The organism is Plantactinospora sp. CA-294935, from assembly GCF_050936445.1.
In the GTDB taxonomy this organism is placed as follows: domain Bacteria; phylum Actinomycetota; class Actinomycetes; order Mycobacteriales; family Micromonosporaceae; genus Plantactinospora.
On the sequence record NZ_JBNJMU010000001.1, the window covers coordinates 8,552,304 to 8,609,974 of the forward strand.

The following is a 57,671-nucleotide window of genomic DNA, read 5'->3' on the forward strand; positions in this document are numbered from 1 at the left end:
GTCGGGCTGCCCGGAAGACCCCGATCGACGATCCGGCTCGGAGCGTCACCGGCGGCGGGTAGGCTGCCGGATCGTGGACGCAGACCGGGAGGCGATCGACACCCTCGTCCGGGCCCACCGGTCGGCCGCGTGACCCGGCCGGAGCGCACCGGTGCACCCGCGCTGCGGCGGCTGACCGGACCGGAGGCGCTCGCCCTGCACGACCGGCTGGTCGAGACGTACGCGGCGGTGTTCTGCGCGCCGCCGTGGAACGACTCCCCCGAGCGGGCCGCCCGGTTCGGTGAGCTGCTGACCGACTGGGCCGGGAAGCCGGGCTTCGCCGCCGTCCTGGCCGACGACGGCGGGACCGTCGGCACCGGTCGCCAGGACCGGGCCGTTCCCGGGTTCGCGGTCGGGCTGACCACCCCGACCCCGTTCCCCGCCGACCGTGCCTACGGGCAGGTACGCCGGCTGCTCGGACCGGCCGCCGAGACGCTCTCCGACTGGCTGGAGGTCGCCGAGCTGGCCGTCCATCCGGCGGCCCGGCGGGGCGGGCTCGGCCGGCGGCTGCTGGCCACACTGACCGCTGACCGGCCGGCGTGGCTGCTGACCGTCCCGCAGGTCGCCGGCACCACCGCCTTCTACGACGCGGTGGGCTGGGTCCGGCACGGCACCGGCTACGGCATCACCGTATACACCAACCGGCCACTACCCCGCTGAGGCGCTGCCGGGCAACGGTGCGGACGAGCCGGGCCGTTCGGCACGCAGCCGCCAGAACGCCCCGCCGAGCAGCGCGAGCGTGAGCAGACTGACCGTCAGGTCGGCGACCAGCGCCTGGGCCGGCGACGCGGCGGCGTAGCTCGGTGCCAGGTACGCCCCGGCCGCCGCCACCACCAGCCCGGCCCCCCAGGCGGCCAGGACATGCCGCTGCCCCCAGCCGGTACGCCGGGACCACCGCACGATCAGGACCGCGGCGACCGTACTGGCCGCCACTGCGATCGTGACGCCAATCCAGTTCGGCACCAGGTCGACGGCGAGCCGGGCACCGGAGACCACCACCCCGGCCCAGATCGGATGCGGCGCTCGGCCGGCCGCCGGCTCGTCGGGCTCGCCCGGTCGACGTCCGCGCCGCCACCGGGGCAGTAAGGCGGCGCCGGTCAGCACGAGCGCCGTCAATGCCGCGAACGACAACTGGAGCGGGCTGGCCAGGAAGCCCTTCCGGCCGCCGTCGTCGGAGAAGACCAGCAGGCTGCCGAGCAGGTAGAGGAGGCCGGCGACCGGCAGACCGAACCGACCGAGCCACGGCTCGGCGCGCCGGGACGGCCGGACGAACGACTCGACGATCACGATCGGAACGCAGATGCTCAGCACGACGTGCCCGCCGAGGTAACCGAGCGCGTTCTGGGCGCTGAATCCGAGCCCCGGTACCATCGTCGCCCGCGCGGCGGCGGCCGCGTCGGCGAACTCGGTGTCGTCCAGGAAGGCGTCGTTGAACAGCGACTGGTCGACCAGCCCGGCCTGGATCATGCCGAACGCCGCGCCGAGCAGCACGATCGCCGGCCAACCGCCCCCGGTCCGCCGTGCGGTCTCCCGGATGAGCAGCGCGGCCGAGCCGTAGAGCGGCCCCAGGAAGGCCACGACCAGCGGGTAGTCGTCGACGGTGAAGCCGCCCCACGCGCACTCCGCCGCCCACGGGGCGAGCAGCCAGAGCGCAACGACCGGGCCGATCCGGCGCCACCGGGACAGGGAGGTGCCCGCAACGCTCGTCTCCGGGCCGGCCGGTGTCGCCGGCACATCGGCCGGAACGGCTCGGGGGTCGGGCATCTGTGACTCCTCGCTGCTCGCCTTCGCGACTTCCACGCATCTCGGCACCGGGACCGCCGCCGCTTCGGGAGGACCCGGGCGCACGTCTCGGGCCGGGGCAGCGCGCTTGCCGTGCCACCACGGTCCCGGGTGGGTGCCGGTGACCGGAACGGCCCTTGGGCGAATTCACCTGAACCAAAGTCGATGGCTCGGGTCGACCGGTGCGGCCGGGAGGCGGTCGTGGTGCCGGCCCGAAATTCCGCTTGCCGGGCCCGGCCCGGGTCAGGAGGCTGGATCTGCGCAAGCTGGGCGAGTCGACCGGGGCGGGGTCGGGTGGCCGGGCGGAACGACCGGGACGGAGAGGCCGGATGGCAGGGTCAGACACGGCCGACCAACCCCTTGAGATCGCCTGCGACGAATCCGGCTCGGAGGGCGAACGGCTGGTCGGCGGGGTGACCGACGTCTTCGCGCACGCCGGCACGGAACTGGACACCGAGACGGCGACGGCCTGTGTCCTGGAGTTGCGGAACCGGATCCGGTCACCGGCCACCGAGTACAAGGCCGGTCACCTGCTGCGGGAGAAACACCGCCCGGTGCTCGTCTGGTTGCTCGGTGCCGAGGGGCCGCTGTCCGGGTACGCCCGGGTGCACCTGACCGAGAAGACGTTCTTCGTCGTCGGCAAGCTCGTCAACCTGCTGGTCGACGACCTCGGATACGAGGCGAGCCTCGGGCTGCACCAGGGCCACCGGGCGTCGGCCCTGGCGCGTGCCCTGCACCGGGAGGGTCCGGTCGCACTCGGGCCGCAGCGCTGGACCGCGCTGCTGGGCTCGTTCAACTATCTGCTGCGGCCCAGGAACCGGCGCGGCGTAAGGGTCTCGGTCGACTCGTTCTTCGAGCTGGTCGAGGTGGTCGGGGCACGTGGTCCGGCAGGTCCGGTCGGCGAGATCCTCGAGCCGCTCAGGGCGGCCCGGCCACGGTTGGAGTCTCTGGTGGCACGGTTGCACGCCGATCCGAGGGCGGTGCCGGCGCTGAACCCGATCCTGCCGGCACTCGTCCGGGCGGTCTCGTACTGGAGCCTGGCCGACCGTCCGGTGTCGATCATCCACGACATCCAGACCGCGCTGACCGCCGAGTCCGTGGCGCGGCTGCGGGAACTGTTCGGCAAGCCGGAACCGGCGTTGGTCCGGTACGCCCCGAGCGGTCGGTTGACCGGCCTGAGGTTCGCCGAGTCGCATCTCGATCCCCGGGTACAGGTCGCCGACTTTCTCGCCGGGACGGCTCGACGGATCGCCTCGGACGACCTCAACGGCCGAGGAGATCCGGAACTGACGGCGCTGCTGCGGCCGTACGTCGACGGGTACTCGATCTGGGGTGACGCCGCGAGCCGGCTGCGGTTGCTGCCCGAACGCTGACGCACCGCCGCGCGGGGGCTGTGCACCCGGTCCGGTCGTGTCTAGAAAACTTGACATGGTGTCTGCCGCTCTTTACTCTTCGACATGTCAAAGATTCTTTACCTCCCGAAGGTGGCGAGGATGTCGTACGAGGAGAAGGGCACCTGGGTCGCCCTGGTGGTCGGGGTGACCGTCTATCTCGGCTATCTCGCGGTGGTGCTGGGTCGGCTGGCCGGCACACCCGTGGCCGCGGTGACGTACGTGCCGGCGCTGCTGCTGGCCATCGGCGTCTCGATCGTGGCGTCGATCGTGGCCCGCATCGCGGTCGAGATCGCCCGCCCGAGCGAGAGCCACTCCGGCGACGTCCGGGACCGGGAGATCCACTGGCTCGGCGACCGCGTCGGGCAGCGGATGCTGATGGCCGCCGCGCTCGCCGCACTCGGCCTGGCGCTGTTCGAGGCCGAGCACTTCTGGATCGCGAACGTGCTCTACCTCGGCTTCGTCGCCTCCTCGGTGGTCGGGTCGGTGGTCAAACTCCGCACCTACCGCAGGGGCATGTAGCCGTGGTCAAGCCCACCCGGGTCACCAACTCGATCCGCGCCCTGCGCTTCGCCGCCGGTGAGATGACGCAGGCCCAGCTCGCCGAGCGGATCGGGGTGACCCGCCAGACGATCATCGCGATCGAGCAGGGCCGGTACTCGCCGTCGCTGGAGATGGCGTTCCAGATCGCCCACGTCTTCGCGGTGCCGCTCGAAGAGGTGTTCCAGTACCCCGACACAGGAAGTGAGCAGCCATGAGAGCAGCCGTTTACCGGACGTACGGTCCCCCCGACGTCATCCGGGTCGAGGAGGTCCCGACACCCGTTCCCGGCGAGGAGGACGTCCTCGTCCGGGTGTACGCCGCGACGGTCAGCGTGACCGACGGCACCGCCCGGCGCGGCTCGCCGCGTTTCTCCCGGCTCTTCTTCGGGCTCCGCCGGCCGAAGTGGACGGTGTTGGGCTCCGAGTTCGCCGGTGTGGTCGAGGCGGTCGGGCCGGGCGTGACCCGGCTGCGGGTCGGCGACGAGGTCGTCGGGATCACCGGGCCCGACTTCGGCGCGCACGCCGAGTACGTCCGCGTCCACCAGGACGGTGCCCTCGCGCCCAAGCCGGCCAATCTCGACTTCGCCGAGGCGGTCGCCCTGATCGACGGCACCGCGCTGGCGTTCCTACGCGACCGGGCCCGGTTGCGCCCCGGCCAGACGCTCCTGGTCAACGGCGCCTCCGGGAGTGTCGGCAGCGCGGCCGTGCAACTCGGCAGGCACTTCGGCGCCCGGGTCACCGGAGTGTGCAGCACACCCCACCTCGACCTGGTACGCGAACTCGGCGCCGACACGGTCCTGGACTACACCGGGGAGGACTTCACCCGCGCCGGCCAGACCTACGACGTCGTCTTCGACGTGGCCGGCACCAGTTCGTTCGGGCGCTGCCGCCGGGTGCTCAACCCCGCCGGACGCTATCTCAGCCCGGTGCCGTCGCCGGGCCTGCTGGTCCAGATGCCGTGGACCGCGGCGTTCGGCCGAAAGAAGGCGATCATCGCGTTCACCGGGCTGCGGAAGGCGGCGGACAAGACCCGCGACCTGCTGCTCGTGCGGGAGCTGGCGGAGGCCGGCACGCTCCGGCCGGTCATCGCGGACCGCTACCCGCTGGAGCGGATCACCGAGGCGCACCGCCACCTGGAGCGCGGCAAGTACGGCAACATCATCGTCACCATGACCGGAACCGGCTGAACCGGCCCGGCGACGCCGCGCCAGCACAGTGGACGGTGGGGCTCCGGAGGGCGGTACGCTCGGCTCCGGCGGGAGAAACCTCGTACGCTTGATCATCTCTGGTGATGGGAGAGGACACGATGACCGCTTCTCCGGTACTTCCCCTCAAGCGCACCTGCCCGCACGCGCCACCGGCCGAACACCTGCGGCTGCAACAGGAGGAACCGGTGGCCCGGGTGACCCTCCCGGACGGCTCCACGGCATGGGCGCTGAGCCGCCTCGAAGACATCCGCACCATGCTCACCGATCCACGGTTCAGCTCCGACCGGTATCGCGAGGGATATCCGTTGCAGCCCCCCGGTCAGCAGCGCCGTGCCGACGAGCGACCGCTGCTGATCGGGCTCGACCCGCCGGAGCACGGTGAGGCCCGCCGCGCCGTCGTCGGCGAGTTCACCATCAAGCGGATGAACGCGCTGCGCCCGCGCATCCAGCAGATCGTCGACGAGTGCCTCGACGCCCTGCTCGCCGGGCCACGTCCGGCCGACCTCGTTCCGGCGCTGGCCCTGCCGGTGCCATCCCTGGTCATCTGCGAACTGCTCGGCGTGCCGTACGCCGACCACGGCTTCTTCCAGGACCGCTCGGCCAACCTGCTGCTCCGGTCGACCCCGGCCCAGGAGCGCTTCGCCGCGGCCAACGAGATCCGCGACTACATGGCCACGCTGATCGCGGAGAAGGCGAAGACACCCGGCGACGACCTGCTGAGCCGGCAACTGGCCAAGGGGGCCGATCACGAGGATCTGGCCGGTCTGGGTTTCCTGCTGCTGCTCGCCGGGCACGAGACCACCGGAAACATGATCTCCCTCGGCACGATGACGCTGCTGGAGCGGCCGGAGGCGCTGGCCGCGCTGCAGCGAGACCCGGCCCGCACTCCGCAGATCGTCGAGGAACTGCTCCGGTACTTCACGATCGCCGAGTACGTCACCTCCCGGATCGCGGTGCAGGATGTCGAGATCGGCGGGGTGCTGATCCGCGCCGGCGAGGGCGTCGTCACGCTCGGCAACGCCGCCAACCGTGACCCGGCCGCGTTCACCGACGGCGACACCTTCGACATCGGCCGCGCCGCCCGCCACCACATCGCGTTCGGCTTCGGCGCCCACCAGTGCCTCGGACAGAATCTCGCCCGGGTCGAACTCCAGATCGTCTTCGACACCCTCTTCGCCCGCATTCCCGACCTCCGGCTGGCCGCGGCGATCGACGAGCTGTCGTTCAAGGACGACTCCACCGTCTACGGCCTGCACTCCCTCCCGGTCACCTGGTAGGAGACGCGATGCGGATAACGGCTGACCTGGACCGCTGCGTCGGTGCCGGCCAGTGCGTACTCACCGAGCCCACCGTGTTCGACCAGAGCGACGACGACGGCACCGTGATCGTCCTCCGGAGCGCTCCGGAGGACGCGGAGACGATCGGCCGGGTACGCGAGGCGATCCGCATCTGCCCCAGCCAGGCCCTGGCACTCGCCGAGCCCGCGGCCTAGTCCATCGGCGCCGTAGTCTTCGCTCGACGCCGCCCACACAGGTCCACCGAAAACCCGCGACTGAACCTTTTCAACTTCCTGCTCGCGGTCCGTCGTGCCGCAGATGGAGGTCGGGACGCCTGCGGCGCCTGGCGGGTCACGCCACGCCGTCGAAAGCGGCCAGCCGGGGCAGCAGCCGGACGACTGCGGGATCTCTCGGCGCCAGTAACGTCAGTGCGTCGCCGAGCGCCTGCCAGGTGCGCAGATGCCGGTAGCGCCAGAGGGTGGCGGTGACGCTCACCAGTTCCACCCGGGCGACACCCGGCCGCGGCAGTTGGGCCCGGACCGCTCCGGGCAGGAGGTCGTACATCTGCTGTCGGAAGACCGGATCATGCATCCCGGGTACCGCAAGCAGCAGGTCCACCAGCTCGCCGTACTCCCGCACCGAAGGCTCGTCCATCACTCCTCCAGAATGAACCTTTTCAACCTCCCCTTGCGGTCCATCGTGGCCACGGGTGGAGATCGCGGGCACAGAATCCCCGCCCCGGATGAACCAGCGATCATGGTGCCGTTCCAGGAACTCGAAGAAAGGTCAGTCAGGTGCGAGAGCCCTGGTCGGGCCGACAGCAGCCAAGCTTGTCACCGCGAAAAGGCTCTGGGGTCGGACGACTGACCACGCATCCGTGCACAGTACGCGATCGTCTTGTCGCCTATCCGACACCACTACACATCACCTGATCACGGCGCCGTCAAATGATCAACTTCTGCCGGTCGAGTGGGCGCGGCACCCAGAAGTGTTGGCCCAAAGCGCCCCGGCGTCGTCGTCAGCCTTCGCGCACAGCAGGCGCACCAGGGCGTGACCAGCCGATTCGTCGCGTTACCGGTCGACGAGTCGACACGGCGATCCGGTCCTCGACAAGAGGGACCGACCGGCCATAATAATCCCCCGTGAACCAACCATACGATGTTGACATTGACTCTGCGCTGGTAGACCTGACCGAGGTGTCCCTTGACGAGTTACCTCGTTATGACCAGCGGATTCTCGATCCGATCATACGACGACTCCTGCGTCGCGTCGACGATCCCGAAAGCATCACCAGTGGCTACAATCCCCAGCGGCTTGACTGATGGCCGCCGTTCATGGAGGACCGATGGTAGTTGGAGCGGCGGCAGAGCCGGTTAGCGGGCCCACCACACATCGCCTGGACAGCACGAGTTTCAGCGCCTTGGCCGTTGGTGGGGGCGACGAAGACACCGTGGCCGACCTGCTGGCCGCCGAGCGCAGTTGGCGCATGATCCAGATGCGGACTCTCCTCGATGCCGTCGACGCCGCGCCCGAGGCGGTCGGGCCACTACCCCCGGTCGCCGCAGCCTGGGAACTCCTGGTCGCGGCTCAACGCCAGGATCGGTCCGCGGTCGACGCCCTCATCCTCCATCCGCAGGTCGGAACGTGGGCGGGGTTCACCCTACGTCGGTTACGAGGATCGACTGCCGCTCGCGGTCCACTATGGATAGATGTCGGCTATCTGCACGCGCTCGCCGTCGTTGCCGCGCTGCGGACGGGGCTCGGTTTCACCATGCGAGTGCCCGTCCGCGGACAGTTCGTCGCCCTGCCCACGCTGGGCGGCGCACCCGTACCCGCGGCGGAAGAATGGGACCAGGCCGAGATCACCGGGTCGGATGGCGTCGCGACGTTGACCTCGGCCGGCACCACTATTCGGATCGAGGCTTCGGGCGTCGGTACCAGCGGCTGGATACCGCTGCCGACGGTACGCACGGACGCAGGCGGGCACATTCTCGCCGTCACCCTGGACTTCCTCGACCCGTACCGCAACCTGCGGACGCCGACACCGCCGCAGCTGATGACCGCCGAGCAACTCGCGCGCTGGCGCGAATTGCTGAGAGGCGCCTGGGACCTGCTGATGCGGGTCTGTCCCGAACTGGCCGTGCCGATGTCTCGCGGGCTGCTGTCGGTGGTCCCCCAGCCGGCGGCCGAGCGGTTCCGCACCATGAGCGCCTCCGCGGGCGACGCCTTCGGCAGCATGATCATCTCCGAACCCGAGGACGTTCCGGAGATGGCCGTTACACTCGTGCACGAGTTCCAGCACATCAAGCTGGGTGGCCTGCTGCATCTGGCGCAACTTCTGGACGCCGAGCCGGCCCAGCGCCTCTATGCGCCGTGGCGTGATGATCCACGACCGCTTGGTGGTCTCGCCCAGGGCGTCTACGCGTTTGTCGGCATCGTGCAGTTCTGGCGGGCATTTCGACGAGTAGCCCAGGGCTCCACCGCCCGGCTGGCCCATTTCGAGTTCGCCCGATGGCGCGAACAGGTGCGGACGACTCTGGACATGATGCGGACACTGCCCGAGCTGACCGAGGTGGGTCGCCACCTGGTGACCGGGCTGCAGGCCACCGCCGCCGGCTGGCAGGCCGAGGACGTGCCGGCGGACATCCTCGCCGCGGCCCGGGCAGCGGTGACGGACCACTGGATCCGCTGGCGAATCCATCACTGCCGGCCCGACCAGCAGGTGGTGGCCGAGCTGGCCGCAGCCTTCGTCACGGGCGCCGACCGGCCGGTCGTGACCCACTCCGAGCCGGTGGTGGCCACCGATCCGTCCGCTCGGCGCCTCGACACGCGGGCGGTCCTGCAACTGTGGCGGATGACCGATGCCGAGGGATTCGAGCAGCTCCGGCGGAGCCCGTCGGCGGTCGGTGCCCAGGTGTCAGGAGCAACCCCCGCCGACCTCGCCTACGTCGCGGGCGACGTGGCACAGGCACGCGAGCTGTACCTCTCGGAACTCTCGGCCGACCCGGGATCGCCCGGCGCGTGGGCCGGGTTGGCGCTGGCTATCGCCGCCGATCGGCCGCATCCTGCGGCTGACGCGATCCGGGAACGTCCGGAGCTGGTCCGCGCTGTCTACCAGGAGATCTGTCGCGCCGGGGTCCAAGAGGACCCGCTACGGGTGGCGAGCTGGATGGGACTACCCGGAGGTTTCCTCCGCCCCTAGTAGGGCAGCCGCCGTTCGGGATCATGGCTGAAGTTCGACGCCGAGCCGTCGTACGTCGGGGGCTCGGCGGGCTCGGGCTTGGTCTATTGACTCGTCACGTTGTTCACACGGTCAGTCGGATGATCGGTGGTCAGGCCTGATGGACTGGCAGGTGTCGTCGCGAGGTGGTGGAACAGGTCACGTGCCGCTCGGCCACTGTCTTTGATCAACCGCGGTAGGTACTCGGCAATCTCTTCGGGCCGCCGGCCTGCGATGTGTCGGTTCCAGCGGTTTATGAGCTGCTGTAGCTGTTCCGGGACTTCGCGGCCCTTGAGCAGGGTGACCCACAGGCGCGACATCTGGTCCGAGAGCTGGTCGAAGGTTGACCGCAACCAGCGGTTCGCGCTCGCGATGGCCAGGACCTGGAAGACACGCATCGACAGCTCAGAGAAGCGCAGGACCGCTTCCAACTGATACTCACCGTCGGTATCGGGCGGGGACCACTGCGTCAGCAGCCGGGCAAGCTCTTGCGCCTCGACGTCGGAAAGGCGTTCCAAGCCCAGACGGACAAGCTCGGGGCCGACGAGATCCCACGCCTCGACCAGCTCCGACACTTCCTGAGCGTCGAGGGGGCTCACGACGTAACCGGCCCGGGGCAGCGTGATGATCAACCCCTCGCGGTCCAGACGAGCGAGCGCCCGACGAATCGGAGTCAGCCCGTACGGAGTCGAGCGGGCCAGTCCCCGCTCCGTGAGCGACGACCCCGGCGGGAGTTCACAGGCCACGATGCGGGCACGCAGAGCCGCGTAGGCCTGCTGCGTCAGCGACGCCTCCCCCGTCGCACCCTGGTCGGTCATGACAGGAAACCCTAGCCCGCCCGCCACCCCGATCCCAGGCGACATCGCACACTCTCCGCAAACCGAACTTGACCACCCCGGCCACGACAGACATGCTCGGTACTGAAATTTCAGTCACGTCAGAAAGCGGACTGCCGGTCTCAGGGGTCCTCGGGCGCGGTCGAACAGAGGGGATCTCAGCAGGATGAAGGCATTCGTGCTCGCGTTCGGGACGCGTGGCGACGTACAGCCGTTCGTCGCCCTAGGACGCGCGCTGTCCGACGCCGGCCACGAGGTACTGGTGGCCGGGCCGGCGTGTTACGAGTCGCTCGCCGCTGCCGACGGCGTTCCGTTCGCGCCCATCGACGACCAGTGGAACCGGCTCACCGACGAGCCCCACATCCAAGAGGCACTCGCGACGAACTACCGCGGGCTGAAGGCGAAACGGACAGCCATCGAGGTGGTGCGCCGGACCCGGCAGAACATCGCCGCCGCGCTCGACGACATCACCGCAGCCGTTCCCGCCCAAACCGACGTCGTCGTGCACCACACTATGCTCCCCGGCCAGCACCTCGCCGAGGCCCTCGGCGTCCCCTCGGTCCCGGTGGCACTGCAGCCGAACTGGGTTCCGACCGGCGCCTTTCCGTGCCCGATGTGGGCGCCGCCGTGGCTGCCCAGACCCTTCAACCGGCTGAGCTACCGACCGGCCGCGCTCGCACCTCAGATGCTCCTCGGAGCGGTGGGGAAGCACTGGCGTGCACGACTCGGGCTGAGGTCTCGGCGTGGATCCGGTGACCCGTTCCGCCGCCCCGACGGAGGCCCCGCCTTCGTACTGCAGGCGTTCAGTCGCCACGTCCTGCCGCAGCCGGCCGACTGGCCCGGATACGCGCCCGTTACGGGATACTGGACCCTCGCCAGCGCGGACCAGGGCCCGTCGCCCGGCCTAGCCAGGTTCGTCGACAGCGGAGCACCGCCGATCTACGTCGGCTTCGGCAGCATGCGAGGCCAGAACCCCGAGGCGATCGGCGAGATGGTCCACCAGATAGTCCACGCAACCGGACTGCGAGCCGTTGTCGCAACCGGCGCCGGCGGGATCGCAATGGCAGGCTCGAACACCGACTCCGTGCACGTCGTCGACGAAGCTCCGCACGACTGGCTTTTCCCCCGCACCGCAGCGATCATCCACCACGGCGGAGCAGGAACGACGGCTGGCGCGCTGCTCGCCGGACGTCCACAGGTGATCTGCCCCTTCACCGGTGACCAGCCGTTCTGGTCCGAGCGAATGCGATCCATCGGCGTTGCCCCAGACCCCATCCCACAGCGGCAAATCACCGCCGAACGCCTCATCGGGGCAGTCGAAGCGACGAGATCCGACACCACGATGCCCCGTAGGGCCGCCGAAATCGGAGAGCTGGTGCGCTCCGAAGGCGGAACACATCGTGCCGTCGAACTTCTACTCGAGCTCACGGCCCACCAGGCCACACGCTCGGCCTGAGCGTTCAGGACGCTTCGTCCCGAACGACCTTGGGCGGTGTTCTGACCTTCGGTCGTGTCGGGCCTGACCTGCGCGATCCGTCCTCGTAGGTGCGTGGCTGTTCGCCGGTGTACGCCGCGACAGTCACTCAGTTTGTCACTCGGGCTGCCCGGCCGGATGCGATGCGGCGATCGTTCCTGGCCTATGCCTCCCGGCATGGGCACACCCTGGCCGACCCGGGGTCTACCTGCCCGCCTCGAACGGCGGCTGCCGCACCAGGGCGACCAGCTCCTCCGCCGGCACCAATCCGCGGTTACAGCGGCATCGGATCCAGATCGCAATCGCCGCGTACCTTCGGATCGGTGCCGGCGATTGTCGCCGGGTGGTTCTCGCCGAGCGCCCGCCAGAACTTCGGCGTCACGTCGGCGTGCAGTTCCTGGGCCTCGGCCACCCGCCCCAACGCCATGTGGTCCATGGACAGATTCCCCAGACAGATCAACGTGGTGGGGTGGCTGTCGCCGAACACTCGACGGGCCCGCTCGACGGTGTCCGAGTCCGCCGCGAAAGCGGTCTCGTACTCTCGCTGGACATAATGATCATTGCCCAGGTTGATCCAGCCGGCCAGCGTCAGTGGGTGGTCACGACTCAGTCGGCGGGTGAGAATTTCCACCCCTGCCTCGTTGATCTCACGGGCGAGTTGGACCTCCCCCCGGAGCCGGTGCACGATCGCCGTGTTCAGCCGCGCCGCCACCGTGTACGGGTGCTCCTCGTCGAAGAGCTGACGGTAGCGGTCGACGATTTCGTTGCTGAGCTGTGCGGCGCCTTCCAGATCACCTGTCGCACGAAGGTCCACCGCCAGCCCGAAGGCCGCGAGCAAGGTGTCGGGGTGTCGTTCGCCGTACCGGGCGGCGAAACCGTCATGCACCTCCCGGGAAACCGCCCTCGCGGCCTCGTGGTCGCCGGCTTTCCGCATCGCGGACGCCAACCGCCGCTTCGCCAGTAGGGTCTGGGTCTGCGCCGAGCCCCACACCATCGGCAGTCGGTTGACGACGTTCTGCATCTCGGCCCGGGCCGGCAGGTACTCGCCCAGTTCACGGCGGTCGATGATGAGGTTGAGATGCGATTCGAGCGTGTGCGCGTGGTCCTCGCCAAAGAGCAGCACCCGGCGGGAGTAGGTGTCCTTGTCGACCTCGAACGCGCGTCGGATGTCGCCGGTGAGCCGGAGACTCACCGCCAGGTTGTGCGCGGCGTTCAGGGTACTCGGATCCTCCTCGCCGAGCGCCTGCACGTGCCGACGATAGAGTTCCTCGTCCGTCTCCAACGCCTTGACGAAGTCACCGGCGATGCGGAGGTCGGCGGCCACCGCTCCGACGGCCCGCAGCAACTCCTCGGTGTCCTCCATCGTGGTGCGCTCGTACGACTCGAGGATGCGCGAGTTGAGTTCTGCCGCCTCTCGGTGCCGGCCCAGTTTGGACAACATGAAACCGAGCCAGTGCCCGATGGCGAGGGTCACCGAGGCATCTTCGCCGAGGGTGTTCCGCCATGAGTCGTACGCCTGCTGGGCTAGATCCAGGGAGGCCTCGAAGTCGCCCCACCAATAGAGGTACTTGGCCTCGTTCTGCACCAACTGGTGCACCCAGGGCTCCGCCGAGTGCATCGCCTGCGAAACGATGACGTGCGGATAGAGGTCGGCGTAGCTACGCCAGTTCGCCGGAGAGTCCGGGTCGTTGCGGTCACCGGACGCCAGCAGCAGGTGCGCGCTCTGCCGCATCGCGTCCCGCTCCGGCTCGGTCATGCGGTCGAGGAGTACCGCCTGGATCAGCCGGTGCATCTGGATCGAGTTGGTCCGGTGGTTGACACGGGCCAGCGCGTAGCGGTTGATATCGCGGATTGCCCTGTTGAGCCGCATCGGATCGCGGATCGCCGCGTTGAGCTCGGGGTGGATGTCGCTGTTCTGGACACTGTTGAACAAGGTCCGCGGGATCGGTTCGGGGGCAAGGAACGAGCAGAGCTGAAGCAGTCGAAATGCCGCCGGGTTCGACACCACCAGCCGATCGAGTGATACGTTCCAGGCCGCCGCGACGGGAAGTTGGTAGTCCATCGGGGGCGCCTGCTCGAGCAGTTCCACGCGCTTTTCGTCGAAGAGCCGGAGGTATTCCTCGGCCGGCATGCCCGTCTCGGCCCGCCAGGCCGCCGCCTGCTCCAGCGCCAGCGGCAGGTCGCCCAGTGCCTCGGCCAGCCGGTCGGCCTGGGTGGCATCCAGCTCGGGCCCACGGCGGCGAAGTAACTGGATGCTCTCTTCCCGGGTGAAGACGTCGACCTCGAGGGTGCGGGCCATGCTCGCCCACTGCGGATTGCGTGACGTAATCACGATGCTGCCGGAACCACCGGTCGGCAGGTACGGCCGCAGCGCCTCGGGGCTCTCCGCGTTGTCGAAAATCAGCAACCAGCGCGCGTACGGCCGGCCGAGGCGCAACGCCTCCTGGACGGCCGCCCTGGCGCTGGCGATGTCCGGGCCGGCCGGCAACTCCATCCGCTGCGCCAGTTCGACCAGCGAGGCACCGATCTGGGTCGCCCGCTCGGCGGGAATCCACCAGACCAGGTCGTACTCGCTCTGGTGCTGGTAGACGTACTCGACCGCCAGGTGTGACTTGCCAACGCCCCCCATCCCGTGCAGTGCGTGCGGCAGCACGGCGGTGGTGCCGCCCTGCACCTGCTCGTACAGCAGGGCGAGCAGCTTCTCCCGCCCCGTGAAGTTCGGGTTCCGCGGCGGGATGTTGCCCCAGACAGCAGGCGTCCGGGCCGAGGTAGCTTCTGCTGGTGTGCTCGGCGACACTCCGCCTCCTCCTGAATCCATCTCACGGTGAGTGTTGGCGTCTGTGCCTACTGCCATCATCGCATTCAGTTGACCGAATACGGGAGTGCCGCTTTTGCCACGTTCGGGCGACAGTGCGTCGGCCTCCGTCAGCGCATCGCCCAGCCGACGGGCCCGGGCCAGGTAACGACCGGACAAGGCCTGTAGGACGTACTGTTCGATCCAGAGCAGCGACATGGTGCTCGGGGTCACCGGACCGATCGGAGCCGCGTCGGGATCATCGAGCACCCGCGCGAGCCCGGCCAGCGCCGGTCGGGTGGCGCCCAGCCGGGACGCGAGGGCCCGCCAGACCCGTGCCGTCTCACTGCGGCGCCCGGTGGCCAACAGTTCCTGCCGCGCTCCGGGGACGAACTCGAACCCGGCGCGTCCGGTACCGTCCACATCCGCAGCCGGATTCACGAGGTCGCTGGTCAGCACCTCGGCCAGGTGCAGGGTGGTCGACTCCGGCAGGAGTTCCTCCCGGACCACCTCGATCGTCTGCCAGTCCAGCGGCGTCGCGGCCAGCAGGATGGCCAGGTGCAGGGCCGTCGGTGTTGCCCAGGAGATGAACCGGAGTACGCCCTGCCTGCCACTCGATGCCGGCTGCCGCCTGCCCGGTCGGTTCGCGGGCTGTCGGTCAGCGGCTCCACGGGGAGTCGCGAGCAGTACGGGCATACCGACCCAGCGCGGATGGTGGTACGCGACGAGCTGCACCCAGGCGGCGAGCCAACGCGGACGCAGTTCCAGCACCGGCACGGGCACGGCGGCGGCCCGTCGGAGGTCCTCGGCCGCCGGCAGCGCCTCTGCCAGGTCCGGTAGCCGCCAGTCGAGGCGCACGTTGGCGACCCCGGACGACGGCGCACGGAGGAACGCCCGGAACGGGTGCACGCCGGTGCGGTGCCACATCTGCTGCGGCAGGAGCTGGATGATCGCCACCGGCTGCCGGCAGGCCCAGGCATGCAGGTGCGGCAGGACAGCGTCGGCGTGCCAGGCCGGCGCGGCACCATCGGAGAGGACGAGTACGAAACGACGCCGGGCGACCGCCGGCAGGGTGATGGGCGCCGGAGCCAGCCCACGCCGATCCGGCCCCCGCAACGCGACCTGGTCCGGGCGGTCGCCCATGGTCTCCAGCGTGCACACGCGTACGTCGCGCACGGCGTCGTGCCGGCGCAGCAGTCCGACGAGGCCGGCGATCTGGTCCGCCCAGATCGTCATCGAGAAATGATTGTCCACCACCACCACGGCGTCCGAGCGCGGCTGCCGAACGGGCGTGAGGATCGGCCACCAGACGCCGCTGGAAGCCTGCTCGGCAGTGGCGTACTCGTCGAGTTCGTAGCGACGCCGGGATCGCACGAGTTGGCGCAACGGTCGCCACACCTCCGCGAGCAGCTCCTCCGTCTCCCGGCCGCCGGTGTCGTACGGCACGGGGTAACGCCGGCCGCCGCCGAGCCCGCCTCCACTGGCCAGCCGGGCCGAGAGCCAGAGCGCCTCGGCCAGTTCGTGTGGGCTCGGCCGCGTCGGTCCGGTGCTCATCCCGGCTCCGTTGCCGAAAGACGGTGCCAGAGCGCTTCGATCAGGCGGTCCCACTCGGCCCGGTCGGCCGGGGCAAATGCTCCCGAGGTCCTCAGGTGCACGGCGTCCAGCAGTTGGTCCATGGCGAGCGTGTCGGTGCCGGAGCGCCGACGCAGGTAGTCGCGAATTACCTCCCCCGCGCCGTCGAACCGGTCCGGGAAGTGCCCGGCGACCACATCGGCCAGCCTGTTCTCGTCTGCCTCCGCGAGCCGCAACCGCAGGCACTGCCGCAGGAACGCCTCCGGGAAGTCACGCTCGTCCGTGCAGGTCATCACCACGATCGGAAAGGCGTGGCAGCGGACCCGACCGGATCGGACGACCGCGGTGCGGCCGGGATCCGCGGTCCGTACCCGTACCTGCGGCGTACGGTCACCGACCCGGACCAGCTCCCGGATCTCGAATCCGCCGTCCTCGAAGACGCTTCGCAACTGCTGGGGCAGCTCGATGTCGCTCTGGTCGAGTTCGTCGATCAACAGCACCCGGGGCAGCCGGTACGGCAGCAGCGCCGTACCCAGCGGCCCCAGGTGCAGGTACTCGCCGAGCTGCGTGTCGTCGTGCTGCGCCGCCCGGTCGTCGCGGCCGGCCAGACCAGCCATCCGGCTGGCTGCCTGGACCCTTCCGATGGCGTCGTAGTCGTAAAGTCCGGACCTCAGGCTGGTGTTCGTGGTGACGGGCCAGCGCAGTACCCGTCCCAGCCGCAGCTCGTACGCTATTCGGTAGGCAAGGCTGGATCGTCCGGAGCCTGGCCTGCCGGTGACGAGCAGGGGTCTGCGCAGATATATCGCCGCGTTGACCATATCGGCCTCGTGGCCGTCCACGTGGTCGGAGACGACGACGCGACCCAACCGGCGATCGAGATCCACATCGTCCTGGGGCGGGTCCGGCTCGTCCGGGCCACCGGAGAAGGTCCGCCAGCGCGGTGGCGCGGGCCAGCGCCGGTCACGATCCTCGGCGTCCACCACCCGACCGGTACCGGTGTAGACCCACCAACCTGGCTGACCGGCCGTCGGGATCCCGGAAGCTTCGGTCATGAGTCCACGCCTGTCGTCTCATCGAGTTCCGGAGTACGGTCGGGATCGTCCCAGAGGACCATCAGATGGCGCCCCACGTGCTGGTCGCTCTCCGGCGGCTCCAGGCGCAACGCCGTCAGGCGCGATTTCCGTACGTGTGTCGGCAGTTCGACGACGCGTCCCTCGCCCGTCATCGTCCGGACCTCCTCCAGGAACGTGTCGTCCGGAGGTTCGGTGCGGTGCCAGACGATCGCCGGGAGGCCGGCCCGGAGCGCCGTCATGATCTCTTCCTTGGCGTTCGTGTCGGTCGCCGGCGCGCTGAGGAGCATCGTCGAGTAGCTCCAGTCCAGGTTGAGTTCGGCTTCGAGACGGGTGGGGTAGGCAGCTCCGCTGGGCTGGCTCCGGTACAACGTGCTGCGGGTCGGCTCCGCGTTGAGCAGCTTCCAGCGTTTGCGCCAGGCCCAGTGCCACTCCGGTCGTCGCAGCCGTTCCAGGCTCCGGACCACCACCGTGTGGTCCATGGCGAGCACCTTCTGCGGCAGGTAGGGGCTCGCGCGCTCCTTGCACCACCAGGCGACGTCCTCATTGAGCAGTGCGACCGGCAGCACCAATTCGATGGCGACCTCTTCCCGTCGGGCAGACCAGTCCACCTCCGTCTCGTGGATGATCCGCTCGACGGTTGGCTGGAGGGCCGGGTACGGAACCTCTCGTACCCGATCACGCATCTGCGAGTGCCAGGTCGTACCGCTGCGCCACTGCTTGTAGTGGGAGATCGTGTAGCGTCCGGCTTCCGCCTCGAGGTCTGGTTCCAGGCCGGGCTCGAAGTCCGGCTCGACCTGGATCACCAGGTAGACATACGGATCGGGCTGCTCGACACCGGACTTCACCGCCGCACGGCGCCGCTCCAGTTCGAAGGTCACCCCGATCTCGGTGCCCCGTCGTTGGTTCCGGCGTCGGATCAGCGCGCCGACCTCGGAGTCCACCTCTTCTTCGAGTAGGACGAGGAAGAGCATGTCGGGCGGTAGTCCGTCGGCCGGCGCATTCTGGCCGCCCAGATACACGAACAGATCCCAGACGTTCTCGCACCACTGCGGCGGGGCGAACAGCTTGTCCTGGATCGCACGCTGGTAGAGCCGAGTCACGGGCGACAGGGAGATATCAAGCATAACCGGACGCAACTCGGTCCAGTCCGACTCCGGTAACACATCGATGACGTCCAACTCGTAACGGAGCCTCTCCAGTTGCGGCAACTCGGCGGCGGCCGGGTCGAAGAGCGCCACCACCTCCAGGAGCGCGACCAGCTCATGTGGAACGTCAAGGCAGATTCTGGCGATCTCGAGGCTCTGCCGGCGGGGGTTGGGGATGTCTGCGATGTCGCCCCGCTGACGCAGTCGGGTCCGAAGCTTCTGCATCATCTGCTGCCGGCTGTCCGACGCTTGGAGAAGTGGCATCTCGGCGAGCATGTCGACCAGTTCCCTCTCGATGCGACGACGCTGATCTTCACTCCTTGAATGGTGAATCATGGACCATCCGGTCTGTCATGCTGCTCGGCCGAACACGTCCGGACCTCTCCGGCACGGCACAGGCTACCGGGCATCGCAGGCCAGGTGGATACCCCCGGGCGTCGAATCGCGCGATGATCGCACAGTAACGCGGCCACCAGTTCAGGGCCGGACGACCATCACCTGCGGATTGATCGGAACCGAATCGCGCAGATGTCGGTTGATCTGCACGATCTAATAGTTGATCTCGTCGCGATTGCGAGCCGGATCGAGTGCCGCGCAGCGACTGGAAGCAGGAATGACAACATCCCGACAGATCCGTGTTGGGGTGCGAAAACAGGGAATCGATCTCGACCGCTCAGCGGAGTACGATCCACATCGCCCGGTTGCCAGCAACGTCGGCAATCCCCCGGTTGCCGCGACCGTTCGAGGTCGCCCAGATCCCGACAACGCGCCCGGAACGGCGCCGTCTCGATTCGGCGATCAGTCGCTCCCGGTGTCACCCGGCCGCGCCGGCACCCGCATCGCCGAGGCCAGGTATGCGGCGGCCCGGCGCGCTACTCGTGCCGGCTGACACCCTCGGAGTGCATGCCGGTCTGCTCCTCCAGCGGGTTGTTGCGGAGGTCGTCGAGCGCGGTGTCGTCGGGAAACAGCCGGCGCCCCGGCCCCGGCTCGGACGGGGCACCGCCCGGTCCCGCTTCCGGGGTACGGGTCGGCTCGACCGGTCCGAACCCGTGTTTGCCCGCCCCCTGTGCCCACGGTTGGGGCGGCTGCGCGTCGGCCCGCCGCTCGCCCCGTCGCGCGGGTGGCAGGCCGGTCTCCTCGCTCCCCTCATCCAGCGGCGAGTCCTGGGATTCGCCCCACGGCGCGTCCCGGTCCTCGGTGCCGCCGGTGGTCCCCCACGGTCGCACCGACTGCGGGCCGCGCCCGGGCCCGTCCGGGGCGGCCGGAACGCCGTCCGCGTCGTCCGGCTGGATCTGCCCGCTCGGGTCCTGGTCCACCGGTCGCCTCTTCGCGCTCATCCCCACCACCCCCGCTGCCCAGTCGTCCCCGCCGGGCCGGCCCGGTCGACCCGGCACCGGCGGGTGTGCGGTTCCCGGCCCAGGGCAAGACATGCGGCCGGCCGGGAAGGTATCTCCGGTCGACCTGCCTCGGGCAGTGCCCGGGAGCCGCCGCCGACGGCGGACGACGACAAAACCGGGTTGGACGCGCCTGGAAGGGGTATAGCCGGCTACCCGGTGGTCCCGGTCCGGCCGCCCCCGGGTCAGGCCCGCATGACGGTCGCGATCGGGATGCGGGCGGCCCGGATGGCCGGGATGAGTCCGCCGAGCAGCCCGGCCACCAGGCCGGCGATGACGCCGGCGACTCCCGCGCGCCACGGGAACACCATGTCTTCGAGGAACGGCGCCTGGTCGGCGAAGAGGGTACCGGCCACGCTCAGGGCGAGCGCGGACGCCCCGATCGCGGCGGCCGCGGTGAGCAGGCCGGTGAGCAGGGTCTCGGCGAGGACGATGCCGGCCAGCAGCAGCCGCGAGGTGCCGAGCGCCCGGCGCAGCGCGAACTCCTCGACCCGTTCTCCCACGGTCGCCAGCCCGACGTTGAGGATGCCGGCGACCCCGATCAACAGCACCAGGCTCGCCATGCCGAGGAAGATCCACCGGATCAGCGCCAGGTCCCGGGCGATCTCCTTGCGGGCCTGGATCGTCTCGAAGTGGATCTGGTCCGCCGGTATCCCGGTCGCGGTGATCCGGAGCACCAGCAGCCGTTCCAGCTCGCCCGCCGTCGGAGCCATCATCACCTGGAGACCGGGACTGAATTCGCTGGGGCCGGTCGCCGGGGGCATCCAGTTCGCCAGTTCGTCGGCCCGGGAGTAGGCGACCGGTTGCGGGTTGCCGTCGTCGACCACGCCGATGATCCGGGGCGTCGGGTTGGCGGTCGCCCCGTCGATGCGCATCTCGGCCGGTACCTGGTGCCGGTTGAAGCCCTTCGCCGCCTCCAGGTTGAGTACCAGCCGGGGCGCCAGGGACGGCGCCGAGGTGAAGTCCAGCCACTGCCCGGAGACCCTCCGGAACGGCTTGAACTGGCGGATGTCGCCGGTCAGCGTGTTCAGGGTCAGCTCGATCGCCTGCCCCGGTACGGGTGTCCCCGCGTCGCCGCCGGGCGAGATCGACCGGCAGCCGTACTGGTCGCAGTACACCGGGCCGCCCGGGCCGCCGTAGCCGCCGGCCTGGTCGAACGGGGCTCCACCGGGGTTGATCGGGGCGACTCCCGGCTCGCCGATGATCGCCTGTCGGGTGGAGATCGCCACCGCGTCCGGCCGGTTCGCCAGGGTGTCATTGCTGACCCGGACGCTCTCCGGACTTGCCGGCAGGTACGCCTGGCGGGTGCCGTCCTTGCCCACCTGTACCGCGAGGTTGGCCAGTTGGGCCCGTTCGAGGGTCTCGGCCCCGGCCTGCACCACCACCACGGCCAGTACACCGAGGAAAAGGCTGACCATCGACAGGAAGGTACGCATCTTGCGGGCCCGGATGCCCTGGACGCCGATGATCAGCGCGGACCGGAACCGCCCGGAGAGCCGGATCACCGGGTCGCCCCGTCCGGCGCGGCGATCGGAGCGGTCCCGGACGGGGCGGCCTGGGTCGCGGCGGCCGGATCGGTCCAGGGCGTGCCGGACCCGCTCGCGGCGGACTCCGGTGTCCACGCCTCGTCCGGGGCGGTGGTCGCGGGGTTGAGCACCCCGTCGCTGAGCCGCAACACCCGGCGCATCTTGTCGGCATGGTCCCGGTCGTGGGTGACCAGGATCAGCCCGCAGCCCCGGTCGGTGGCCGAGCGCATCACCTCGATCACCAGGTTGCCGGTCTCGGTGTCCAGCGCGCCGGTCGGCTCGTCGGCCAGCAGCAGGCGTGGTTCCCGGACCAGGGCCCGGGCCACCGCCACCCGCTGCTGTTCGCCGCCGGAGAGCCGGGCCGGACGGTGCTTCGCGAGGTGGGCGATGCCGACCTGGTCGAGTGCGGCCATGGTGCGGGCCCGGCGCTTGCCGCGGGATAGCCAGCCCTGCCCGTTGACCAGGGCCATCGCCACGTTCTGCGCGGCGGTGAGGTGCCCCAGCAGGAAGAACCGCTGGAAGACGAAGCCGAATTCGGCGCTGCGCAGCGCCGCCGCCCGGCGTTCGGGCAGTCGGGTGATGTCCCGGCCGCCGAGCAGGTAGCGACCGCCGTCCGGACGGTCGAAGAGGCCGATCAGGCTGAGCAGGGTGCTCTTGCCGGAGCCGGACCGGCCGAGGATCGCCACGCTCTCTCCACTCTCGACGGTCAGGTCGACGCCGTCGAGGATGGTCCGTGGCTTCTGCTGTCCCTTCAGTGTCTTGGTGATGCCGTGCAGTTCCAGCAGCGCCGTCATTTCCCGCCCATCGGGTCGGCGGGGCCACCCGGCTGTGCCGGTTTGGCCGGCGGCAGGTCGGGGCCGGGTACGGCGACCGTCTCGTCACCGGTCAGCCCGGACGTGATCTGCACGACCTTGCCGTCGCTGAGCCCGAGCACCACGTCCCGGGACTCCCGGTTGCCGTCCGGGCCGACCACGTCCACCTTGCCGCGGCCCTGACCGCCGGCAACCGCCTCGACCGGGAGCACCAGCGCGTTCCTGGCCCGGGCGGTGACCACCTCGAGGGTGGCGGTGGCACCGTTGATCAGTTTGACGTTGGACGGTGCCGTGCAGACCACCCGCATGCCGGTCGGCTCGGACGGCTGGACCGGCTGCCGGGGGTCCGGTGGCGGGCCGACCGGCACGACCGGGGGCGCCCCGGGGCCGGTCGACGGGCCGGTCGACGGTTCCGGTGCCGGCGGGTCCGGGATCGTCCCGGCCGGCAGCGCGGCGATGGTGCCGAGGACTTTGCAGGCGAACGGGCCGGGGCCGTTCTTGATCTGGGCCTGCACGGTCGCCAGCGAGTCCGAGATCTGGTACGCCTGCGCGCCGTCGATCTCCGCGACCAGCCCGTACCCGATCCGCTTCGCCGACACCACCGGCATCCCGGCGGCGACGTTGGACCGGTCGTCCACCAGCCGGCCGGTGAAGACGGCACCGGCCGGTACGTCGACCCGGTGGCTTCGGCCCTTCGCCCAGATGCTGGCCACCCGCGTCGCCTTGGTCGGCGTGCTCTCCGGCGGCTCGACGTCGCGGTAGCGGATCTGACCGGTGACCGGGGCCACCACGCCGAATACCGGGTTCATGGTGACCTTGCCGGCCAGGCTGACCCGGTTGTCGAGATCCTGCCGGGCCGGCTTCGCCGTGGTCATGGCGGTGCCCCGGGCCGCCAGACCGGGGGTCCGGGCCTCCGGATCGGACTCGCTGCAAGCGGCACCCGCAGCGACGAGCAACACGAGCACGCACGAGCGCAGCAGCGAACCTTTCGGTAGTCGCCCTCGCACCGGCACCCCTCACTGACGTAGTCCCGGACCGACACCTGACAAGACGCAGCCCGCCGGTCATCGGTTGCCCTCGGGACGGGATGATTTCGCGACAAACGACCGGCAAGTGGCGGTGCGGTGCCATCCGCACCGCTACCGCCGTATCAAACCAGAACGGCCGCCGGGGCACTGCCCCGTGTCAGCCCCGGGCCGGCGCCGGCAGCAGCGGGCGGCCAGGTCAGCTCGACGGCACGAAGCGCCCCCACCACCCGCACAGTCAGTCGAAGTGCCGGATCCGGGGCCACAGCTCGGCCCAGGCCAGCCGGCGGTCCTGGCACACCACGATCGGCACGCCCTGCTCCTCGTTGTCGACCCCGACTCCGTTGTCGAGCCGTCCGGCGATCCGGCACTCGCCGAAGAATCGGCGGAGTTCGCCCACCTCACCCACCCCGACTCCCACCAGCACCGTCGCCGACTCCGGCGGCGGGCCGTAGTAGCCCAGCTCGTTGTGTCCACTGTAGATCGGGGGAAGCCGGTCGGCGCCGAGCCGGGTGAGCGCGCCGGCCTCGCCGTAGTTGGCGGTCAGCACGACCGCCGCGGCCCGGTCGGCGGGCGGGAGTTCGTCGTACGCCCGGACCACCTGGTCGACGTAGCGGGGCCAGCCGACCGAGTCGGCGGCGGTGACGTTGATCCCGGGCACCGGCGAGTCCCCGAGCACCTCGACCGGAAGCAGCGGCAGTGCCATTACCGCGCTCGCCAACGCGTTGACCAGGTACGCCGCGCCGACCACGGACGCGCGCAGCCGCCGTCGCCCCCGCCCCAGCCAGTCGGCCACCACCACACAGCCGGCGGCGAAGAGCGCGCCGAGCAGCCCGTACGAGTAGTAGTGCTGGCCGCCCGACACCAGTACCAGTACGCAGACCACCAGGTACGCCACGGCGAGTGCGCGTACCGGCCGCCACGGTCGGCGACGCAGCAGCCCGACCAGGCCGGCGAGCCAGACCGCTGCCAGCGGTGGTCCGATCAGCAGGAACTGGAAGGGCACGAACGTGCTCCGCGACTCGGCGCCCCTGTCGTCGGCGAGCGCCGTGGCCATGTCGGCCTGGGGCAGTTCGTGGGTGAGCTGGTAGACCAGGTTGGGCGCGCCGATCAGCAGGGCGAGGGCAACACCTGCCCAGAGCCAGCGACCGGCCAGGATCCGGCGCGGTCCCACCGCCAGCAGGCCGGCGCCGAGCCCGATCAGCAGCAGCACCACGAGCAGTTTGTTGTAGAGCCCGATCCCGAGTACGGCTCCGGCCGCCAGCCACCAGCGCGGCTGGTCGCGCAGCAGTGCCCGGGCGGCGCAGAGGACGATGCCGAGCCAGACCACCAGGTCGAAGCCGGCGGTCAGCAGCACGTGTCCGAAGATCAGCGTGGTCGCCCCGGTGCCCAGGCCGAACGCGGCCAGGGTCTGGGCGAGCGCGCCGCCGCCGAGTTCCCGGGCGAGCAGGGCGGCCAGTAGCAGCGCCGCCAGCACGAAGAGGGTGGCCGGCACCCGCAGGCCCCAGAGCGAGCCGCCGAAGAGCGCGTCGGCCAGCCGGGCGATCGCCGGGGTGAGCGGCGGCTGGTCCCGGTAGCCCCAGTCGGGGCGGAGCATCAGGAAGTAGAGCTCGTCGCGGTGGTAGCCGTAGCCGCCGTTGGTGGCCAGCAGCAACGCGGCGACCAGGCCGGCGACGGCGCCGAGCGGTCGCCAGGCGATCGGGGCCAGCGCGCGGCGCCCGCCGCCGTCGGCCGCGGTCCTTCCGGGTACGTCCGGCGGCGCGGCGGTCGCGGCGGGCCGGACGGCGTGCTCGGTCATGGGTCGCCCCTCCCCTGGCGGTGCCGGCGACCCGCGACGCGAGCCCGTGCCGGCCAATGCATAACGGTTAGAGTTTAACCGTTAGGTATCGGCTGTCAACGCGCTCCGACCAGGACGCCGGCCAGGACGCCGACCAGGACGCCGACCCGGACGCCGACCACGGCCCCGTCCACCGTGGCCGGGCCGCGTCCCGGCTACTGCGCCGGCCGGCCGCCGATCCCGGCGGCGCCCGGCCCCGACACCTGGTGGGCCGGGTTGCCCCGCCAGACGGTGCCGGCCGGCAGGCTGCTGCCCTTCATCACGAACGAGTCGGGAGCCACCACCACCCCGTCGGCCAGCTCGACGCCGTAGTGCACCAGCGCGCCGGTGCCGACCGAACAGCCGCGACCGAGCCGGATCCGGTCCGTCTTGAACGTGCCGTCCTCCAGCGAGTGGGAGTGCAGCGTCGACCCCTCGCTCAGCGTGCAGTGGTCGCCGATCCGCACCAGGGTCCGCTCCGGTATCCCGCAGCCGTCGTCGAAGACCCGCCGGCCGACCCGTACGCCGTGCAGGCGCAGCAGCAGCGGCTTGAGCGGGGTGCCGTTGAACAGGCCGAGGTGCCCGACCCCGGTGAGCTTCCAGTACCGCTCGTGCCGCCAGTACCGGGGATCGTAGATCGAACAGTGCAGCGGGCGCAGCCGGCGGAAACCGAGGCAGAGCCAGTCCAACAGGGCCGAGTAGCCGACGATCAGCAGCATGGCGAGCAGCAGCCCGGCGCTGAACGTGAACAGGTTCGGCCGGGCGCCGTCGTGGATGCCCTCGACCCGGACCACGACCTGGATCGAGAGGTAGAAGAGCAGCCAGCCGCTGAACAGATAACAGCCCATGGTGCGCAGGTTCGATCGGTTCTTCCGGGACAGCCGGCGACGGAACTCGTCCCCGGTCCTCAGCTCGTCGAAGCCGGCGTCCCGGCGTACCGACCGGGGAATCTCGAACGGCGGGGAGCCCAGCAGCCCGACGCCGGACCGGACCGGGCCGTCGACCGGCACCATCACCTTCGTCGCCAGCAGGCAGTTGTCGCCGACCCGCGCCCCGGCCGGAAAGACGACCCGGTTGCCGAGGAAGTTCTCCGCGCCGACGGTGACCCGGGACAGCGCGAACGAGGTGGGCGAGTACCGGGCGTTGCCCATCGACAGCCCGTCGGAGACCAGCACCCCGCCGCGCACCTCGCAGAGGAACGGCGTGTCGTGCCGCTGCCCGCAGCCGAAGTTCGAGCCGGTCTGCCGTACCTGCCGGAACCGCCAGCCGATCGCCCGGAGGTAGCCGGTCACGTACGAGCTGTCCCCGAAGAGGAGGTTGAAGTACGGGACGTTGCTGAACCGGGAAACGGTCTGGAAGCAGATCCACCGCCAGCCGTAGAGCGGATAGGCCCGGTCGGCGGCGAGGAAGAGGTTCGCCAGCCGGGGCACCGCGAGCACCAGCAGCGCGCCGAGCAGGATGCCGCCGACGAACATCAGCAGCGATCCGGAGACCGTACTGATGTCCAGCGTGAAGGCGAGCGCGGCGAGTACGACCAGCAACTGGGTGTCGACCACCACCCGGCCGACGAGCTGGCCGGCACCGTAGACGCCCCGGCGCACCGCCGCGCAGTGCCGGGGCTCCGCCACCGGGTTGCCGCTCCCGCCGGGCACCGCCGGTGACCCGTGGAACCGCGCTCCGGCCGGTACCACCTGCCCGGCACGCGGCGACGAGGCGTGCCCGAGGTGCGCGCCGTCGCCGAGTACGGTGTCGAGGTCGAGCACGCTGCCCTCGCCGACCTGCACGTTCCGGCCGAGCCGGACCGGGCCGGTGGTGATCCAGCCGGCCTCGGCCCGGTAGCCGAGGATGCTCACGCCCCGGCCGACGACCGATCCGGCGCCGATCTCGATCAGGTCGGTGCAGACCGGCACCGACCGGGACAGCACCAGGGCGCCCGGGCCGATCTTCGCGCCCAGCGCACGCAGGTAGAAGTTGTAGACCGGCGATCCGACGAAGAGGACCAGCGGGTTGGCCCGGATCATCCGCTTGACGACCCAGAAGCGGAGGTAGCGCAGCCCCCAGATCGGAAAGGTGCCGGCCCGCCACCGCCCGACCAGCAGCCACTTCAGCGCCACCGGCAGCACCGCCAGCACGCCGAACCAGGCCGCCCCGAAGCTCAGCGACCGCAGCGCGACGTCGCCCGCGCCGACGCCGTCGGTGATCCAGGTGTACCCGGCGAGCGCCACGGCGGCGAGCAGCACGAGGTAGCCCAGCCCGAAGAGGGTCTGCAACACCCCGCAGCCGTACCACTCCAGGTTGCTCGGCACCCGGTGCGCCGGGCGCGGCGGTTCGGGTGGCGCCGCCGGGGTGTCCGCCCCGACGACGGTGGCCAGGGCGCGCACGGTCGGGTGCAGGTACACGTCCTTGATCGAGACGTCGGCACGGAGCCGTTCCCGCAGCCGGGTGCAGTACCGGGACATCACCAGCGAGTCGGCGCCGAGGTCGGCGAAGAAGTCGTCCCGGACCGAGACCCGGTCCACCCGCAGCAGGTCGGCGAGGAGTTCCGCGAGTGCACCCTCGGTCGGCCCGACCGGGGCGACCACCGACGTCGTCGGCAGCGCACGCGGCCCGGACGGGGCTGGCAGGCGCTTGCGATCCACCTTGTCGCTGGGCAGCGTCGGCAGCTCCGGCAACTCCTCCAGATAGGCCGGGACCATGTAGCCCGGCAGCCGGGTCCGCAGCGCGGCCAACGCCGCCGCGCTGTCCAGCGCCGCCGCACCGGCCCGCCGGGTGTAGAAGGCGGCGAGTTCGACGACGCCGGGCTCCGGCTGGTACGTCGTCACCGCCGCCTGGGCCACCTCCGGCAGCCGCAGCAGCACCGACTCGATCTCGGTCAGCTCGATCCGGTACCCGCGCACCTTGACCTGGCTGTCGATCCGGCCCAGGTAGTCGAGCTGCCCGTCCGAGGTGATCCGGCCGAGGTCCCCGGTCCGGTAGATCCGTCCCGAGGGATTGTCCGGGATCCCGATCGGGTCCGGGATGAAGGCCCGGGCGGTCAGGTCGGGCCGGTTGACGTACCCCGGAGAGAGGCCGACCCCGGCGATGCCGATCTCGCCGGTCCGGCCGACGGGCAGGACCCGGTGGGCGGAATCCAGGATCACCACCGAGTACGTCGGCAGCGGCACCCCGATCGTCACCGGCCGGTCCGGCTCCAGCCGGGTCCAGGTGGCGGTGACCGACGTCTCGGTCGGGCCGTAGACGTTGAGCAGGGTGCGGCCCGGCCGGTGCCACCGCTCCACCAGGTGCGCCGGGCATGCCTCGCCGGAGACCAGCACGAACCGCAGCTCCGGCAACTCCTCTTCGATCGTGGCCAGCAGCGTCGGTACGCAGCAGAGCGCGGTGACCCGCTGCCGGGCGAGGAAGCCGGCCAGGTCGCTGCCGACCAGCGCCCCGGGCGCGGTACTCGGCACCAGCGTCGCGCCGGAGACCAGCGGCACCCAGATCTCCTCGACGGAGAAGTCGAAGGCGATCGTCATCCCCTGGTAGACGCGGTCGTCCGGGCGCAGCCCGTAGCACTCCACAGCCACCCGGACGAAGTTGCAGATGTTCGCCTGGTCGATGGCGACGCCCTTGGGCCGGCCGGTACTGCCGGAGGTGTAGATGAGATAGGCCAGTTCGCCCGAGGTCGGCCCGCGTTCGTCCGGCGCGATCCGGTGGTTGGGGTACCGGTCGAGATCCGGGTCGGTGTCGATCCGGATCACCGTGCCGGTGGCGCCGTCGACCCGGTCGGCCAGCGTCGAGAGCGTGACGATCGTCCCGACGCCCGCGTCGGCGACGACGAAGCCGATCCGGTCCGCCGGGAAGTTGGCGTCCACCGGGACGTACACCGCGTGGATTTTGGACACCGCGAGCATGGCCAGATAGGCGAAGGCCGACCGGTCGAGGAGCAGCCCGACCCGGTCGCCCGGTCGCACGCCCCGGGCCAGCAGCAGCCGGCCGAACTGATTGGCCCGGGCGTCGAGTTCGGCGAAGGTCAGCCGGCGCTCGCCGTCGTCCACGGCGAGGTGCCCGGGATCACCCTCGGCGGCGAAGCGGTCGCAGCGCTGCTCGAAGAGGTGGTGCAGGCGGTCACCGGGTCGCCAGCGCACCCGGTTGTCCGCGCCCGGCGCGGTCAGCACCAGCCCGGTGTCGGCGCCGTACGCCGGAACGTCGCCGGACTCGGGCCGGGCGGCCGGGACCGGGGTGCGGGGCGCGACGGTGGGAGCGGCACCCGGCGCCACCGGTGCCGGCCCGGTCACGCCGGCACCAGGCCGGAGGAGCCCCACACGTCCCGCTCCGACCCGGCGGTCGGCTCCGCCGGGTCGTCCTGGTCCGATCCGGCGACCTGTGTCGCCGCGGCGCGGGTCGCCGCCAGCAGGATGTCGAGGCCGTTGTCGAGCAGCTCGTCCGGGGTGGTGAGCGGCGCCAGCACCTTGACCACCTGGTCGTGCGGGCCGGCGGTCTCCAGCATCAGGCCGTCCGCGAAGCAGCGCCGGCTGATGGCCGAGGCCAGCTCCCCCGAGCCGACGTCGACGCCACACATCATCCCGCGCCCCTTCAGCACCGCGCCCGGCACGGCGTCGGCCACCTCGGCCAGCCGGCGCGCGAGCAGGTCGGCGCGGCGCGCCACGTCGGCGGTGAAGTCGTCACCGGACCAGAACTTCGTCAGCGCCACCTGCGCGGTGACGAAGGCGTGCGCGTTGCCCCGGAACGTGCCGTTGTGCTCGCCGGGCTGCCAGAGGTCGTACTCGGGACGGATCAGTACCAGCGCCATCGGCAGGCCGAACCCGGAAATCGACTTCGAGAGCACGACCAGGTCCGGGACGATCCCGTACGGCTCGAAGCTGAAGAACGTGCCGGTACGACCGCAGCCCGCCTGCACGTCGTCCACCACCAGCAGCGCACCGCTGCTGCGGGCCAGCTCGGCGATCCGGCGCAGCCAGCCGGCCGAGGCGACGTTCAGGCCGCCCTCGCCCTGCACGGTCTCCAGCAGGATCGCGGCGGGCGCGTCCAGCCCGCTGGACGGGTCCCGCAGCATCCGCGCCAGCAGGTCGGCGGTGTCGATCCCGGCGCCCTGGTATCCGTCGTACGGCATCCGGGTCACCCCGGGCAGCGGAAGCTGCGGGCCCACCCGGTGGTACCGGTTCCCGGTCGCCGCCAGCGCGCCCAGCGAGACGCCGTGGAAGCCGTTGGTGAAGGCGACCACGTTGGTCCGCCCGGTGACCTTGCGGGCCAGCTTGAGTGCCGCCTCGACGGCGTTCGCCCCGGTCGGGCCGGTGAACTGCACCCGGTGGTCCAGACCCCGGGGCAGCAGTACCAACGACTCGAACGCGGTGAGGAACGCGCCCTTGGTCGCGCTGGACAGGTCGAGGCAGTGCGACATCCCGCGCTGTTCCAGATGGGCGATCAGGGCGTCCCGCATGTCAGGGTCGTTGTGCCCGTAGTTCAGCGAACCGGCACCGGCGACGAAATCGAGGTACTCGCGGCCGGTGACGTCCCGGACCACGCTTCCCTCCGCCGTGTCGAATACGCAGTCGAATTGGCGGCAGTAGCTCCGCACCGCCGATTCTCGACGCTCGAATATCTGTTTCTCATCCGCGCCCGCCGCTCCGCGCACCGTCATCGCTCCTTCTGCGCCGCGCCCGATGGCCTGGTCGGCCGCAGCCGCCAACCAGGACCGGAACTGTCAGATGTCTGTACGTCCAACCGGAGAACGGCGTCCGGGACACGGCGGTGATTGGCGGCGATGTCAATTGGTTGGATTGCCGACTCAACGCTTGCAGTACGGACGGCTGGCCGCCCTGATACGTGATGGCGTTTCGGCGACGGCAGCAGCCACGAGCGATTTTCCGACGGCCGGGCAGGGCACGGCGCCGGGGGCGTCGCGGCGTGTCGGCCGGCAGGCGCGGAGCGTGGGGTCCCGGGTCAGCGGTAGTCGCAGACCCCGGTCGGGAAGATCTGTTCGAGGCGCCGCCGCTCGGCGTCGGTCGGGCGCCACGAGCCGTAGAGTCCCCGGGCGGTCGCCACCCGGACCGGCTGCCGGTCGCAGGCGTAGACGCCGCCCTCGATCGGACCACCGGCGACGGTGCGCGACGTGCCGTAGAGCGGGAACTGCCGGGTGCAGGGGCCGGCCGGCCGGTTGTCGAGGATGCCGTCCCAGACGTGGTCGCCCCGTGCGATCTCCGTACCGGTGGTGCTGAAGCAACGGTCGACGGCCAGCGCCGGCTTGTTGCCCTGCACGCCCCGCCACGGCCGGCTACGCAGGTTGGCCATCCAGTCGTCGATCACCGCAAGCGCCTCCGGAGTCTGGTCGAACGCCTCGGGCGGCCGGGCCTCGGTGAACCAGATGACCTGGTTACCGGCGTTCCGGTCGTGCTCGCGCATCCGCTGCCGCGACGCGAAGGACTGGTGCGAGTTGTGCATGTCCAGTTGCTCTTCGAGGTAGTGCCGCCAGTCGATGACCGGAATGTCGATGTCGCCGGTGAAGACGATCCCCGACCCGTACGCGGCCCGGATCGCCTGCCGGTCACCCGTGGTACGCGGTGCCGGTGTCCGGCCGCCGTCCGGCGACAGTCGCATGTTCCGGGACGACCACGGGTCGAACTGGGCCGGGTCGGCACAGGCCGTCGGGGTGAACGGGCAGCCCTCCTGCACCATCTCCGACTGGGGTTTCCAGGAGCCGACCCGAGCGTTCAGGTCGAGGAACTCGGCCGGGGTGATCCGGCCCGAGGTCAGCGCCGACAGGCCGTACTGGACGCCGACGTTGTCCCAGGTGGATCGGGCGTACCCGTCCGGGCCGGTGCCGTAGATGTTGACCAGGTCGCCCCAGTGCGACCACTGCACCGTCCCGGCCACACCGGGCGGGTCCATCTCGGCCCAGAGCGGGTCGCCGGGCGACCAGCGCGGGTTGAGTGCCAGCGGGGTCAGGCCACGCCAGCCCTCGACGCACTCGGTGGACCCGGGCGCACCGCCGAGGTACGGGTTCGGCACCGTCGCGCTGGCGTTCATGCCGATCAGCCAGGTCCGGTTCTCCCAGTCCCGCCACTTCGGGTTCGCGCTGTCGGTGACGTCCATGTAGTGCTCAAGCAGCTCGCAGTCGCCGACGTGGATGGTCTGGGTGGCCATGTCCGGGTACGAGTACTGCGGTATCGCCGCGTCGATCACCCGGTTGCCGTAGTTCTGGCCGTAGACGTACTGCTGGAGGCCGCCGCCGGAACCGCCGACCCCGACGGTGTAGAGCGGGACGCCGTACTCCTCGACGAAGTGTTCCTTCAGCATCAGCGCGGTCTCGCCACCGAGCACCAGGTTGTAGTGGGTGGCCGTGCGGGTGCCGGTGGAGTAGAGGACGGCGTAGCCGAGCGAGAGTCCCTCGTGGTAGAGATGCCCGCCGGGAAGCCGCCCCTGGTCGTGCCCGATCGCCACCCCGCCGTCGAAGCGGTAGATGACCCGCCGGTTCCAGTTCGCCTCCAGCACCGCGATCGAGTAGACGAACCGGTTGATGGTGCCGCGCTCCCGGCGTACGACGTAGTCGACGGTCCGGCCGTCCAGGGTGCGGGTGGTGGTCAGGTCGGCCGGCCGGGTCCCGTCCGGCGGCATCGGCTTGAACGTCCCGTCGGTGGCCCGGTAGAGCCGGTCGGTGACGGTCGGGGCGGCACAGTCCCGGCTCCAGCCGACGACCTCGCCGTCCGGGCCGCGTACCCGCATGCCCTGCCCGTCCTGGTTGTCGACCAGCGGTGCGCCGAGCCCGTTCTGCTCGGTCCGACAGAGGAACGGGTACTGCGGCGGCCCGGAGAAGATCGGACCGGAGACGGGATGGTTGCGGACGGCCAGCGTCGCGGTACGGGCCGACCGGGCGCTCGCCCGGAGCAGGTTGGCGCCGTCGCGGAGCCCGTCGACCACCCCGTGCAGCGACCGGCCGTCGACCCGGAACGCCCGGGTGACGTCGGTGCCGTTGCGGGTGACCCGGACCGTACGCGGGTCGATCCGCCCGTCGAAGGTGACCCGGACCAGCGCGTCGCCACCGCTGACCTGGTCGGGCCGGCTGGAGAGGATCTCGATGTCGAGCCGCTGCCCGGTGGCACCGGTCCAGCCGGCGGCCGGCGTCGCCGCGCCGACGGTCAGGACGACCGTCAGGGCCATCCCGAGCCCGCCGGTGACAGCCCGCCGGGTGCGGGGCCTGGCCGACACCCCGCCGGCCCCGATGCGCGGCGCGGACCGGCTCCATCGGCCGGGCCGACCGGTGTGGACGGTGCTGTCAGCGGCACGCCGACGGCGAGCGAGGAACCTGAACACAGACATCGGTCTCTCCGTTTCATCCCGGAGCCCCGGATGGTGGCGAGCATCGACGATGTCACGAGGATCGTTTGGTTGTCGAGATCGGAGTCCGGGCCGTGGCCGCCCGAGGTCGGACGTCGGCCGGCACGGCGAGCGGTGACGCAGGCCGGCACGGCGAGCGGTTCCGTTCGCCGTACTATCGCGGATCGACCTGGTCCCGCAGCTCGGTCGTCCGGAAGCCGGACGGACCGAAGCGGACGGTGACCCACCGCCCGGGATGGTCCGCGCCGAGCCGGCGGAGCATCGGCTCCGGGTCGGCGATCGGCTCCGACATTCCGGAGCACGGCGTCGGGATCGATCGGGTCGGTTCGTCCGGTACCGCCTCGGCGAGCACGCTCGCCAGGTAGTCGAGGGCGTAGGCGATCGCCCCGGCCAGGGTAGGCCGGCTCGGGAAGGCGACCTCCGCCGCTGCTACCCGCGCCGGGCCGGCAACGGTGATCTCGACGCGCCAGCAGAGGCCATGGGGCCGGAGCGGGTTGTCGGCGTGCGACCCGTCGTCGCGTACCGAGACCTCGACCGCCAGGCCGAGGGCGAGGGCGAGCCGGATCACCCGCGGCAGTGCCGGCACCTCGGGTGGCGCGGCCGACACGATCAGCCGACCGCCGGGTCTCCCCCGGCCGGCCTGGGCGAGATACCGGGTCAACGGCTCGACCCCGGTCACCTGACCGGAGACCAACCCATCGCGCAGCTCGCGATCGACCGGCCAGCCGCCGTCGACCTCGGTGAGGTCCTCCGGCCGTACGCCGAAAGTGGCGGCATGTCCGGCCAGCCGGAACCGGTCGGGTAGCTGGGCCACCGGAGTGCCCTCGGAGCTGAGTCCGACCGGCGACGCGGGCGCGGCGTCACCAGCCCGCCAGGTCAGGTGGGTGACCTGGCCGGCCAGATCGGTGAGGGTGACGACCAGTCCCTGGTAGATCCGGCGACTGCCCCGACAGGTGTGGCAGCTCGACACCCTGCTGCGCAGGCCGCTGCCGCCGCAGCCGGCACAGTCCGGATCGGCTGCGGAAGCGTCGACGGCGCACGGACAGGCCCACTGCCCATCGGCCGGTTCGCACTCCGGGCAGGGGGTGTGCGGGATCGTGTCACCCAGCCAGGCCGGGTCGGGCGGTTCCCAGCCCCGCCGCAGCAGCTCGGTACGCCGGTGTACGAGTTGCCCGGTCTCCCGCTCGACCAACCGATCGCGGTGACCGGCGACCCGCAGGCTGCTGTGCCACCAGTGCCCGTCCCGCCAGATCGCGCACGCGCCGGGCAGCGGCTCTCCGGTGCGCAGGTCGGTGCAGTCGGCGATGACCCGACGCTCGATCTGGGCCAGGTCTCGGGCCGGACCCGGCCCGGGGTCGGCGGTCGGGACGAGATAGCGGGCGGGCGCGGTTACTCCGCGCGCCGCGAGCCCGGAGATCGCGTACGCGGCGGTGACGGCGCCGAGCGCGTCGGCCAGACTTGCGGCGGTGCCCCGCAGGTTCGCCGGCACCGCCGCCCCGGGCAGGTCGAACCGGACGTCCCAGAGCAGGTCGTCGTGGCACAGCCGACGCGCCTCCAGCACCAGGTCGAGACAGAGCCGGTCGGCGAGGGCGCGGAGCTGGTCGAGTCTCCGCTGCGGGGCGACCGGCGGCGGGGCGACGCTGCGACCGAGGAACACCTGCCAGCTCTCGCCCGGATAGCCGGCGATGGACCGGCCCTCCAACGCCGACCGCTGGTCGTCGGGAAGTTCGGGGCTCCACTCGTCGGGCAACCGCACCGCGACGGCTCCGGCCGGCTGCCCGGAACCGCTTGCCCAGGTAACCACGCCGCCCGAACAGCTCACCCAGGTAGCCGCGCCGACGGCCTCGGCCAGCTCGCCGACCAGGGGCGACAGCGGCAGTTGCCAGCCACCCTCGGACGCCGGGCGGGGCGTGACCACGCCCGGGACGACGCTGGCCGAGGCGACCTCGCCGGTGTCCAGGTTGGCCACCGTCAGCACGAGCTGCGCCCGCCGCTCCCCGCGCTGCCCGCACCGCTGGCAGGGGCGGCCGACCCGGCCGAGGCCGCGACAGACCCGGCAATCCCGGTACGGCCCTCGGGGCGCCGGCTCGTCGGTGACCAGGAGCCGATCGCCGTACTCGACGCAGGCGCAGGCGGTGAGGATGAAGGTCAGCCCGTCGCAGCTCGGGCAGGTGGTGACGAGGGCCCGGTCGTCAGTGCTCGGCCGGGTCATCGTCGTACATCCCGAGCGGGCCGGTTTTCCGCCTGTCCATGTCGGTCACCGCGGTGGCGGCGGGCGGAGTGGATGTGACAGACAATTGCGCGCACGACAGCAGCATCCTTTCGCCGATGATTTGTCGGCCGGCACGACAGCCGATGCGAGAGACTGTTTGGACGGTCGTCTTTCGCACGCCATCTTGTAGCCTGTGCGGGGTGGCTGGCAACCAATTCTCACGAGAAACGGTCGGCAGCCATTGACTTATTTGTGGGGAACAGATAGACGTTTCACCGGAGGCGGCAGGATGTTGCAGAATCGACCGTGGGGAGTGATCACATGACCGAGGACATGGGCTCGACCGTGCCCCGCCGCCAACTCGGGCGCACCCTCAAGCAACTGCGTACCGAGGCCGGGGTGACCCTGGACGGGACGGCCGACGCCCTGGAGTGCAGCCGGCAGAAGATCTGGCGGATCGAAAGTGGACTCGGGGTGGTCCGCGGGCTCGACGTCAAGGCGATGTGCGCGCTCTACGACGTCCGGCCGGATCTGGTCACCGCGCTGGTCGGGCTGGCCAGCCAGACGAAGGCGAAGGGTTGGTGGCACGCGTACGGCGACGCCATCCCGGAGTGGTTCGAGTTGTACGTCGGCCTGGAATCCGCCGCCTCCCGCCTCCGCTTCTTCTACGACGCGATGGTGCCGGGCATGCTCCAGACGAGGGACTACGCACTGGCGGTCTATCAACACCGGCTGACGATGAGTGAAGAGGAGCGAGACCGGCTCGTTGATGTTCGACTGCAACGACAGTCTCTGCTAAACCGTCGCCTGCCATCCCCGCCCAAGGTGGAACTGATCATCCACGAGGCGGCCCTGCTCCGGATCGTCGGCAGCCGCGAGACGATGGCCGCCCAGCTCCGTCATCTCCTGAGGGTCGGTGCGCGACCCAACGTCTCTGTCCGAGTGCTGCCGCTGACCGTCGGGCTGCACTACGGCGCGGTCGCGGGCACCTTTGTAATGCTGAACTTCCCACTGGGTAATCGAAACACCTCGGAGCCACCCGTCATCTACTGCGAGTCACTGACCGGGGCTCTCTATCTTGACCGGCCAAGCGAGTTGGCCGCCTACGAGGCCGTCTGGAGCGGGCTGAACACCCTTGCCCTGGATGAGGGACAATCGATGCACATGATCGAAAAGATCGCCGCGGAGGTCCATCATGGCTAACCTGACAGGCGCCGAGTGGCGCAAGAGCACGCGCAGCGGGGACAACGGCGGCGAGTGTGTCGAGGTCGCCGACGACCTGCTCGGCGTCGTCGCCGTACGCGACAGCAAGGATCCGGGCGGACCGGTGCTGATCTTCCCGCCGTACGCCTGGTCCGGCTTCATCGCCGGAATCAGGACCTCGACCCGCATCCCCTGACCGCCCGGTCCGCCATGCCCCGGTCGTCACCCGGCGGCCGGGTCGGTGCCGGGCCGCTCCAGGGCGGCAGCCGGAGGTGACACGGCGTGAGCTGCCTTCGCCAAGACCGGGTCGAACAGCGACCGACCTGAGTGTCCGATCAGCGGACGAACGGGCGAAAATGCAGACCTGCGGCTCCATATCCCACGGAACTGCTCCACGGATTCGACATTGTCTCTAGTCAATGACGAAGATCGATGCTATGAATTGGTGAGTCGCTGCCGACCCCACCAGGGCAATGCCGCCTCCACCGTCCAGGCACCGACATCGTCAAGGGAGAGCAGTACGTGAACGCAAATCAGGATGGTTGGACACCGGCTCGATGGCGGCGTGCGACGAGAACCATCATCGCCAGGGCGGCGATATCCACCGGAATCGCCGCGCTCGCCATTGGAGTCACGGTAGGCGTGGCTGCCGCAGGGGTCCGTCCGGCCGAGCGTGGCCCACTGAACGCCGCGCTCGCCGCCCCGGCGGTCTCCAGCGTCGCCGCAGGTTACGCGCAGACCTGTGCGATCGGTACCGACGGAACGCTCTGGTGCTGGGGCGGCAACTACAGCGGCCAGCTCGGTGACGGCACCACCACGAGCCGGAACACCCCGGTACGCATCGGCACCGCCACCACCTGGTCCAGTATCGACGCCGGCCACAGCTACACCTGTGCGGTACAGACGGACGGGACGCTGTGGTGCTGGGGCCGCAACTCCGACGGCCAGCTCGGCGACGGCACCACCACGAACCGGAACACCCCGGTACGCGTCGGCACCGCCACCACCTGGGCCAGGGTCAGCGCCGGCACCAGTCACACCTGCGCCGTCCGGACCGACGGCACCCTGTGGTGCTGGGGCATCAACCGTAACGGGGAGCTGGGTGTCGGCTCGTCCGTCTCCAGCACGACCACCCCGATGCAGGTCGGCACGGCGACCAACTGGGCGAGTGTCACGACCGGCCGCGGGCATAGCTGCGCCGTCCGCACCGACGGCACCCTGTGGTGCTGGGGTGACAGTTCGAGTGGACAGCTCGGTCTCGGCACCCTGAGCTACCGGACGACTCCGACCCAGGTCGGCACCTCGACGTGGACCGGCGTGACAGCCGGGTACACCTTCACCTGCGCGGTCCGCGCCGATGGCACCCTCTGGTGCTGGGGTGAGAACGGGTACGGACAGCTCGGGGTCACCGGCCCCTACCGGACCAGCCCGATCCAGGTCGGCACCGCCACCACCTGGGCCCGGGTCAACACGAGCAACGACGCGCCGTGCGCGGTCCGCACCGACGGCGGCCTGTGGTGCTGGGGAAACAACACGGCCGGACAACTCGGCGACGGCACCACCACCCACCGGTTCGCCCCCACCCGGGTCGGCACCGCCACCACGTGGACCGGCGCCGTCGTCGGCAGCTATCACAGCTGCGGGGTCCGCACCGACGGCAGCCTGTGGTGCTGGGGGAACAACACGTCGGGACAGCTCGGCGACGGCACCACCACCCAGCGGTCGACCCCGGCGCAGCTAACCCTGCCGGGCTGACCGTAAACCACCGCACTTCGACGCCATGCCGTCGACCTGTACCGCTGATCCGCACGCGGCGAGCAGGTCGACGGCATGGCCGTGGACCGGTCGTCACGCTCCCGGCGGAGTGGCGGGCAGGAACAGTACGGCGATGTCGTCGAAGCGGACGACGACGAGCGCGCCCACCAGAGCCACGCGCCCACCAGAGCCAGCGGCACGGGCTCAGCCCTGGTACGGCGCGGCCACGCCCCAGCCCCAACGCGGTACCGGTGCCTCCCGGACCGGGTCCGAATCGGGTTGGGAGTTCTGTAGTGCCAGCCGGGTACCCCACTCCAGGTAGCTGGCGAAGGCCGCACGGAACTCCGGATCGTCCGGGAGGCCGACCTCGTCGGCGGCGTCCGTCATCAGGTTGACCCACCGTCGGCGTTGTGCCTCGCTGATCGCCCTCCCGAGGTGTTTGCCGAGCATGTGGTGGTAGCCGCCGCGTCCCTCGGTGTAGGCGGTCGGTCCCCCGAAGACCTCGGCAAGCCACAGCGCCACGTACCGGGGGTGCTCAGGGTCCATCCGCGCGAACATCGGCGCGAGCAGTTCGTCCGCGCGGACCAGCCGATAGAAGGCGTCGCACAGTTTCGCGAACGCGTCCGAGCCGCCGGCCCACTCGTACAGCGACGGCGGTACGGATGGGGCGGCGCCGCCGGAGCCGACGACCGGGGTGCCGCTGTAGTGCCGCATCTCCTCGATGTCCTCGACATACGGCCTGATCTCGGCGAGGAACTTCGGAAACAGCGGGCCGCCCCGGAACTCACGCAGGTGGTCGTCCGTCGACGTCCACCTGATCCGCAGCACATAGCAGGCGGGATCATCCAGACAGCGGCTCAGCTCGTAGTCCACGCACTGCGGCGCCGTACGCAAAAACTCGGCAGCCCGCTCGTACGCCGCCTCGAACCCGCCCACCCGCTCCGGCGGTACGCGGTACCTGATGTACTCGATCACCATGAACAGAGCCCAGCATCCGGACCAGGAAAGGACAAGTACGCACCATTCGGTGCGTGCTTCGACGGGCCCTTCGACGCGCAAGCAATACGGCTGCCCGGTGGAACTCGCCGTCGATGTCATCGGCGCCAAATGGCGACCGGTGATCCTGGCCCATCTCAAGGAGGGCGTACACCGGTACGGCGAGCTACGCCGCCGAATGCCCGGGGTGAGCGAGAAGATGCTGACCCAGCGGCTACGCGAGTTGGAGGCCGACGGACTCGTCGTCCGCGACGACCACGGCACGAACCCGCCGCACGTGGAGTACCGGCTGACCGAGGAGGGTCTCAGTCTGGCACCGGTGCTTCAGGCGCTCTACGACTGGGGGATCGCGCGGGCCACGCGTACGGGCGCGGTCGTCGGAGAACCAGCTCGGTAGAGGCCGCGCCCCTCGTCGCCCTGCCGGTGGCCGTGGTCAGAACGTCGAGGCGGTGGCCGCTGTTGGCACTGGGCCGTTTCGCGGCCGCTGCAGCCGCCAGGAGATCGAAGCGGCTATCGTCACTGCCGTTCGATCGGCTGGCAGCTACAGCGGCCGTATCGACCACCGCTATCACGTCCTCCGGCACCGGTTCACCGGGGGCCGGCCGTCCCGGCGAGCAGCTCGGCGACGGCGGACGCGGTCGCCGGATGCGCATCCAGCAGCAACGCCCCCTCGCTCGACCCTGCGCCGGCCGAAGGCGACCCCGCCGGCTGCCAGCCGGCATCGCAGCCGAGCAGCTCGGCAACGGCGTCGCAGGTGCCCGGGTGGTCACGGAGCAACCCGACCACGGGCCCGCAGGACGACGACACCGGGCTCCCACCCACCCCAGCGCCCGGCACCCCGGGGTCGGGCGTAGGCGCGTCGGCCGACCACGGCGGCACCCAGGCATCGAGCGCGGCGAGACCGGCCGGGAACGTCCGGCCCGCCTCCCGGACCAGCAGCGGAACGAGTTCCCGCCCCTGCTCCCGCAACGTCGTGATCAGCTTGGGCAGCCAGGGCAGCAGCACCGGATCGGGCAGGCGGGCGAATGCCTCGGAGATCACCTCCACGACGACCGGGGCCAGCGACGGCACCGGCTCCAGCGCCTGCACGAAGCCGCTCAGATAGTGCGGGAACGCCGGCACGACGAGCGGATTCGTCAACAGCTCGACGCAGCGCGACCGGAGCTGCGCCACGGTGAGCAGCCCCAGTTGGGACTGGGCCGCCCAGAGCAGCGCCACCTTCGCCGGAGCCTCCGGATGCGACTGCCGCACCGCCAGCTCCAGTTGGGCACGGTCGCAGCCGAGGGACAGCGCCAGGCTCTCCATGGAGAAGAGGAAGCCGAGCATCGCACCGACCTGGCGTACGCCGGTCTCGTCGTCCACGAACGCGGTCGGCAGCAGCGTGCAGTAGTGCGCGTACCCGGTGGTGACGAAGGACTCGCACCAGGCCGGCAGCTCCGGCTCGGTGCTCCGGTAGTGCGCCAGCAGCCGGCGGATCCGGCGCAGCACCTCGGGCGCGTCGTCCACGGTCCGCTCGGCGGAGAGCAGTTCGACTGCCCGCCCACCGAGTTCGTCGACGAACCGCCGGCTGGGCAGGAACAGGATCGCGTCCTCCACCGCCGCGAGCGCAGCCGCGGCGGTCGCGTCCGGCGCCCAGACCGAACGGCGCAGCCGCTTCTCCAGCACCTGCTCGACGGTGATGCCCTCGTAGCCCAGCTCGATCACCGCGCGCTGGTGCCGGCCCAGGCCCAGATCCCAACTCTCCTGGATGGAGCGCTCGCCGAGCCGCCGCTCCCCCATGATCGGGCGGACGACTCCGTCCGGGAGCAGCCGGTGCAGCACCCAGAGTAGGTCCGAGCAGGGCGCCAGCTCCGGGCGGGCGGTCAGGTCGAGCAGGGCCCGCTGGATGGTGCGGGTCTCCAGGGCGAGCCCCAGCGGCGCCAGCCGGTCGAAGACGTCCCGGGCCAGCGGCGGCAGGGCGTCGTATCCGACCTGGCCGATCCGGTCGCCGCCGAGCAGGATGTCGCAGAGCCGGCGTACGTCCCGCCGGCCGGGAACCACGTCCTTCTCGATGCAGGTGACCGCCGCGTCCGCGAAGTCGTATGGGGTGGGCCGGGCCCGGTTGCGGATTCCGGCCAGCAGGATCGAGGTCTCGAAGACCGCGATCGCGTCGGCGGTGCTGGCCAGGTAACCGTTGCGGCGGGCCAGCCGCACGATGTCGACGCACCAGCCGAGCAGCTCCGCCTCGTCGACCTCGTCCAGCACCGGTGGCCGGGACAGGAACCCGGAGAGCCGGTCGGTGACCGGCGCCGGTGCCGCCGGTGCCGGAAGCTGCTTCTTCGCCCTGCCCCGCTTGCGGCCCCCCGGCTGCCCGGCGAGCTGGTACGGCGTGACGCCGCCCCGGCCGACCGCCTTGGTCCAGCCGGCCTGGGCGATCGACACCGACCCGGGGGCGAGGTCGAACTGCCGCTCGATCGCCGAGTGGCTGGACGGGATGAGCCCGTACAGCCAGCGGGTGGCGGTGCGTGGGCTGATCTCCCAGTCGGGCGTGCCGGGTGCGGTGCCGAACTCCTCGACCGGGCTGGCCGCGTGGAAGGCGCCGCAGACGTACAGGCAGCGCGACCGGTCGACGCCGGTGGCCGCCATGTGCTGGCGCATCCGGGTCCACATGTAGCGCTCGCGGTCGGAGTCACGGTCGTCGTGACCGGGGCCGGCCGGCGGACGCAGTCGCCGGAACAGGCTGCCGATCAAGACCATCACCTGCCGGTACGTGTCGTAGTCGGCGTCGGCGAGGGGCTGCTCCACGTACTGGTCCCACCACTCGGACCAGTGCCGCACCTTGCCGTGGTGCAGCAGGTACGACCGGAGTTCGGCGAACCGGGGACGCAGGTCGCCGATGCCGATCCCGACCGCCTCGCCGTGCAGAGCCGCCTCCTCCGGCGGCTGCCCACCGGCGTCATCCGGGGCAGCGTCGGTGTCGGCCGACTCCGGGCCGGCATCGGGTGCCGGATCGGGCGACTCGGTGGGCGTCCACTGGAAGACGTGGTCCGCCGACCGGTCCACCAGGACCAGTTCGACGTCCGGGTTGTCCAGCGCGTACGCGATGGCCTGGTATTCCGCCGACGCCTCGCTGATCGGTGCGACGATGTTGAGCGGTGCCCAGGCCGACGGGAACCCGTCGAGCTCGGACGCGAACGCCTGCAACGCCACCGGCAGCCGGCAGTTGCGCAACTCCTCCAGCAGCGGTCGCAGGTCCTCACACAACTCCAGGTAGATCACCGCGGGCTGCTTCTCCCGCAGCCGTCGGGCCATCGCCAGTGCGGAGGCGGGTGAGTGGTGGCAGACCGGGAAGATCTCCAACTCCTCCCCCAGCGCCCGGTCGACGTCGTCGACGATGCCGGTGAGGATGTCGGCCACGGCGTCCGGACCACCGGCGAACGCGGTCGCCGCGCCCTGTAGCTGCGAGCGCAGCGGAGCGAACGTGCCCGCCGACCGGTCGGGCCGGTCCGGCGGGATCGGTCGGGCCGGGAACTCGGCGCCGGGAGCGCCGGCGACGGTGCTCGTGTCGGCGTGGCCACTCACGTCGGCATGGCCACTCACGTCGGCGTGGCCGCTCACGACAGCGTGGCGATCGCCTCACGACCGCCCTGGAGGAACTCCGGCCACGATCCGCCGTCGGCCTTGCTGCGCGGCTCGACCACACCGTGCCAGTACTTGTTCAGGATCGCCAGGTCCTCCGGGGTGCGCCGGGCCAGCGAGCCGACCAGCGAGCCGGCCAGCGTCGCGGCCCGGAGCGTACGGTCGCCGAAGAATTGACTGTGCAGGATCGCATCCTCCAGTACCCCGATCTGCTCGGCGGTGGAGAGCGCCGACTCCAGCTTCTCGTCGTCGCTGCCGGCCGCGGCCGCCGCCGCCCGCAGGTCCGCGAAGCTCTGCAACAGGATGTCCAGCAGCGTCGGCGGCACATCCAGCTCGATCCGGTGCCGGCGCAGCAGTTCGGTGGTACGGAACCGGACGATCTCCGCCTCGCTGCGCTTGTTCGTCACGACCGGGATGCGGACGAAGTTGAACCGGCGCTTGAGCGCCGAGGAAAGGTCGTTCACGCCCCGGTCCCGGCTGTTCGCGGTGGCGATGATCGAGAAGCCCGGCTGGGCGAAGACGATGTTGTCGTCGTCGAGTTCGGGAATGGAGACGTACTTCTCGGAGAGGATGGAGATCAGCGCGTCCTGCACGTCGCTGGTCGACCGGGTCAGCTCCTCGAACCGCCCGATCACCCCCTGCTCCATCGCCGTCATGATCGGCGACGGGATCATCGACTGCCGGGACTGGCCCCGGGCGATCACCATCGAGACGTTCCACGAGTATTTGATGTGGTCCTCGGTGGTGCCGGCGGTGCCCTGCACCACCAGGGTCGAGTTGCGACAGATGGCGGCGGCGAGCAGCTCGGCGAGCCAGCTCTTGCCGGTGCCCGGGTCGCCGATCAGCAGCAGGCCCCGGTCCGACGCGAGGGTCACGATGCTGCGCTCGACGAAACTCCGGTCGCCGAACCACTTCTGCGAGATCTCCCGGTCGAGGCCGTCGGCCCGCTCGGAGCCGAGCACGAAGAGCCGGACCATCCGCGGGCTGAGTCTCCAGGAGAACGGCTTCGGGCCGTCGTCGACCGACTCCAGCCAGTCGAGTTCCTCGGCGTACTTCACCTCGGCGGGGGCACGCAACATGTCGGTCATTCGGTGGGGTCTCCTAGCTGAGGAAGTTCTTCAGTTCGAACACGAGCTTGCGGATGTGGCCGGAGAGGACCGGCGCGCCGAGATCCTTGAAACGCTGCCGGAACCACGGGTTCACGCTCTGCTGGCCGCCGCTGCTGACCGAGCCGACCGGAATCACCCGGACGCCGCTGCGGTGCATCGCCGCCAGGCCGTCGAATACGCCCTGCGGATCCGACTCGTAGTAGTCGGAGATCCAGACGACCACGGTGTTGCGGGGCTCGGCGATCTTCGGCCGGACCAGGGTGAGAGCGGCGGTACCGTCCGTCCCGCCACCCAACTTGGTACGCAGCAGCACCTCGAACGGGTCGTGCACCCACGGCGTCAGGTCCAGCGCCCGGGTGTCGTACGCCACCAGGTGCACGTCGACCTTGGGCAGCCCGGCGAAGATCGAGGCCAGGATGGTGCAGTTCACCATCGCGTCCACCATCGACCCGGACTGGTCGACCACCACGATCAACCGTGCCGGGGTGGTCCGCCGGGCGGTCTGCCGGTAGTAGAGCCGGTCGACGTAGAGCCGCTGGTCCTCGGGGCTCCAGTTGGTGAGGTTCTTCCAGATGGTGCGTTCCAGGTCGAGGTTGCGGAACACCCGCTTCGGCGGCACCGAGCGGTCGATGGTGCCGACACTCGTCTGCTGCACCTGGGTACGCAGCACCTCGGCGACCTCGTCGACGAAGCGCCGGATCAGCGCCTTGGCGTTGGCCAGCGCCACGCCCGACAGGTTGTGCTTGTCGCGCAGCAGTTGTTCGATCAGCGACATGCTCGGGGTCAACTTGCTGGCCAGGGCGCTGTTGCCGAGCACCTCGCGCAACTGCATCCGGCGCACCAGGTCGCCCTCGATCCCGGTCAGTACCCCGGCCAGCTCACCGTTGCCGGGCTGGGTGCCCACGCCGGGCCCGCCTCCGGTGCCGGCCCGGCCGCTGCGCAGTTGCCCGGGCGCCAGCCCGAGTGCCTGCTCGAACCAGCCGGCGTCGGACTGCCAGCGGGCCAGCTCGGTGGCGGTGACGTTGCCCGAACCGGTCGCGAAGATGTTGAGCAGCAGCTTCGACACCAGGGCGGCCCGGCGTACCTCGGCGGTACCGACCCGCTCGACCGGGTCGGCCCCGCCGGGCGGCGTCCCGGCGTCACCGGCGGTCGGCTCGGTGCCCGGAGCAGGCGCGGCCCCATCGACGGGCGTCCCGGCGTCATCGGCCGCCGCGACGCCGGAAGCGGGGTCGTCGCCCGGCCTGTTCGGGCCGCCGTTCGGCGCGGGACCGCCGGTGGGCTCGGGGTCGGCGGACGGCGGTGCCATCAGGTCCCGGATGTCGGCGGCAAGCTCGGGAAAGCGCTGCACGACGGTGTCCACCGAGACCGCCGGATCCAGCAGTGCCGCCGGTAGGCCGAGGTCGTCGACGATCGCCACGCTGGCCGACTCCAGCGCAGGCTGCTCGTCCGCGTCGAACAGCCGGGCCAGTAGGCGCCAGTAGAGCACCTGTCGCCGGTTCTCGTGGGAACGGGTCGCGCCGCCCGGTTGTCCACTGTGCTCGTTCATCGGCGCAGCAACCGTCCTGCCCGCTCACGGAGTACGGCCACCGCGTCGCCGGACTTCGCCTCGGCCTTGACCACCTTGGGATCGGTGGGGCCGAGCGCCCAGTCTCCGGTGTGCGCCTCCGCCGTCGCGCGCTTCAGGGCGTATCGCACCGCGAGCGGTTGCAGCAGCCAGCGGCCGGCATCCCAGCGGAGCAGACCGAGGCAGGCCGACGACCTGGCCACCAGTTCCGGGGTGAGCGGCGCGCAGGCCGGCAGTCGGGAGACGTCGACCGGAAGGGACTTCCCGTCGAGTTCCAGGACGAGCCCGCCCCGATCGTCGACGGCGGCCGAGTAGTTCTCCAGCAGGACGGGTTCGGCGATGCGTACCGGATGGCGGTCCAACGGTGGGGCCGCCGATGCGATCGCCTCGGGCAGCCGCAGCCGGGCGGTGGCGAACGGGTCGGCCGGCTCGGCCGGCCGGGCCTGGTCGTCCCGCCAGAGCAGGTCACCACCGGGCAGCAGCGGCAGGTCGGTGATCTCCAAGGCGCGCCGCTGGGCGAGCGCACCGAGCAGCACCGGATGACCGGCGAGCAGTCGCCAGACCGCCGGGCCGACGATGGTCTCCACCTTCGCGGCCGAGACGCTGGCCCGGACCAGCCGGGGCGGCGCGCCACCGGCCGGTTCGAGCACGCCGTGCACCTGCACCTGGATCGCGGTGCCGTGCTCGTGCACGTCCGCGCCGAGCGGCAGCAGCCGGCCGGAGACCACGGTGGCGGCGGCCGGGGCGTCCGGCGAACCGCCGGGCTGGGCCAGCAGCAGGGCCCGGGCCCAGAGGTCGGCCCAGCGCCGGGCCGGAAGCCGGTCCATCGTCGCCACCGGACAGCACCCGCGCAGCTCGGCCGCCAGCCCGTCCAGCAGCACGGCCAGCCGGCGCAGCGACGGCACGGCCAGCGCCGCGTCGAGGGTCTGCGCCGAGGCAGCGACCAGGTCGTGGTCGACGCCGCGCCAGCCCGCGATGGCCAACTCGCGAAGCCACGACCGGCACCCGGCCAGCACGTTGTCCGGCGCCGACGGTGCGGGATCGGCCGGCGCGGCCGCCTCCCAGCCTGCCCGGGACCGGCCGAGTGCGGTGTCCAGCCGGGCGAGCAGCGCGTCGTGCACCGCGCCGAGCAGTGCCGTCCGCCCGCCGGCCAGCACGCTCAGGTGCTCGTCGGCGAGTGACCCCGCCACCACCTTCTCCACGGCCACCCGCACCCGATCACCGAGTGGGGTCACCGCGAGGGCGTCGGCGAGCGCGGCCAGCGCCGCCCTGGGCTGCTCACCCAGTCGGGCGAAGCCGTGGGTGAAGCCGTCGTCGAAGCCGCCGACGAGGTCGAGCGCCTCTTCGATCCCGGGCTCGACCTCGTCGAGCAGGGCCAGTTGGGTAGCCAGCATCAGTCGACCGTCCCCGTCGCCGGAAACCAGTGCAGTTCGGGAAGCGGCTCGGTGCTGCCCGGCACCTCGAGGTAGGCCAGGTGCCGCAGGAAGCGGCTGAAGACCACCGCCGCCGGTGTCGGCTCGTGACTGCCGTCCAGCCGGTCCGCCAGATCGGCACCGATGGAGTCCCCGTCGGCCAGGTCGATCCGCAGGTAGCGGGCGACCCGCTCGACGCCGTACTGCAGGGTGGCCTCGTCCAGCAGCGCGTCCAGGTGCTTGCAGGGCGCGCCGCGCAGCCCGCCGCACGGGCGGTTGTTGTTGGTGCTGCAGTTGAAGGCGTGACTGCCGGCGGCGATCGACGAGACGTAGACCCGTTCGATGTCCGAACCGCTCGACACGACGCCCTGCAACCGCCCGTCGGCCAGTTCGACGAAGGGCACCTTCGCCAGCTTTCGGGGCTGCACCGCCGGCAACACCCGGGCGGCGCTGCGCCGCTCCCACCCGACCTCGATCGTTCCCACGACCCCCGCCCTTCTCGTTCGATGCCCCGAGAAGATAGACGGTCGCGGCGACATTTTCCGCCGCGGGGATCGGGCGAGCGCGTATGCCCACCTCAGCGACGAGGTCCGTGCCGTGACCCGGGCCCCACCGGGCGAGCTGAGGTCGTCAGGTGCCCGAGGTTCGCCGGCAACTGACGCCGGACCGATGCCGGGGCGGGACGGACGCGTGTCGTCCCGCCCCGGCGGGCCACCGGATCAGACGGCGCTGCGGGCCATCGCCCGTACTCCGACGGTCAGGCCGACAGCGGCGGTGACCAGCGCCGCGACCCAGCCCCAGAGCACGGTCGTGGAGCCGATCTCACCGGCGAACAGCGCGCGTTCGGCGTCGACGAGATAGGCCAACGGGTTGAAGTGCGCCGCGACCCGCATCCACCCCGGACCGGTCTCCAACGGCAGCAGGATTCCGGAGAGCAGCATCAGCGGGAAGATCAGGGTCTGCTGCACGGCCCAGAACATCCAGTCCTGCTTGCGTACGGCGATCGCGAGCGAATAGCTCAGCGCGCCGAGCCCGACGCCGAAGAGCGCGAGCAGCGCCAACCCGACCAGCGCGCCGACCGGATAGAGCCGGAAGCCGAACGGGATCATCACCAGGACGATGATCACCGCCTGTCCGGCGAGCGGCACCATCTCCTTCAGCGCGCGGCCGACCAGCAGCGACGACCGGGACAACGGGGCGACCAGCATCCGCTCGTGTGCACCGGTCTGGAACTCGAACAGCAGGTTGGCCCCGGTGGCCGAGGTGCCGAACAGGGCGGTCATCACCAGGATGGCCGGTACGAACCACTGCCACACCCCACCCTCGCCGAGGGTCGCACCGGCCTGGCTGCCGAGCGAGCCGACCAGCAGCGGCCCGAACAGGCCGAGGAAGACCAGCGGCTGCACCATGCCGAAGATGATCGAGAACGGGTCGTACCGCAACGGGCGCAGTTCGCGGGTCAGCACGATGCCGATGTCGCGGAGCAGGCCGAGCGGACCGCTCCGGCCGCCCGCCGGAACCGGGGTCGGCGACGGGGCGGTGGCGCTGATGGTGGTCACGGTGCGTCCTTCCGGGTCTGCGGGTCCTGCGGGCTGCCCTGCGCGGTCGGGGTCTCCTGCTCGGCCTCGCGCAGGCTGCGGCCGGTGAGGGTGAGGAACACGTCGTCGAGGGTGGGTTGGTGCGCCTGGGCGGTGCCGACCCGTACGTCGGCGGAGACCGCGGCCCGGAGCAGTTCCGGCAGTGCCGCCGGCCCGTCGGCGACGTGCGCCTCGACCCGGGAACCGGCACAGACCACGTCCCGGGCGCCGGGCAGCCGGTCGACCAGCCGGGCCAGCGGCCGGGCGTCGTCCCCGGCGGCGGTGACCACGATCCGGTCCCCGGCGAGCTTCGCCTTCAGCGCCGCCGCCGAGTCGTCCGCGATGATCTCGCCGTGGTCGACGATGACGACCCGTTCGGCCATCGAGTCCGCCTCGTCCAGGTAGTGCGTGCTGAGCACCACCGTCATCGCGGCCTCGGCGCGCATCCGCAGGATGTGGTCCCACAGGTTCGCCCGGTTCTGCGGGTCCAGCCCGGTGGAGGGCTCGTCGAGGAAGAGCAGCGACGGCGCGTGGACCAGGCCCATCGCCACGTCGAGCCGGCGACGCTGTCCGCCGGAGAGGGCCGAGACCTTCCGGTTGGCGAGGTCGGTGAGGTCGAGGGCTTCCAGCAGGTCGTCGGCCCGCCGCCGGGCGGCACGCCGGTCCAGGCCGTAGATCGCGCCCTGGGTACGCAGTTCGTCGCCGACCCGCTGGGTGTGCCCGGCCCCGTTGCCCTGGCCGACGTACCCGATGTGCCGGCGGACCCGGCCGGGTTCGCGTACCACGTCGTGGCCGGCGACGGTCGCGGTGCCGGAGGTCGGCGCGATCAGCGTGGTGAGCATCCGCATCGTGGTCGTCTTGCCGGCGCCGTTCGGGCCGAGCAGCGCGACCAGTTCGCCGGGTTCGATCCGCAGGCTGATGCCCCGGACGGCGTGCACGGTCTGGGAGCGGCTCACCACGAAGTCCCGGGTGAGCGAGCGGGCGTCGATCATTCGTTGCTCCCCGGTCGGAGGGTCGGTCGTCTCATGTCCGGAACGCTAGGCGGCATAGCGGCCAGTTTCTGGCCTGAATGTCGGGCAGACTTGCCGGCATGGCGAACACCAGCTCCCGGACCCTCCGCCTGCTCTCCCTGTTGCAGACCCACCGCTACTGGCCCGGCACCGAACTCGCCGACCGGCTCGGCGTCTCGGTCCGCACCCTCCGCCGCGACGTCGACCGGCTGCGTGAACTGGGCTACCCGGTCGACGCGCACCGCGGCGTCGACGGCGGCTACCAGCTCGCCCCGGGCGCCGCCTTACCCCCGCTGGTGGTCGACGACGAGGAGGCGGTCGCGCTCGCGGTCGGGTTGCAGGCGGCCGCGCACGGTGCGGTCGCCGGCATCCAGGAGTCGTCGATCCGGGCCTTCACCAAGGTCGTACAGGTGATGCCGGCCCGGCTGCGGCGTCGGGTCGACGCGCTGCGCGCGATGACCGTACCGGCGTTCTGGGGCGACGGCGGCGGACCGACCGTCGAGGCGGCGGTCCTCACCACCGTCGCCCAGGCCTGCCGGGATGCCGAACGCCTGCGCTTCGACTACACCGCCCGGGGCGGGCAGCGGACCGAGCGGCACGTCGAGCCGTACCGGCTGGTCTCGCTCGGCCGGCGGTGGTATCTGGTCGGCTACGACCTGATCCGGCACGACTGGCGCAGCTTCCGGCTCGACCGGCTGAACGATCCACGCGGCACCGGGGCCCGGTTCCACCCCCGGCAACTACCCGCCGAGGACGCCGCCACGTTCGTCCGGGCCGGGATCGAGAACCTGCCCGCGCCGTACCGGGTGGAGGTGCTGGTGCGGGCGCCGCTGGCCACCGTCGAGGAGCGCCTGTCCCGCTGGGCCACCATCGAGTACGTCGACGAGCGGCACTGCCGGATGGTGATGACCACCGACACGCTGGACTGGCCGGTCATGGCGCTCGGCTCGCTCGGCGCGGAGTTCGAGGTGCTCTCCCCGCCCGAGCTGACCGACCAGCTCCGGGAGTGGAGCGAGCGGTTCCGGCGCGCCACCGCGACCGCCCCGGCGGCCGGGGCCGGCGACTGACCCGGCTCACCCGTCGGCGTCGCCGATCCACCACCGGATCCCGCACGGGGCGAGGGAGTCGAGGAAGTCGCGAGGGTCGTACGCCTGCGCCGGGGCGAGTACCCCGGGCCGGGCGCCGTCCGCGACGAGTCGGCGGGCGGCCTCGACGGCGATGACCGCCGTACTGCCGTAGGTGTCGCTCCCCCGCACGACGCCCCGGACCCGGCGCCCCTCCACACCGACGGCGTCGACCAGGTAGCTGAACCGCTGGCCACGGCGCCCCTCCTCGTCCGGCCCCTCGGGCAGGGCATCGATGACCTCCGGCGGAAGCGGCACGCTCAACGCCGCGCCCAGCCCGGCCTCGGCGAAACTCTCCACCCGCCCGACCGGCACGTGCCGTGGAATGGTCACCACCTCCGCCAGGGGAAACCGTGCCACCTCGGTCGGTTCCGACGCGCCCGGCAGGGTCACCGAGGTACGCCCGGGCGGCACCCCGGTACGCCAGGCACCGCTCTGGTAGGTGAGCCCGCCTCCCCTGATCACGTCGACCGTCGCGCCGAGCGACCGCAGCGAGCCACGGGACGGTCCACCGCCACCGGTGATGAAGTGGCTCACCACGATCTCCTCGACCGGTCCGAGGGTGTCGGCGAGCAGCCGGGCGAGCAGATCCGCCGGCAGGCAGGCGTCGTTCGCGGCGGGCACGACGGTGACTCCGGCGCGCTCGGCCGGCCCGGCGAAGGTGTCGAAGACCGTGCTGAGATAGACCTGTTCGCCGGCGGTGTCGACGTACTGGCAGCCGGCGGCGACGGCGGCTCGGACCACGGCGTGCCCGGAGTCGGTGAACGGTCCCGCACAGTTGACGACCGCGTCGCAGTCCCGCAGCGCCGCCACCAGCGTCCGGTGGTCGTCGGTGCCGGCCACCCGCCGCTCGGCGCCGGTGATCCCGATCCGGGTGGCGGCCCGGTGCAACCGGGCGGCGTCCCGGCCGACGAGGACCGGCTCGACGCCCCGCCGGGTCAGCTCGGCGAGCACGAGACCCGCCTGGTAGCCACTCGCACCGTAGACGGCGATCCTCATCCGGTCTCTCCTCAGGTCGGGGCCCGCCGGGCCGGGGCCGGCCGGGCGGACCGCCGGGACAAGGTCGGGTAGGTGATCCCACCCGACCGGCCCGGGTCCACATCACGCTATGGCGGTGTGTGAAGACGACAAATGCGTAAGACTCTTCCGGGCATGCGTGACCGTCTCAGCGGATTCATCCGGGGATACGCTGACGCGATGGACGTGCTCTCCGACGCGGTCACCGCCGTGCGGACCGGTCGCCCGCACTCCGCGCGGGTACGCCGGCCGGCTCCGTTCGGACAGCGGTTCCCGGCGGTCGACGGGGCCGGCTTCCACGTCGTCGTACAGGGCTCGTGCTGGCTCTATCCGCCGGACGGCGCACCGCTGCGCCTCGGCGTCGGCGACGTGGCGTTCCTGCCGCGCGGCGCCGCCCACGCCCTGGCGGACAGCCCGTCGACCCCGCTGGTGGAGACCACCGCCGCCCGGTCGACAGCGACGTCGACGGAGCCGGGCGGGGGCGCCCGGGAGCGACCGGGCGGTCAGGGCGTGAACCGGCCCGGTCGGCAGGCGACCGACGGCACCGGGGCCGAGACGGTGATGCTCTGTGGCGCGTACCTGCTGGATGGTTCCCGGAGCCACCCGCTGCTGCACGACCTGCCGGAGGTCATCCACCTGCCGGCACGGATCGCACGGCACCCCGGACTGCACGCCACGGTGGAACTGCTCGGTGCCGAACTGCTCCAGCCCCGCCCGGGCGGCGACGCCATGCTGCCCGCCCTGTTGGACGTGCTGCTGTTGCAGATCCTGCGTGCCTGGTTCGACGAGCGGGCCGCCGACGGCGCCGCCACCGGCTGGGCGGCGGCGCTGCGCGACCCCGGGGTGGCGGCGGCGCTGCGGGCGATCCACGGCGATCCCGGTCGACAGTGGACGGTCGGGGAACTGGCCGGCCGGGCGGCGCTGTCCCGGGCCGCGTTCGCCCGGCGGTTCAGCGCGCTGGTCGGCCAGCCACCGCTGGCGTACCTGACCTGGTGGCGGATGACACTCGCCGCCCGGCTGCTCCGGGACGGCGACGCACCGCTGGCCACGGTCGCCCGGCAGGTGGGCTACACCTCGGAGTTCGCCTTCGCGCACGCGTTCAAGCGGGAGTACGGCTCGGCTCCCGGCGGGTTCCGCCGAACCGCGCGGTCGGGCGGCGCCGGCACGGTGCAACCCGCCACCCGGATCCACGCCGAACTCGCCGGGTTGACGCCGGAGCCGACGTAGGCGAGGCTGCTCCAGCCGATTGTGGATCATCGTCGCGAAAGCGTGGCCGGGGACGCCTGGGACATGGAACAGACATTCGAGTTGACCGTCAACGGCGAGCGGCGGCAGGTCGACGCCGACGCCGACAGCACCCTGCTGCACGTGCTGCGGGAGGTGCTCGGTCTCAAAGGCTCGCGGTTCGGCTGCGGCCTCGGCCTCTGCGGCGCCTGCTTCGTCCTGCTGGACGGCCGGCCCGCACCCTCCTGCGACATCCCGCTCTGGGCGGCAACCGGCCGGACGGTCACCACGGTCGAGGGGCTCGCCGACGGCGACGTACCGCATCCGGTCCAGCGGGCGTTCCTCGACGAGCAGGCCGCCCAGTGCGGCTACTGCGTCTCGGGGATCCTGGTCAGCGCGGCGGCGCTACTCGCCGAGCACCCGCAGCCGGACGAGTCGACGGTGGCCGCCGCGCTCGACCGGCACCTGTGCCGGTGCGGCGCACAGCGGCGGATGGTCCGGGCCGTGGTCCGGGCCGGGCGGTACCGGGCCGGCAGCACCGGCGAGGGCGGCACCGGCGCAGGCGACACCGACCCGAGCACCAGCGATCCGAGCACCAGCGACACCAGCGCCAGCGACACCAGCACGACCGGTGCCGGCACGACCGATGCCAGCACGAGCGGCGCCAGGAGCGGGGCGAGCGGCAGCGGGGCCAACGCCGGTGCGTCAGGTACGAGGGTCGACCGGTGAGCGTCGACCGCCGGGACTCCGCACCGGCCGCGCCGCCGCTGCCCCGGGGCGTGGTCGGCAACCCCCGGCTCGCCCGCTGGATAACGGTACGCCGGGACGGCACCGTCACGGTCCGGGTCGGCAAGGTGGAACTCGGGCAGGGCATCCTCACCGCGCTCGCCCAGCTCGCCGCCGACGAACTCGACGTCGACCTCGGCGCCGTCGCGATGGCGGCGGCCAGCACCGCCGAGGGCCCGGACGAGGGGCTGACCGCCGGCAGCCTCTCGGTCGCCGACTCCGGCGCCGCGGTCCGCCAGGTGTGTGCCGAGGTACGGGCGCTCTTCGTCGCCGAGGCGGTGGCGACCCTGGCCCTCGACCCGGACACCGTCACCGTGCAGAACGGAGTCATCACCGACGCGGACGGCTCGCGGCACACGTCGTACGGGGAACTGGCCGAGCGGGTCGACCTCGACCGCGAGGCGACCGGGGCGGTCCGGCCGAAGCCGAGACACCAGGCGCGCTGGGTGGGCACCAGCGTGCCCCGGCTGGACCTGCCCGACAAGGTCTCCGGCCGGCCCCGCTTCATCCAGGACCTCGCACTGCCCGGGCAGCTCTCCGGCCGGGTGGTCCGGCCACCGTCACCGGCGGCCACCCTGGTCGAGGTCGACACCGCCGCCGCGCGGGTCCTGCCCGGAGTGCAGGCAGTGGTCCGGGACGGCGACTTCCTCGGCGTGGTCGCCGAGGGCGAGGAGAACGCCGAGCGGGCCGCCTCGGCACTGGCCGCCGCGGCCCGCTGGCACGAGGAGCCGACCCTGCCGGACGAGGAGGAGATCTCCCGCTTCCTCCGGGACGGACCGGCCGAGTCGATCCCGGTCCCCGAGCCGGGCCGTTCCGGGCCGGCGGGCCGGCCCGCCGGCGGTCAACCTGGCGGTGCGGCTCGACCCGGCGGCACGGGTCGGTCCGGCCTGACCGAAGGTTCTGGCCCGGTCGAGCTGCCGGAGCCGACCCGTGCCGCCGGGCGGGTGGACGGTGCCGGCGAGGCAGCACCGGACGCCGTGCGGGGCGCCGGCACCGGGCAGGTGGTCCGGCGGTTGCGGGCGACCTACAGCCGGCCGTTCCTGGCCCACGCGTCGATGGCGCCGAGCTGCGGTGCCGCCCGCTGGGCCGAGGACGGTTCCGCGGTCAGCGTCTGGAGCCACAGCCAGGGCATCCACGCGCTGGGACGGGCGATCGGCACCGCGCTGGGACTCGACGCCGGCCGGGTCGACGTGCGGCACGTCGAGAGCGCCGGCAGCTACGGCCACAACGGCGCGGACGACGCCGCCTTCGACGCCGTACTGCTCGCCCGGGCCGTCCCCGGCCGACCGGTGCACGTACGGTGGAGCCGCCGCGACGAGCTGACCTGGGCGCCCTTCGGCTCGGCCATGGTGGCCGAGGTGGAGGCCGGCGTCGCCGCCGACGGTACGGTGCTGACCTGGTCCTACGACGTGTGGAGCCAGGGGCACACCGCCCGGCCCGGTTACGCCGGCAGCCCGGGACTGCTCGCCGCCACGCACCGGGACCGGTCCCGTCCGACGCCACCGGCGGCCGATCCACCGGCCTGGGGCGGTGGCGGGACGACCCGCAACGCCTGGCCGATCTACACCTTCCCGGAACGCCGGATCCACGGCCATCGGGCGCTGCGGACCGCGCTGCGCTCCTCGTCGCTACGGTCGCTCGGCGCGTTCACCAACGTCTTCGCCATCGAGTCCTTCATGGACGAACTGGCCCTGGCGGCCGGGGCGGACCCGGTGGCGTACCGGCTGGCCCAGCTCGCCGACCCCCGGGCCCGGGAGGTGCTCTCCACCGCCGCCGAACTCGGCGGCTGGCGGCGGCGCGGCACCGAGGAGCACGTCGGACACGGCATCGGCTTCGCCCGCTACAAGGACCGGGGTGCGTACTGTGCGGTGCTGGCCGAGGTGCAGGCCGAGCACGAGGTACGGGTGCGCCGGCTGACCCTGGTCGTCGACGTGGGGCGGGTGGTCAACCCCGACGGGGTACGCAACCAGATCGAGGGCGGCGCGGTCCAGGCGACCAGTTGGACGCTGAAGGAACGGGTCCGGTTCGACCGCTGGCGGGTCACCAGCGCGGACTGGGAGAGCTATCCGATCCTGCGGTTCAGCGAGGTGCCGCAGGTCGACGTACACCTGTTGGATCGCCCGGCGGAGCCGTCGGTCGGCGCCGGCGAGGCGGCCCAGGGTCCGACGGCGGCCGCCGTCGCCAACGCCGTCGCCGACGCGATCTCGGTCCGGGTACGCGACCTGCCGATCACCACCGACCGCATCGTGGCGGCGCTCTGACCGGCGACCACGCTCCGCCATGGGCGGCGACCGCACGGGGGAGAGACACCTTCGCACCTCGTGTGCGACAGCCGCACCAGGCGGATCGATAACCTTCGGTGATGCGAGGCTCGCGGGAAGACGACGGTTCGGCCGAACTCGACGACGTGGAGCGCCGGCTACGGGCTATCCGGGACGATCCGGAGAAGTCGACGACACTCCGGGAACTGGCGCAGTACCAGCTCGAACGCATCACCGCGCTGCGGGCGGCACGTACCGGCGGCGGCACCAGTACGCCCGCGGTGACGGTGGACCGGCTCGGCCCGTTCCGGTTCTCGGCGATGCCCGCGACCGGCATCGTCAGCATCGAGATCGACCGTGGCGACGGCCTCCTCCCACTGGCGGCCATCGTCTCCGCCGAGGAACTCCGCCAGCTCATGCCGCTGTTCCAGCACGTCCGCAACCACGCCGCGCGCGGCGAGTCGATCCGGATCGACGTCCGGGAGGCGTTCCGCCAACTGCTCGGCCACGACCCGTTCGACGACCAGCTCGACGACCGATGACGGCCGACTGCCGATGGCCCCGGCAGCACGCTCCAGGTGCGGCGGGCCCGCAATGGTCGGGGTGACGCGCCGCCCGGGCCGGCGCAGGGCGGGGTGGGACGGTCCGGGCGGGTGCGGCGGTGCTCCGCCGTCCACGCCGACCGGGCGGGCGGCACCGCGCCTGCCCGGGCGAACCGCCGCCGAGGCTGGCCCGGTGACGGCGCGACTCAGGCGCGGGCGACCGGTTCCACGGCGACGGGTCCGACCGGCTCCTCCGGGCGCTGCGCCGAGCCGGTCGGCTCCGCCGGCACGTCGAGCGGATGCGCCAGTTCGTCCTGCGGCATCCGGGCCAGCACGATCGCCAGTAGGGCGAGCACGGCCGGCAGCAGGCCGGCGAGCACGAACGTCGTGCCGAGGCCGATGCCGGTGCTGACCGGGCCGGCGATGGCCATCGACAGCGGCATGAAGACCAGCGAGACGAAGAAGTCGAGGCTGGAGACCCGACCCAGCATGTGCGGTGGGACGCGCCGCTGGAGCAGGGTGCCCCAGATGACCATCGGGGCCGAGAAGCAGATCCCGACGGCGAAGACCGCCACGGCGATCAGCCAGACCTGGCCGGCGACGCCGACCACGGCCAGCGGCAGGCAGCCCAGGCCCCAGAAGAGGTTCATGATGGTCAGGTAACGCCGTGGCATCCGGAACGCGGCCATGCCCAGCGAGCCGATCGCGCCACCGATGCCGAACGCCGCCATCACCAGCGCGTGGTCCCCGGGGCCGCCGCCGGCCTGATCCTTGATCACGAACGGGACCAGCACCTCGATCGGCCCCATGATCAGCAGGATGAGCAGGGACGCGTAGAGGAGCGTGGCGAGCAGCCACGGCGTACGGCCCATGTAGGCGAAGCCGGCGCGCAGGTCGATCAGGGCCGAACGGATCGGATGGGCCGTCGGTGCCGCCTGGTCGTGCCGCAGCGGCACCGGGCGCAGGGCCTGTAGGAACGCCACACCGGCGACCTCCAGCAC

Annotated in this window: 45 protein-coding genes (1 of these 45 only partly in view); 19 read left to right on the forward strand and 26 right to left on the reverse strand. The window is 71.4% G+C overall.

Features of this window, described 5'->3' with window-relative positions; translation table 11 throughout:
- Positions 1 to 129 precede the first annotated feature (129 nt).
- A complete protein-coding gene (locus ACQEVC_RS37530; RefSeq protein WP_432887843.1) occupies positions 130 to 699 on the forward strand; it encodes a GNAT family N-acetyltransferase in 570 nt (189 codons plus the stop codon).
- Here ACQEVC_RS37530 and ACQEVC_RS37535 read toward each other — a convergent pair.
- Positions 688 to 1,803, reverse strand: coding sequence for a hypothetical protein (locus ACQEVC_RS37535; RefSeq protein WP_432887846.1), 1,116 nt, complete (start codon positions 1,801 to 1,803; stop codon positions 688 to 690). The two genes, ACQEVC_RS37530 and ACQEVC_RS37535, sit on opposite strands and share 12 nt — an antisense overlap.
- Before the next feature lie 347 nt (positions 1,804 to 2,150).
- Here ACQEVC_RS37535 and ACQEVC_RS37540 point away from each other — a divergent pair, with 347 nt between their 5' ends.
- The 6 genes from ACQEVC_RS37540 (at position 2,151) to ACQEVC_RS37565 (ending at position 6,454) form a co-directional block, all read left to right on the forward strand.
- On the forward strand, positions 2,151 to 3,194 hold the full coding sequence (locus tag ACQEVC_RS37540; protein ID WP_432887849.1) for a hypothetical protein: 1,044 nt from the start codon (positions 2,151 to 2,153) through the stop codon (positions 3,192 to 3,194).
- Positions 3,195 to 3,278: 84 nt separating this feature from the next.
- Positions 3,279 to 3,734, forward strand: a complete 456-nt coding sequence (locus tag ACQEVC_RS37545) for a hypothetical protein (RefSeq protein ID WP_432887852.1) — start codon at positions 3,279 to 3,281, stop codon at positions 3,732 to 3,734.
- Between the two features lie 2 nt (positions 3,735 to 3,736).
- Complete coding sequence (locus ACQEVC_RS37550; RefSeq protein WP_318396245.1) at positions 3,737 to 3,970, forward strand: helix-turn-helix transcriptional regulator; 234 nt, start codon at positions 3,737 to 3,739, stop codon at positions 3,968 to 3,970.
- A complete protein-coding gene (locus ACQEVC_RS37555) occupies positions 3,967 to 4,941 on the forward strand; it encodes an NAD(P)-dependent alcohol dehydrogenase (protein WP_432887855.1) in 975 nt (324 codons plus the stop codon). The genes ACQEVC_RS37550 and ACQEVC_RS37555 overlap by 4 nt, the downstream gene beginning before the upstream one ends.
- A 119-nt stretch (positions 4,942 to 5,060) precedes the next feature.
- Positions 5,061 to 6,239, forward strand: a complete 1,179-nt coding sequence (locus ACQEVC_RS37560; protein ID WP_432887858.1) for a cytochrome P450 — start codon at positions 5,061 to 5,063, stop codon at positions 6,237 to 6,239.
- 8 nt (positions 6,240 to 6,247) lie between these two features.
- A complete protein-coding gene (locus ACQEVC_RS37565; protein WP_432887861.1) occupies positions 6,248 to 6,454 on the forward strand; it encodes a ferredoxin in 207 nt (68 codons plus the stop codon).
- A 136-nt stretch (positions 6,455 to 6,590) separates the two neighbouring features.
- Here ACQEVC_RS37565 and ACQEVC_RS37570 read toward each other — a convergent pair whose 3' ends face one another.
- The gene (locus tag ACQEVC_RS37570) at positions 6,591 to 6,893 is read right to left on the reverse strand and encodes an effector-associated domain 2-containing protein (RefSeq protein ID WP_432887864.1); all 303 of its coding nucleotides are present in this window, start codon (positions 6,891 to 6,893) and stop codon (positions 6,591 to 6,593) included.
- A 488-nt stretch (positions 6,894 to 7,381) separates the two neighbouring features.
- On the opposite strand from ACQEVC_RS37570, the gene ACQEVC_RS37575 reads away from it, so the two are divergent.
- Complete coding sequence (locus ACQEVC_RS37575) at positions 7,382 to 7,561, forward strand: hypothetical protein (RefSeq protein ID WP_432887867.1); 180 nt, start codon at positions 7,382 to 7,384, stop codon at positions 7,559 to 7,561.
- A 98-nt stretch (positions 7,562 to 7,659) separates the two neighbouring features.
- The gene (locus ACQEVC_RS37580) at positions 7,660 to 9,441 is read left to right on the forward strand and encodes an HEXXH motif domain-containing protein (RefSeq protein WP_432887870.1); all 1,782 of its coding nucleotides are present in this window, start codon (positions 7,660 to 7,662) and stop codon (positions 9,439 to 9,441) included.
- An 83-nt stretch (positions 9,442 to 9,524) separates the two neighbouring features.
- Here the strand turns inward: ACQEVC_RS37580 and ACQEVC_RS37585 are convergent, their stop codons facing one another.
- Entirely contained in the window at positions 9,525 to 10,277 is a 753-nt protein-coding gene (locus ACQEVC_RS37585) for a GntR family transcriptional regulator (RefSeq protein ID WP_432887873.1), read from the reverse strand.
- A gap of 184 nt (positions 10,278 to 10,461) precedes the next feature.
- Here ACQEVC_RS37585 and ACQEVC_RS37590 point away from each other — a divergent pair, with 184 nt between their 5' ends.
- Positions 10,462 to 11,751, forward strand: coding sequence for a glycosyltransferase (locus ACQEVC_RS37590; protein WP_432887876.1), 1,290 nt, complete (start codon positions 10,462 to 10,464; stop codon positions 11,749 to 11,751).
- Between the two features lie 292 nt (positions 11,752 to 12,043).
- Here the strand turns inward: ACQEVC_RS37590 and fxsT are convergent, their stop codons facing one another.
- The 13 genes from fxsT to ACQEVC_RS37655 all read right to left on the reverse strand — a co-directional run bounded on the left by fxsT (position 12,044) and on the right by ACQEVC_RS37655 (position 35,650).
- On the reverse strand, positions 12,044 to 16,117 hold the full coding sequence (gene fxsT / locus ACQEVC_RS37595; protein ID WP_432887879.1) for an FxSxx-COOH system tetratricopeptide repeat protein: 4,074 nt from the start codon (positions 16,115 to 16,117) through the stop codon (positions 12,044 to 12,046).
- On the reverse strand, positions 16,114 to 17,187 hold the full coding sequence (locus ACQEVC_RS37600) for an AAA family ATPase (protein ID WP_432887882.1): 1,074 nt from the start codon (positions 17,185 to 17,187) through the stop codon (positions 16,114 to 16,116). Before ACQEVC_RS37600 ends, fxsT begins: the two co-directional genes overlap by 4 nt.
- Positions 17,184 to 18,689: an effector-associated domain 2-containing protein gene (locus ACQEVC_RS37605; protein ID WP_432887885.1), complete on the reverse strand. Its 1,506-nt coding sequence runs from the start codon at positions 18,687 to 18,689 to the stop codon at positions 17,184 to 17,186. The genes ACQEVC_RS37600 and ACQEVC_RS37605 overlap by 4 nt, the downstream gene beginning before the upstream one ends.
- Before the next feature lie 536 nt (positions 18,690 to 19,225).
- The gene (locus tag ACQEVC_RS37610; protein WP_432887888.1) at positions 19,226 to 19,690 is read right to left on the reverse strand and encodes a hypothetical protein; all 465 of its coding nucleotides are present in this window, start codon (positions 19,688 to 19,690) and stop codon (positions 19,226 to 19,228) included.
- A gap of 242 nt (positions 19,691 to 19,932) precedes the next feature.
- Positions 19,933 to 21,252: an ABC transporter permease gene (locus tag ACQEVC_RS37615; RefSeq protein ID WP_432887891.1), complete on the reverse strand. Its 1,320-nt coding sequence runs from the start codon at positions 21,250 to 21,252 to the stop codon at positions 19,933 to 19,935.
- Positions 21,249 to 22,067, reverse strand: coding sequence for an ABC transporter ATP-binding protein (locus tag ACQEVC_RS37620; RefSeq protein WP_432887894.1), 819 nt, complete (start codon positions 22,065 to 22,067; stop codon positions 21,249 to 21,251). The genes ACQEVC_RS37615 and ACQEVC_RS37620 overlap by 4 nt, the downstream gene beginning before the upstream one ends.
- Positions 22,064 to 23,092 carry an efflux RND transporter periplasmic adaptor subunit gene (locus ACQEVC_RS37625; RefSeq protein ID WP_432887897.1) on the reverse strand — a complete coding sequence of 343 codons (1,029 nt, stop codon included), beginning with the start codon at positions 23,090 to 23,092 and terminating at the stop codon, positions 22,064 to 22,066. The genes ACQEVC_RS37620 and ACQEVC_RS37625 overlap by 4 nt, the downstream gene beginning before the upstream one ends.
- Positions 23,093 to 23,348: 256 nt before the next feature.
- On the reverse strand, positions 23,349 to 24,908 hold the full coding sequence (locus tag ACQEVC_RS37630) for a glycosyltransferase family 39 protein (protein ID WP_432887900.1): 1,560 nt from the start codon (positions 24,906 to 24,908) through the stop codon (positions 23,349 to 23,351).
- 194 nt (positions 24,909 to 25,102) lie between these two features.
- On the reverse strand, positions 25,103 to 29,203 hold the full coding sequence (locus ACQEVC_RS37635) for a Pls/PosA family non-ribosomal peptide synthetase (RefSeq protein WP_432887903.1): 4,101 nt from the start codon (positions 29,201 to 29,203) through the stop codon (positions 25,103 to 25,105).
- Positions 29,200 to 30,567 (reverse strand): diaminobutyrate--2-oxoglutarate transaminase, encoded by a 1,368-nt coding sequence (gene ectB / locus ACQEVC_RS37640; protein WP_432887906.1) that lies wholly within the window; start codon positions 30,565 to 30,567, stop codon positions 29,200 to 29,202. The genes ACQEVC_RS37635 and ectB overlap by 4 nt, the downstream gene beginning before the upstream one ends.
- Before the next feature lie 302 nt (positions 30,568 to 30,869).
- A complete protein-coding gene (locus tag ACQEVC_RS37645; protein WP_432887909.1) occupies positions 30,870 to 33,242 on the reverse strand; it encodes a DUF6351 family protein in 2,373 nt (790 codons plus the stop codon).
- Between the two features lie 172 nt (positions 33,243 to 33,414).
- Positions 33,415 to 35,472: a hypothetical protein gene (locus ACQEVC_RS37650; RefSeq protein ID WP_432887912.1), complete on the reverse strand. Its 2,058-nt coding sequence runs from the start codon at positions 35,470 to 35,472 to the stop codon at positions 33,415 to 33,417.
- A complete protein-coding gene (locus ACQEVC_RS37655; RefSeq protein WP_432887915.1) occupies positions 35,453 to 35,650 on the reverse strand; it encodes a hypothetical protein in 198 nt (65 codons plus the stop codon). The genes ACQEVC_RS37650 and ACQEVC_RS37655 overlap by 20 nt, the downstream gene beginning before the upstream one ends.
- 143 nt (positions 35,651 to 35,793) lie before the next feature.
- Between ACQEVC_RS37655 and ACQEVC_RS37660 the strand changes: the two genes are divergently transcribed.
- The 3 genes from ACQEVC_RS37660 to ACQEVC_RS37670 all read left to right on the forward strand — a co-directional run bounded on the left by ACQEVC_RS37660 (position 35,794) and on the right by ACQEVC_RS37670 (position 38,430).
- Positions 35,794 to 36,675: a helix-turn-helix domain-containing protein gene (locus ACQEVC_RS37660; RefSeq protein WP_432887918.1), complete on the forward strand. Its 882-nt coding sequence runs from the start codon at positions 35,794 to 35,796 to the stop codon at positions 36,673 to 36,675.
- Positions 36,668 to 36,871 (forward strand): DUF397 domain-containing protein, encoded by a 204-nt coding sequence (locus ACQEVC_RS37665; protein ID WP_432887921.1) that lies wholly within the window; start codon positions 36,668 to 36,670, stop codon positions 36,869 to 36,871. Before ACQEVC_RS37660 ends, ACQEVC_RS37665 begins: the two co-directional genes overlap by 8 nt.
- Positions 36,872 to 37,197: 326 nt before the next feature.
- On the forward strand, positions 37,198 to 38,430 hold the full coding sequence (locus tag ACQEVC_RS37670; protein WP_432887924.1) for an RCC1 domain-containing protein: 1,233 nt from the start codon (positions 37,198 to 37,200) through the stop codon (positions 38,428 to 38,430).
- Between the two features lie 204 nt (positions 38,431 to 38,634).
- Here ACQEVC_RS37670 and ACQEVC_RS37675 read toward each other — a convergent pair whose 3' ends face one another.
- Entirely contained in the window at positions 38,635 to 39,408 is a 774-nt protein-coding gene (locus tag ACQEVC_RS37675) for a group II truncated hemoglobin (RefSeq protein WP_432887927.1), read from the reverse strand.
- A 97-nt stretch (positions 39,409 to 39,505) separates the two neighbouring features.
- Here ACQEVC_RS37675 and ACQEVC_RS37680 point away from each other — a divergent pair, with 97 nt between their 5' ends.
- A complete protein-coding gene (locus tag ACQEVC_RS37680) occupies positions 39,506 to 39,823 on the forward strand; it encodes a winged helix-turn-helix transcriptional regulator (RefSeq protein WP_432887930.1) in 318 nt (105 codons plus the stop codon).
- Between the two features lie 191 nt (positions 39,824 to 40,014).
- On the opposite strand, the gene ACQEVC_RS37685 is transcribed toward ACQEVC_RS37680, so the two are convergent.
- The 7 genes from ACQEVC_RS37685 to ACQEVC_RS37715 form a co-directional block, all read right to left on the reverse strand.
- Entirely contained in the window at positions 40,015 to 42,921 is a 2,907-nt protein-coding gene (locus ACQEVC_RS37685; RefSeq protein ID WP_432891924.1) for a DUF5682 family protein, read from the reverse strand.
- Between the two features lie 98 nt (positions 42,922 to 43,019).
- A complete protein-coding gene (locus ACQEVC_RS37690; RefSeq protein ID WP_318396226.1) occupies positions 43,020 to 44,132 on the reverse strand; it encodes an ATP-binding protein in 1,113 nt (370 codons plus the stop codon).
- 13 nt (positions 44,133 to 44,145) lie between these two features.
- Positions 44,146 to 45,699, reverse strand: coding sequence for a VWA domain-containing protein (locus ACQEVC_RS37695; RefSeq protein WP_432887935.1), 1,554 nt, complete (start codon positions 45,697 to 45,699; stop codon positions 44,146 to 44,148).
- Positions 45,696 to 47,111: a hypothetical protein gene (locus tag ACQEVC_RS37700; RefSeq protein WP_432887938.1), complete on the reverse strand. Its 1,416-nt coding sequence runs from the start codon at positions 47,109 to 47,111 to the stop codon at positions 45,696 to 45,698. Before ACQEVC_RS37700 ends, ACQEVC_RS37695 begins: the two co-directional genes overlap by 4 nt.
- Positions 47,111 to 47,614, reverse strand: coding sequence for a hypothetical protein (locus tag ACQEVC_RS37705; protein ID WP_412102757.1), 504 nt, complete (start codon positions 47,612 to 47,614; stop codon positions 47,111 to 47,113). The genes ACQEVC_RS37700 and ACQEVC_RS37705 overlap by 1 nt, the downstream gene beginning before the upstream one ends.
- 234 nt (positions 47,615 to 47,848) lie before the next feature.
- Positions 47,849 to 48,688 (reverse strand): ABC transporter permease, encoded by an 840-nt coding sequence (locus ACQEVC_RS37710; RefSeq protein WP_432887942.1) that lies wholly within the window; start codon positions 48,686 to 48,688, stop codon positions 47,849 to 47,851.
- Entirely contained in the window at positions 48,685 to 49,698 is a 1,014-nt protein-coding gene (locus ACQEVC_RS37715; protein ID WP_432887945.1) for an ATP-binding cassette domain-containing protein, read from the reverse strand. The genes ACQEVC_RS37710 and ACQEVC_RS37715 overlap by 4 nt, the downstream gene beginning before the upstream one ends.
- Before the next feature lie 98 nt (positions 49,699 to 49,796).
- On the opposite strand from ACQEVC_RS37715, the gene ACQEVC_RS37720 reads away from it, so the two are divergent.
- Complete coding sequence (locus tag ACQEVC_RS37720) at positions 49,797 to 50,783, forward strand: helix-turn-helix transcriptional regulator (protein ID WP_318396222.1); 987 nt, start codon at positions 49,797 to 49,799, stop codon at positions 50,781 to 50,783.
- Between the two features lie 6 nt (positions 50,784 to 50,789).
- On the opposite strand, the gene ACQEVC_RS37725 is transcribed toward ACQEVC_RS37720, so the two are convergent.
- Positions 50,790 to 51,839 (reverse strand): saccharopine dehydrogenase family protein, encoded by a 1,050-nt coding sequence (locus ACQEVC_RS37725; protein WP_432887949.1) that lies wholly within the window; start codon positions 51,837 to 51,839, stop codon positions 50,790 to 50,792.
- Between the two features lie 198 nt (positions 51,840 to 52,037).
- Between ACQEVC_RS37725 and ACQEVC_RS37730 the strand changes: the two genes are divergently transcribed.
- The 4 genes from ACQEVC_RS37730 to ACQEVC_RS37745 all read left to right on the forward strand — a co-directional run bounded on the left by ACQEVC_RS37730 (position 52,038) and on the right by ACQEVC_RS37745 (position 56,670).
- Positions 52,038 to 53,084, forward strand: a complete 1,047-nt coding sequence (locus ACQEVC_RS37730; protein WP_432891927.1) for an AraC family transcriptional regulator — start codon at positions 52,038 to 52,040, stop codon at positions 53,082 to 53,084.
- A gap of 63 nt (positions 53,085 to 53,147) precedes the next feature.
- Positions 53,148 to 53,810 (forward strand): 2Fe-2S iron-sulfur cluster-binding protein, encoded by a 663-nt coding sequence (locus tag ACQEVC_RS37735; protein ID WP_432887952.1) that lies wholly within the window; start codon positions 53,148 to 53,150, stop codon positions 53,808 to 53,810.
- Positions 53,807 to 56,128, forward strand: coding sequence for a molybdopterin cofactor-binding domain-containing protein (locus ACQEVC_RS37740; RefSeq protein WP_432887955.1), 2,322 nt, complete (start codon positions 53,807 to 53,809; stop codon positions 56,126 to 56,128). The genes ACQEVC_RS37735 and ACQEVC_RS37740 overlap by 4 nt, the downstream gene beginning before the upstream one ends.
- Positions 56,129 to 56,229: 101 nt before the next feature.
- Positions 56,230 to 56,670 (forward strand): hypothetical protein, encoded by a 441-nt coding sequence (locus ACQEVC_RS37745; protein WP_432887958.1) that lies wholly within the window; start codon positions 56,230 to 56,232, stop codon positions 56,668 to 56,670.
- A gap of 206 nt (positions 56,671 to 56,876) precedes the next feature.
- Here the strand turns inward: ACQEVC_RS37745 and ACQEVC_RS37750 are convergent, their stop codons facing one another.
- Positions 56,877 to 57,671, reverse strand: partial view of an MFS transporter gene (locus ACQEVC_RS37750; protein WP_432887961.1) — the 3' portion only. The gene runs 570 nt beyond the window's last position; only the last 795 of its 1,365 coding nucleotides appear in the window; the start codon falls outside the window, past its right edge; its stop codon occupies positions 56,877 to 56,879.

Excerpts from the sequence above, each read along its gene's own strand:
- ACQEVC_RS37535 (WP_432887846.1), bottom strand. The coding sequence starts at position 1,803 with ATGCCCGACCCCCGAGCCGTTCCGGCCGATGTGCCGGCGACACCGGCC.
- ACQEVC_RS37540 (WP_432887849.1), top strand. The coding sequence starts at position 2,151 with ATGGCAGGGTCAGACACGGCCGACCAACCCCTTGAGATCGCCTGCGAC.
- ACQEVC_RS37545 (WP_432887852.1), top strand. The coding sequence starts at position 3,279 with ATGTCAAAGATTCTTTACCTCCCGAAGGTGGCGAGGATGTCGTACGAG.
- ACQEVC_RS37555 (WP_432887855.1), top strand. The coding sequence starts at position 3,967 with ATGAGAGCAGCCGTTTACCGGACGTACGGTCCCCCCGACGTCATCCGG.
- ACQEVC_RS37560 (WP_432887858.1), top strand. The coding sequence starts at position 5,061 with ATGACCGCTTCTCCGGTACTTCCCCTCAAGCGCACCTGCCCGCACGCG.
- ACQEVC_RS37565 (WP_432887861.1), top strand. The coding sequence starts at position 6,248 with ATGCGGATAACGGCTGACCTGGACCGCTGCGTCGGTGCCGGCCAGTGC.
- ACQEVC_RS37570 (WP_432887864.1), bottom strand. The coding sequence starts at position 6,893 with ATGGACGAGCCTTCGGTGCGGGAGTACGGCGAGCTGGTGGACCTGCTG.
- ACQEVC_RS37585 (WP_432887873.1), bottom strand. The coding sequence starts at position 10,277 with ATGACCGACCAGGGTGCGACGGGGGAGGCGTCGCTGACGCAGCAGGCC.
- ACQEVC_RS37590 (WP_432887876.1), top strand. The coding sequence starts at position 10,462 with ATGAAGGCATTCGTGCTCGCGTTCGGGACGCGTGGCGACGTACAGCCG.
- fxsT (WP_432887879.1), bottom strand. The coding sequence starts at position 16,117 with ATGAGCACCGGACCGACGCGGCCGAGCCCACACGAACTGGCCGAGGCG.
- ACQEVC_RS37600 (WP_432887882.1), bottom strand. The coding sequence starts at position 17,187 with ATGACCGAAGCTTCCGGGATCCCGACGGCCGGTCAGCCAGGTTGGTGG.
- ACQEVC_RS37605 (WP_432887885.1), bottom strand. The coding sequence starts at position 18,689 with ATGATTCACCATTCAAGGAGTGAAGATCAGCGTCGTCGCATCGAGAGG.
- ACQEVC_RS37610 (WP_432887888.1), bottom strand. The coding sequence starts at position 19,690 with ATGAGCGCGAAGAGGCGACCGGTGGACCAGGACCCGAGCGGGCAGATC.
- ACQEVC_RS37620 (WP_432887894.1), bottom strand. The coding sequence starts at position 22,067 with ATGACGGCGCTGCTGGAACTGCACGGCATCACCAAGACACTGAAGGGA.
- ACQEVC_RS37630 (WP_432887900.1), bottom strand. The coding sequence starts at position 24,908 with ATGACCGAGCACGCCGTCCGGCCCGCCGCGACCGCCGCGCCGCCGGAC.
- ectB (WP_432887906.1), bottom strand. The coding sequence starts at position 30,567 with ATGACGGTGCGCGGAGCGGCGGGCGCGGATGAGAAACAGATATTCGAG.
- ACQEVC_RS37645 (WP_432887909.1), bottom strand. The coding sequence starts at position 33,242 with ATGTCTGTGTTCAGGTTCCTCGCTCGCCGTCGGCGTGCCGCTGACAGC.
- ACQEVC_RS37650 (WP_432887912.1), bottom strand. The coding sequence starts at position 35,472 with ATGACCCGGCCGAGCACTGACGACCGGGCCCTCGTCACCACCTGCCCG.
- ACQEVC_RS37660 (WP_432887918.1), top strand. The coding sequence starts at position 35,794 with ATGACCGAGGACATGGGCTCGACCGTGCCCCGCCGCCAACTCGGGCGC.
- ACQEVC_RS37665 (WP_432887921.1), top strand. The coding sequence starts at position 36,668 with ATGGCTAACCTGACAGGCGCCGAGTGGCGCAAGAGCACGCGCAGCGGG.
- ACQEVC_RS37675 (WP_432887927.1), bottom strand. The coding sequence starts at position 39,408 with ATGGTGATCGAGTACATCAGGTACCGCGTACCGCCGGAGCGGGTGGGC.
- ACQEVC_RS37690 (WP_318396226.1), bottom strand. The coding sequence starts at position 44,132 with ATGACCGACATGTTGCGTGCCCCCGCCGAGGTGAAGTACGCCGAGGAA.
- ACQEVC_RS37695 (WP_432887935.1), bottom strand. The coding sequence starts at position 45,699 with ATGAACGAGCACAGTGGACAACCGGGCGGCGCGACCCGTTCCCACGAG.
- ACQEVC_RS37700 (WP_432887938.1), bottom strand. The coding sequence starts at position 47,111 with ATGCTGGCTACCCAACTGGCCCTGCTCGACGAGGTCGAGCCCGGGATC.
- ACQEVC_RS37715 (WP_432887945.1), bottom strand. The coding sequence starts at position 49,698 with ATGATCGACGCCCGCTCGCTCACCCGGGACTTCGTGGTGAGCCGCTCC.
- ACQEVC_RS37720 (WP_318396222.1), top strand. The coding sequence starts at position 49,797 with ATGGCGAACACCAGCTCCCGGACCCTCCGCCTGCTCTCCCTGTTGCAG.
- ACQEVC_RS37725 (WP_432887949.1), bottom strand. The coding sequence starts at position 51,839 with ATGAGGATCGCCGTCTACGGTGCGAGTGGCTACCAGGCGGGTCTCGTG.
- ACQEVC_RS37730 (WP_432891927.1), top strand. The coding sequence starts at position 52,038 with ATGGACGTGCTCTCCGACGCGGTCACCGCCGTGCGGACCGGTCGCCCG.
- ACQEVC_RS37735 (WP_432887952.1), top strand. The coding sequence starts at position 53,148 with ATGGAACAGACATTCGAGTTGACCGTCAACGGCGAGCGGCGGCAGGTC.
- ACQEVC_RS37745 (WP_432887958.1), top strand. The coding sequence starts at position 56,230 with ATGCGAGGCTCGCGGGAAGACGACGGTTCGGCCGAACTCGACGACGTG.